This is a genomic window from Bradyrhizobium sp. USDA3010 (assembly GCF_056429065.1).
The window spans coordinates 1-55,129 of the sequence record NZ_JBWJZD010000034.1 but is presented as its reverse complement, the minus strand read 5'-3'; the positions used below and the strand labels follow the sequence as shown (position 1 = coordinate 55,129).

Genomic DNA, 55,129 nt, shown 5'->3' with positions numbered 1-55,129 from the left:
GCCTATGCCCGCGACCTCGCCGATTTCGTCTCGCCGAGTGCGATCGCGGTGATCAAGCGCCAGGTCTACGACGTGCCGTTCCAGACGCTCGCCGAAGCCACCATCGACGCCAACCGCGAAATGCAGATCGCGCTGAAGGGCAACGATTTCAGGGAAGGCGTCGCGAGCTTTGTCGAGAAGCGCCCGCCCAGGTTTACGGGGACGTGAGGGGAGAGGCCCGGTTAAGTCCGTCTTCGCCCTTTGGGCTTCGCCGGACACCACGCTTCACCCTTCCGGCTCTGCGCGGCTGCGCCACGCGTAGCCCGAAGGGCGAAGCGTGGTGGAGCCAGGCGGGATCGAACCGCCGACCTCGTCATTGCGAACGACGCGCTCTCCCAGCTGAGCTATGGCCCCATTGCGGCCGGGTGTTGCTGAGTATCCCGGCCGTCAGTCGGGCGCCATTTACAGTCCCGCCCAAGGTCAAGTCAAGAACGGTGAAACAACGGTTTTCGGCCCGTCCCGCCGGGAACTTCCCTTGTTTGCCGGGGGATGAACCGATATTTAGAGCATGATCCGGACCCGGCGGGCCGCGCCAGCGAAAAGTACGTAGCGGTTTTCCGAGAAGATCCTGCTCAAACGAGAAGCGCGCTGGCGGTTCAGTCCGGTCTCGTTGCGCTTCACCTGGTCGTCCCACCCGCGAGCCCCCATCATATGCGCGCTGTTCTCGACATCGTCATCATCGTCCTCGACCTCTATGTCTGGCTTCTGATCGCCTCCGCCATCCTGTCCTGGCTGGTCGCCTTCAACGTGGTCAACACGCGCAACCAGTTCGTCTCCGCGGTGGCCGAGTTCCTGTACCGGATCACCGAGCCGGTGCTGCGGCCGATTCGCAACGTGATGCCGAATCTGGGCGGGCTCGATATCTCGCCGATCATCGTGATCCTGATCATCATGTTCATCCAGCGGGTGATTGCCTATTACATCTATCCCTACGTGATCTGATCCTGCGCGAGGGCTGATGGATCCTTGGCGCTATTCCACCGGGGGCATCAGCATCGCCTTGCGCGTGACGCCGCGCGGCGGCCGCGACGGCATCGACGGGATCGAGACGTTGGCCAACGGCCGCTCGGTGGTGAAGGTGCGGGTGCGCGCCGTTGCGGAAGGCGGCGAGGCCAACCGTGCGGTGACCGAGTTGCTGGCCAAGGCGCTCGGCGTGCCCAAGGCCAGGGTGAAGCTGTTGTCCGGCGCCACCTCGCGGCTGAAGCAGGTGGCTGTGGACGGCGACCCGAGGCAGCTTGGCGACACCTTGAAGAAGTTGACCGCGACCGGGCCGAACCAGGAGACGAAGGACTGACATGACTGCCCGCATCATCGACGGAAAAGCCATCGCCGCCGAGCTTCGCGCCCGCGTCGCCGACGAGGTCGCCCGCGTCAAGCGCGACCATGCGCTCACGCCAGGGCTCGCCGTCGTGCTGGTCGGCCATGATCCGGCGAGTGAGGTCTATGTCCGCAGCAAGCACACCCAGACCCAGGCCGCCGGCATGGCCTCGTTCGAGCACAAGCTGCCGGAGGACGTGTCGCAGGCCGATCTGCTGGCGCTGATCGCACAGCTCAACCTCGATCCGAAGGTGCATGGCATCCTGGTGCAGCTGCCGCTGCCGAAATCGCTGCACACCGAGACCATCATCAATGCGATCGACCCGGCCAAGGACGTCGACGGCCTGCATCCGAACAATGCCGGCCGGCTCGCCGGCGGCCTTGCCGCGCTGTCGCCCTGCACGCCGCTCGGCTGCATCATCCTGACCAAGAGCGTGCACCCTTCGCTCGAGGGCATGAACGCGATCGTGATCGGCCGCTCCAATCTGGTCGGCCGTCCGCTGGTGCAATTGCTGCTGAACGAGAACGTGACGGTGACGATCGCGCATTCGCGCTCGCGCGATCTGCCGAAGCTCTGCGCCCAGGCCGATCTGGTCTATGCCGCGGTCGGCCGTCCGGAGATGGTGCGTGGCGACTGGCTGAAGCCGGGCGCGACCGTGATCGATGTCGGCATCAACCGCATTCCGGTTGCGGGCGGCAAGCCGAAGCTGGTCGGCGACGTCGCATTCCAGGAAGCGCTCGACGTCACCGGCGCGATCACGCCGGTGCCTGGCGGCGTCGGCCAAATGACGGTGGCGTGCCTCCTGGTCAACACACTGCGCGCCGCCTGCGCGATTGCCGGCCTGCCGGCGCCCGCGGTGTAGTTTCTTCCTCACCTCGCCCCGCTTGCGGGGAGAGGTCGGATTGCATCGTCAGATGCAATCCGGGTGAGGGGGTACAGGTCTCTCGACGTTCGCAACTCGCGGAGGCAGCCCCTCACCCCAGCCCTCTCCCCGCAAGAGCGGGGCGAGGGAGTCCAGGCAGCGTGCCTACTTCTTCTTCGCGCGCTCGATGCCTTCGAGGATCAGCTTGCGGGCTTCGTCGGCGTCGCCCCAGCGCAGCACCTTCACCCACTTGCCCTTCTCGAGATCCTTGTAGTGCTCGAAGAAGTGCTGGATCTGCTGCAGCGTGATGTCGGGCAGGTCGCTGTAGTTGTGCACCTTGTCGTAGCGCTGGGTCAGCTTCGACGACGGCACCGCGATGATCTTCTCGTCTCCGCCGGCCTCGTCCTCCATCAGCAGCACGCCGACCACGCGGACGCTCATCACCGCGCCCGGCACGATCGCGCGGGTGTTGACGATCAGCACGTCGCAGGGATCGCCATCGCCCGACAGCGTGTGCGGGATGAAGCCGTAATTGCCGGGATAGCGCATCGGCGTGTAGAGGAAGCGGTCCACCACCAGTGTGCCGGCCTCCTTGTCCATTTCGTACTTGATGGGCTCGCCGCCGACGGCAACCTCGATGATGACGTTGACGTCGTGGGGCGGATTTTTTCCGATCGATATGGCGTCGATGCGCATGGATTGCTCCGCGTGGCCTTGGAAGTTGAGAAGGATGTGATTTTTTGCTTGGCGCCGCCAGGCCGCGAAACAGCTTCAAGCCCGGCCTTGGGAGCCGGGCTGGCCGTCGCGCGCAAACGCTCAGGCTGTTTAGCCTTGCTGCAGCTGCGAGAGAAGCAGGATTTTCAGTTGGTCCAGGCGAAAGCAACCTTGTCGAGCGACTTCGGCCCGAACCGCTCCGAGGAGCGCGCCACCATGCGGCCGCCCAGTGCGCGGTAAAACTCGGTCGCCGGCTCGTTGTCGGAGAGCGCCCAGATCACCATGGTCTTCAGGCCGCTCTGCAGCAGGTCGCGGCGGGCTGCGGCGAACAGGCGCCGGCCGAAGCCGAGGCCTTGGAATTCCGGCCGCAGGTAGAGCTCGTAGATCTCGCCTTCGAAATGCAGGCTGCGGGCGCGGTTGCGGCCGTAATTGGCGTAGCCCGCGATCCGGTCGCCGAACACCAGCACACTGACGCGGCTGCCCTTGCGGATGGCGCTGTCCCACCACTGCGGGCCACGGCGATTGATCAGCTTTTCGAGTTCGGCGCCGGGGATGATTCCCTGATATGCCGAGCGCCAGGCTTCGTCATGGGTAGACGCCACCGAGGCTGCGTCTGCAGCTTTGGCCGGCCGAACCTCGATTAGCGTTGTGCTCATGCCTGCAATCAAAGCAAGTCGGAGGGCCGCCTTCAAGGTCCATCGTTAATTATCGGTTAACCTGTGGATTTTTTGCATCAGTGTCATGAAAACTTGTACCGAAAGAGGACACTCGCCGGGCTTGCGCGACCAATCGCCGATCCCGGCCTGTGCAAAGCGTGCATCGCGAGCGCTGTATGACAATGCCGCAATTCGGAAAATGGTCGTTCGGAGCTGATTCGCCGCAGGAATTTTGCGAGCGAATTCAGTCGCAACGTGGATGCATCGCGCATTCTGCGGCCGTGCCGCCGCAGTGGATTTCCGCGCATACCCGGCCTATTGCAGCGGCGGTATTGTTGCGCGCCGGGACCGGCCTGATCACGAGCGGACTGCGATGACGCTCTACTTTCTGATCAAATATCTGCATGTGCTCGGCGCCATCGTGATCCTCGGCACCGGGACCGGCATCGCCTTCTTCATGCTGGCGGCGCATCGCACGGGTGATGCGGCGTTCATCGCGCGCACGGCGGCGACCGTCGTGACCGCCGACATGATCTTCACGCTGAGCGCCGTGCTGCTGCAGCCGGTCAGCGGTGGACTGCTGATGATGCTGTCAGCCACAAGCCTGACCGAACGCTGGCTGTTGGTCTCGCTGGCGCTCTACGCGCTGGCCGGCGCGTTCTGGGTTCCCGTCATCTTCATGCAGATGGAGATGCGCGACCTCGCGCAGGCGGCCGCCGAAAAAGGTCTCCCGCTGCCGCCGCGCTACGATGCGCTGTTTCGCCGCTGGTTCCTGTTCGGGATTCCCGGCTTCGGATCGGTGATGATCATCCTGTGGCTGATGATCGCGAAGCCATTTTAGCGCATGATCCGACCCCCCATGAGTGACGACGCATCACACAACATCCTCGTGCTCGGCGCGTCAGGCCTGATCGGGCGCACCATCACCGACGATCTGAGGGCGCGCGGCTTTCGCGTAATCGGAGTCGCGCGGCATTTCACGCCGGCGCAAAAGATGAGCGCGGCCGACCTCGAGCTTCCGGTGATGTCGATGGATGCGGCGGCACTGACGCAGCTGCTTCGCACCCACGAGGCCGACATTGTCGTCAATTGCCTCGGCGTGCTGCAGGATGGTCCGGGCAGCGACACCCGCGCGGTGCATCGCGACTTCGTGGCGCGGCTGTTGCAGGCTGTCCGGGACAGCCACCGCGCGATCCGTCTCGTCCACATTTCGATTCCGGGCACGGCCAATGAGGATCGCACGGCCTTCAGCACCACCAAGCGCGAGGCCGAACGGCTGATCGCAGCGTCCGAGATCGCGCATGCCATCCTGCGCCCGGGCTTTGTCATCGCGCCTGCGGCCTATGGCGGCAGCGCCATGCTGCGCGCGCTGGCGGCGCTGCCGGTCGATTTGCCGGCCGACGAGGCCGCGACGCCGTTCCAGCCGGTTGCGGTCGAGGATATCGCCGCGACCATCGCCTTGCTCGCTTCGCGCGACGTCGCCGATGAAGCGGTGCGATCGGTGACATGGGATCTGATGCAGCCGCAACCAATCTCGCTCGGCGGCGTCATCGCTCAGTTTCGCTGGTCGTTCGGCACGGCGAAACATGTCCGTCTTCCGACGGCGCCGTTCCTGATCGATCTCGGCGCCCGCCTCGGCGATCTCACGAGCCGCCTCGGCTGGATGCCGCCGCTGCGTTCCACCGCGATCGCCGAATTGCGGCGCGGCGTCACCGGCGATCCCGCAGCCTGGATGACCACGACCGGCATCGTGCCGAAGACGATCGCGCAAGCCGTCGGCGAGCGCCCCGCGACCATCCAGGACAAATGGTTCGCGCGGCTGTTCCTGATCAAGGCGCTGATCTTCGCAAGCCTCGTGCTGTTCTGGGTCACGTCCGGCTTCATCGCGCTGGTCATCTCCTATGACGCCGCAGCCGGCATCCTGAGCACGCACCATTTCCCGCCTGCCCTGGTCGGACCGGTGACGGTCTTGACCAGCCTGATGGACATGAGCATCGGTGTGCTGATCGCCTTCCGCCGCACCGCGGCGTTCGGTCTTGTTGCAGGCATCATCGCTTCGCTCGGCTATATGGCCGGATCGGCGATCCTGACGCCCGATCTCTGGATCGAGCCGCTCGGCGCGCTGGTGAAGACCGGGCCTGCAATCGTGCTGATGCTGGTCGCGTTGCTGATGTTGGATAACCGGTAGCGTTTTCGAGCGAAGTGGGAACCGGTTCGCGTGAAGAAAACGCGTCGAAGGAAATCAAGATGAGTAAGTGGCCGGATGACGACGTGATCCTCTACGACGGCGTCTGCATCTTCTGCTCACGCTGGGTTCGCTTCGTCATCGCCCGCGACACAACGCGCCGCTTTCGCTTCACGCCGATCCAGTCCGACTACGGCACGCGGCTGGCAAAGACTTTCGGCATCGACCCCGAGGATCCCGACACCAACGCCGTGGTCCATGGCGACATCGCCTGGATGAAGTCGGACGCGGCACTGACGGTGCTGAGCCATCTCCCCGGCTGGGGCTGGACCCGCGCGCTGTTCGCGGTGCCCAAGCCGCTGCGCGACGCGGTCTACAGCCTCATCGCCCGCAACCGTTACAAGATCTTCGGGAAGTACGAGACGTGCTTTGTGCCAGATGCCGCTATGCGGGGGAGGGTGCTGGAGTAAACTGTGTTCAATCGCGCCTATTGAACGAGGCCTCATATGACAGAGGTTCGAGCGAAATCAATTTCTCAAGCGGAGGCGCCAACTCGAACATCTTTGGGGCCTTCAAGAAGTCATACAATCGGCAAATCCGAAACTCCTTCGGTCGCTCCCTTGAGAACGAAAGCTCATTGCGGGTCATATAGAAAGGCGCGGTCTGCGAACCGACAGTAGTCTTTACCTCCAGAAATCTCTCTTGGCCTTGAGCGTCGAATGACAAGACATCGTAGCCGGCGCCATCGCCATCCTCCATCGAAACCCACCTCACTTTCTTGGCAAGGTCAGATCGGTCGAGCGCTCGGAGCCGTTGCTGTTCAAAATGGAAGACAATCTGCTCGCCATCGTGCCCTAACTTGCGATTCAAAAAATCACGTTCGGCGGGATTGAACTTTCGAACGAGGCGTTGAGCCGCGTTAGGGCGGGGCGCCTTATTCGCGAGCCCAGGCGGCGGCTCTACGAAAAGCTGTGGTCGCTCGCCGATCTCGTTCGCCAACAGCAGCTCCGGATGAAGGGCTGCGGGATGATTGGTAATGTATCGTTCGACCGCACCCACAATCGATTTCTGAAAATGAGCCCTGGGCTTGTATCCGTTGATCCAAGGGATTTCGAGCAGCTGAAGGACTGCCGAAATGTTATGGTGTTTGAACTCGATGGAGCTGTTGCTTCGGCCAATCTGGCCCATCAATACTTTTCGGTGCTGGGTCTTGTCGTAGGACGCGCGACGCATTTCGTCGTTCAGCATTGAGAAGTAGTCGGCGACGATGAGGTCAAGCTCGTCGTCAGTCCAATCTTTTCGCTCCCCCGTGGCCATGTTCGAAAAATGGACTATTTCGGAATTGGCGTCCAGTCTCCGTCAAGTCTTGGGGCGAGCCGCACCCACCACTTCCTTCGCCGCCCGCTCCCCCGAATCCCTTGCGCCATGCGCGGTCGAGAAGAAGTGCGGCGAGGTGGCCTCTCCGGCAAAGAACAGCCGGCCGTCAACCGGTGCGGCCAGTGCGGCGCGCTTGTCGGCGTGGCCGGGCAGCGCGTGCGAATAGGAGCCGCGGGCGAACGGGTCGTGGGCCCAGCGGGATTCGCTGAGCGGCTTCAGCTTGCGGCGGAAATCATTGCCGAGGAAGGAGACGATCTCGTCGATGCTGTGGGCGGCGATGGCGCCGTCGCCAGCATCTTCGAGCTGTCGCGCAAAACGGCCGCCGAAGAAGCCCTCGATGCAGGGCTGGCCGAACGGGCGGATGTGATAGGTGCCCATCTCGGTGCGCATGGTGGCGCCGCGCAGATTGCCTTCCTTGGGCAGCGCCTCGGGCTCGGCGAGCGCCAGCGTCACCTTGTCGGCGAGGCCGAGCGGCAAGCCGCGCGCGGCATCGAGCTTGCCCGGCAGCGCAGGCGAAAAGCGGATTGCCTCGTCGGCGATCAGATTGGTCGGCACGGTGACGATCACCTTGTCCGCCTCAAGCACGCCGCGCGAGGTCTCGATGCGGATCCGCTTGCCGGAATGATCGATCAGCCGGACCTCGCAGTTCCGCGCGACCGATACTGGCTCGCCATAGGCCGCGACCAGCGCGCCATAGCCGCGCTTGACGCGCCAATTGACGTTGCTGTCCTCATAGGCGTCGAAGTCGAGGATCGAGAGCTGGTCGAGCTCGCAGCCGTTCACATAGGTCGAGATCGCATCGATCATCGGGTTCCAGCGGTTGCCGGGCTCGAGATAGCGATCGGCAGATGTGTCCTTGCCGCCGCGCGCGGCCTGCTCGATGCGGTCGTAGAACTGGTCGAGCGCAAGCATGAACGCGTCGCGGTCGGCCTGCGGGAATGCCTTGCCATAGGCGCGCTCGCGCCACGGCGGCAGGTCCTTGTTGAGCTCGAAGCCAAGCTGCTGGGCGATGCCGATAAAGCTGTTCTGGTCGGCCGAGTGCAGCCAGCCGCAGCCGACGTCGAACACCACGTCAGGCGCGGCCTGGATCGTATGCGCGCGGCCACCGAGACGGTCCCGGGCTTCCAGGACGATGCTGGAAAGGCCGGTGCCCTTCAGCGCATGCGCGGCGCCGAGGCCCGCAGCGCCGGCGCCGATGACGGCAACATCGACCGTGGAGGGAAGGGAACTCATGTCCCGGCTCTAGCACGTCTGGAAAGACGCCTGAAGTCACCGCACGCATAACTGTCATCACCCGCGCATGCGCATACGGGTGATCCAGTATTCCAGAGACGGCGGTGATAGAGCCGACAGGCCGCGGCGTACTGGGTGCCCCGGTCGAGCCGGGGCACGACAGACGGGCTTAGGCCACCGCTTAAGCTACAGCCTCTTTGGCCTTTTCGGCGCGCTTGCGCTCGTTCGGGTCGAGGTGCTTCTTGCGCAGCCGGATCGACTTCGGCGTCACCTCGACGAGCTCGTCGTCCTCGATATAGGCGAGCGCCTTTTCCAGGGTCATCCGGATCGGCGGCGTCAGGCGCACGGCTTCGTCCTTCGAGGTGGTGCGGATGTTGGTGAGCTGCTTGCCCTTCAGCACGTTGATCTCGAGGTCGTTGTCGCGGGTGTGCTCGCCGACGATCATGCCCTTGTAGACCTTCCAGCCCGGCTCGATCATCATCGGGCCGCGGTCTTCCAGCTTGAACATCGCATAGGCCACCGCTTCGCCCTGGTCGTTGGAGATCAGGACGCCGTTGCGGCGGCCCTGGATCTCGCCCTTGTAGGCGGCATAGCCGTGGAAGATGCGGTTCATGATCGCGGTGCCGCGGGTGTCGGTGAGCAGTTCGCCCTGGTAGCCGATCAGGCCGCGGGTCGGCGCGTAGAACACCAGCCGCAGGCGGTTGCCGCCGGACGGGCGCATCTCGATCATCTCGGCCTTGCGCTCGCTCATCTTCTGCACGACGACGCCGGAATGCTCCTCGTCGACGTCGATCACGACCTCCTCGATCGGCTCCTGCCAGGCGCCGGTCGCCTCGTCCTTCTGCAGCACGACGCGCGGGCGCGACACCGAGAGCTCAAAGCCCTCGCGGCGCATGGTCTCGATCAGGATCGCGAGCTGCAATTCGCCGCGGCCGGAGACTTCCATCGAATCCTTGTCGGCGGCCTCGACGACGCGCAGCGCGACGTTGCCCTCGGCCTCGCGCAGCAGGCGGTCGCGGATCATGCGCGAGGTCACCTTGTCGCCTTCGGTGCCGGCGAGCGGCGAGTTGTTGACGATGAAAGACATCGACACCGTCGGCGGATCGATCGGCTGCGCCGGCAGTGGTGTCTCGACGCTGGGATCGCAGAAGGTGTCGGCGACGGTGCCCTTGGTGAGGCCCGCGATCGCGACGATGTCGCCGGCGTCGGCTTCCTCCAGCGGGGTGCGCTCGATGCCGCGGAAGGCGAGGATTTTGGTGATACGCCCCTGCTCAATGGTCTTGCCGTCGGCGCCGAGCACCTTCACGGCCTGGTTCGGTTTGATGGAGCCCGATGTGATGCGGCCGGTGATGATGCGGCCGAGATAGGGGTTGGCTTCGAGGATGGTGCCGATCATGCGGAACGGGCCTTCTTCGACCTTCGGCGGCGCGACATGGCGCACGATCAGGTCGAACAGCGGCTGCATGCCAGCGTCATGCGAAGCTTCCGGGCTGTCGCCCATCCAGCCCTGCTTGGCCGACCCGTACAGAATCGGGAAGTCGAGCTGCTCCTCGCTGGCATCAAGTGCTGCGAACAGGTCAAACACCTCGTTGATCACTTCGGTCGGGCGTGCGTCGGGGCGGTCGACCTTGTTGATCACGACGATCGGCTTCAGGCCGACCTTGAGCGCCTTCGACACCACGAACTTGGTCTGCGGCAGCGGACCCTCGGCGGCGTCGACCAGCACCAGCGCGCCGTCCACCATGTTGAGGATGCGCTCGACCTCGCCGCCGAAATCGGCGTGGCCGGGCGTGTCGACGATGTTGATGCGGGTATCCTTCCACTGCACCGAGGCCGCCTTGGCCAGGATGGTGATGCCGCGCTCACGCTCCAGATCGTTGGAGTCCATGGCGCGCTCGGTGACCTTCTGGTTCTCGCGATAGGTCCCGGATTGCTGCAGCAGGCGGTCGACGAGGGTGGTCTTGCCGTGGTCGACGTGGGCGATAATGGCGACGTTGCGAAGGTTCATGGCTCTTCTTCTGGTCGTGCAATGGTCAGATGCGCGATCTCGCCGGACCAGTTTGGCCGGCCGCTCGCTCACGTGGCCCAATCGGGGCCCGGATCACGCTCATACCCAAGAAATTTGACGGGGACGCATCACCCCAAAAAGGAAGCCCGGTCAGAGGACCGGGCACCTTGCGCGTTGCGGCGCAATATAGTCAGAAAACGCCAAAAAACAACGGTTTATTGGCGGTTTAAGTGCCTGATTTTCGCTCCGGAAGCCGGTTTTGAGGGGCTTTTCGGGGCCGATTCAGCCTCGCTTCTGCGCCCGCGCGAACACAATCAGCCCGAGCCCGCCAAGCGTCACCAGCACCGCAAGCCCGGTGATCGGGTCGTTGGACCCACCCAGAGTGACACTGAGGACCACACAGAGGGCGCCCGGGATCAGCAGCAGCACCCCGACGATCAGCATGAAAATCGCGCAACCACGCGGCAGGCGCGATTCCTGCCGCGGCGGCTCCGTTGGCGGGGGCGTGTCGGAATTGCTCATGAGCTTCCCTTGATCGCGGCGCGGATCAGCATCACGCCGGCAAAGCAGACCGCGAGCCCGAGCAGGATCAGGAAGAAGACGGAGGGATCGGGCCTCGATCCGGTCAGGCCGCCGAACCCGAACAGCAGGGCGCAGAGCCCGGGCAGAAGAAGGATCAGCCCGAACAGCGCCATGAACGCGGTCGCGCAGCCGCCGCGCCGCGGTGGGAGTGGCGGAGGCAGCGAGGGCGGAGATCCATCCGGATTGATGGGGCGGTCGTCGCTCATCGGGGCATCCCCTCACCCTGCCGGGGCCTCCCGATAGGTCTGCCCGGCCAGGCTCGCGCGGATGCCGTCGATCAGCCCATTGCGATAGAACAGGTTGTAGGTGTCGAACGGGACGATCGCGCCGCTCTCGGTGACGAAATGGATGCAGCTTCGCTTGACGTTGCCGACGCAGAAATTGAAGCGATCGAGAAACTGCACGATGGTGACGCGGAACACGTTCTCGTAAGTCAGGCCGTCCGGCACCTCGAAGCTCGGCAGACAGCACAGCAATTCGCAGACCCGCTCGCTGGTGTTCAGCGGCCCCGACGACAGCGAGAACAAATCGACGAACTTTTCCCGCAGCACCGGATATTTCTCCGGGCTGATCGTGTTGGGCATCACGGCGACGAGCTGTTCCTGCGGGATCAGCGAGGTCAGCGGCACCACCTTGTCGCCGTTGCGCAGGCCGTAGCCGATCGAGATGCTCTCGGGATTGCACGGCAGCGGAATCATATCCTTGTCGCCGAACACCCCGGTCTCGATCACGTGCTGGCGGATCTCCGACAGTATGATGCGCTCGGTGTCCTTGTTGAAATCCTGGTTGCGGCCGGCGTCCTGCACCGGCTGCAGCGTGACGCCGCGAACGCATGTCCAGGTCAGCGCGTGGCGGACGATGTCGCCGATCTCGGCATCATTGACGCCGCGCTTGATGGTCGCGACCAGCGTCGTCGAGACGCCGTGGCGTTCGAGATTCTCCAGCGCCTGCTGGCGGATCTTTCGCAAATCCGCGCCGCGCAGATTGACCAGCGCCTCGCGCTTGAGCGAATCGAACTGCAGATAGACTTCCAGCCCGCGCTTGTTCTCGGCGAGCTTCGCCACGAAGTCCGGCTCGCGCGCGATTCTGAGGCCGTTGGTGTTGATCATGACGTGGCGGATCGGGCGGACGCGCACCGCATCCAGAATCGCGAAGAAATCCGGATGCAGCGTCGGCTCGCCGCCGGAGATCTGCACGAGGTCGGGCTCACCCTCGCTCGCCACCAGCACATCGAGCATTTTCTCGATCTTCGCGAGCGGCGTGAAGCTTAAGCGGGCCGGCGAGGACTCCGCAAAGCACACCGGGCAGGTCAGGTTGCAGTGCTCGGTGATCTCGATCAGCGCCAGGCAGGAGTGCTGCTCGTGGTCCGGGCATAGCCCGCAATCATAGGGGCAGCCGAATTCGGTGTGGTGCTGGAAGGCGCGCGGCTGGTCGCCGGGCTTGATGAAATCCTTGCATAGCCGCCAATAGGCCGAATCGGTTGAGACCAAGGTCGACTGCACGCCGTGCTGCTTGCAGCGCTTCTCGTACCAGACCTCATTGCCTGATATCTGGATCTTGGTCGGCACCAGGGTCAGGCAGGTCTCGCAGAGCGATTGGGTCTGGCCCCAGAAGATGTAGGGGCGGGACTTACGCAGCGGCGCGTTCATGCTTCAAGCTCACATTCGGGGCCGTCGCCAGCATGACGGCGGCATAGACCATGACAAACAGCGACAGCAGGTGAAACAGCGAGAACGGGCCGATCAGCGCGCCGTAGGGCTTGATGAACTCCCACACGAAACGCTGCAGGCCGTAGTAGAACAGTACGAGGTAGAAGCCATTGGTGATGAATGCGGCGTTGCGGTTCAACACAGCGAAGACGTAGAAGGCCGCGAACGCCGCCATCGCCAGGCTTTCATAGAGCTGCACCGGATGGCGCAGGATGCCGTCGCCGAAATCATGGCCCCAGGGCAGCGCGGTCGGCGTGCCATAGGTGAAATCCTCGAGCCCCGCGAAATAGCAGCCGAGCCGGCCGACCGCGACGCCGACCGCAAGCGGCAGCGCGAACCGCGCTCCGGTGCGCAGCGAAATGCCGTGCAGCCATTTGTAGAGCTCGATCGCGACAATGCCGCCGGCCAGCGCACCCTCGACCGAGCGGGCGATGCCGGACACACCCGAGAACCACAGGTTCAACGTGCCGAAGATGTAGGCGCCGATGCCGGCGCCGAACACCAGCGCGGCGATATACGTCAGCTCGAAGGATTGCCGCGGGAATTGCAGCCCCCGCACGCGCGACAGCCACCACATGGCGATCGCGGCCGCGCACCATGCTGCGACGTCGAAGACGGCGTGAAGTGCTGCCCCACTCATGGGGCGAGTGTAGCGTGATTTTCGCGGTCCGCGATAGCTGTCCTCCCTCTCCCCGTTCTTACGGGGTCGAGACGAGCGAAGCTCGCTCTTAGAGGGTTGGGGTGAGGGGCTTCCATCCGGCGAGCACCTCGCGGCTTGTTGAGTAGTGTGCCTCGCCCCTCACCCGGATCGCTCGCGCGATCCGACCTCTCCCCGCAAGGAGCGGGGAGAGGTAAACAGCGTCAGTTCGTCGGGTTGTCCTCGCTCGGATACACGCCGCGCAGCACTTCCTCGAAGTGATCCTTCACTGCGTCGTTGCACAGGCAGGAACGCAGCTTGAGATTGTCGGGGTCGCGGATCACGATCGCACCGCGACGAGTGTCCAGCACGCCTTCCGCCTTGAAGTTCTGGATCACCCGGCTGGTATAGCTGCGGCCGACGCCGAGCAAGGTCGAGAGCTGCTCATGCGTGAGCGGCACCACGCCGTCGCCATTGGTGCGCTCGATCGCCGAGATGATCCATTTCGCGGCGCGCTGCTCGATCGAGTGAATCGCATTGCAGGCGGTCGACTGGAAGATCTGCGCCAGCATGCAGTCGGCATAACGCGCGAAGATGTTGCGCACCGAGATCGACTTCAGCTTGGCGGCGTCGAGCTTGCTGATCGGCAGCCGCACGAACGGTCCGCCGAACTTGACGGTGATGCGGGTATAGGCCGGCAGGAATCCCTGGCTGACGATGCCGCCGACCGCGCCCTCGCGGCCGATCAGGATGGTCTCGACATCGCGGCCGTCCTCGTTGGCCACCATGTAGGACGCAAGGCTCGGTCCGCATGGGAAATGCACGATCTGGACATCGTCGCCGGGATTGTAGAGCAAGTCGCCGGCCGCGGCCTCGACCACCGCAAGATGCGGCGCGATCAGCTCGTAATCGGCGGCGTTCAGCCGGCGCAAGAGATTGTTGAACGGCCGGTCATTCGTCCCGGCCAAATCGGTCCGTTTCGCAATCATTTGGAAAATCCTGAAAGCCCAACGCGGACCATACTGAAAAAGTTCCCGGATCTATGTTCACTAGTGAACAGACGCGCCCGCTTGCGATGTGATGAGTTTCATCTCGGGAACCGCCGGCGTGCTTCTGGGCGCCGGTCGCGGGCCATCCGGCCGGACTGATCCGGTCTGTCATCCATCATCGAAGCAATGGACACCGAGCCATGGAATCCGCCCCCAATGCCGGCATGCCCGGTGACGTTCTCGTGGTCGAGGACGATCCGATCATCTCGCTCTATTTCGAGGACACCATCCTGGGCTTCGGCGCCCGGACGGTGCGCACCGCTGCGAACGTCGCCCGCGCGCTCGAATTGATCGCCGAGCGCGCACCGGATTTTGCGCTGCTCGACGTCGGCCTCGTCAGGGGCGAGAAGACCTTCGTGATCGCCGAGCGGCTGGATGCGCTGAAGGTGCCCTTCGCGTTCGTCACGGGCTATGGCGCTGACATCAGGCTGCCGGAATCGCTCGCCGGCAAGCCGCGGCTGACCAAGCCGTGTTCGAGCGAAGCGATCGAGGCCGCGCTGAGAAACGGACACTGACGGGTCGCCGGGCTGCGGCCTCGCCGTCGGTGTGTCCGTCGTCTACGATCCGGAGCGTCGGATTCGGCGGCGTACAGGCATCGGGAAGTCGTCATGGCGAACAGGACATCTGCCGCTGCGCCCGCAACGGCGCTCTCTCTCGGGCTGCTCCTCGCGCCGCTTGCGACGCATCCGATGGCCGGTGCGGCGTTGTCGTCGCTGGCCTCGGCCGTCGCCGCCGCTTGCGTGTCTCCAGCCATCGCTGAGCCAGCCGCGCTCACGAGCGAGCAATCGGCCGCGCTCACGACTTACGACAATGCCCTGAAGAACTTCGTATCGATCCTGCGCCAGCGGCGCGCGCAGATCGATTCCCATCAGCCGCTGCCCGACTTGCCGGGCCAGGCCCTCTACCTTGCCCGTGTCGAGATGATGAGCGCCTACAAGGATCTCACCGATGCGCTACCGTCCAGGATTGGACGACCCAACAGATTCGGGATTCCTCCGGCCTATTTCGACGCCGACAATGAGCCGCTGCTCGATGAGTACAGGAAGCTCTTCGATGTGATGGAGGCGCCGCCCGCGAACGCGCAAAGCTCCGAGACGCCATTCAGGGACGTGGTCGAGCTGGCGACGGTGATCGCGCGCGCCAGGGGGCTGGATGCCGCTGACGCCGCGGTCGCCGGCCGGATCAGTCTCGGCCTGTTCTTTGCCGAGACAAGCGGCAAGCAAAATGCCGGAAATGCGCGGTCGAACACCTACAAGGGCAGCCTGCAGACCGGCCCGTCCGAAGATCGCAACGGTCGAAAGAAGTGGGCCGCCATCAAGCAATCGATCGCGGCCCTCGATCCTGCGCTGAGCCGTCGCGACGACATGGAAGAAGCGCGTGTCGGCAATCTCGATCACCGGTTCAATCACTGGACCGCGGTGCGCGATGCGCTCATGAACGAGCACGCGGATATTTTCCCGCAGGTCCCGGCGATCGCAAAGGCGCTGCCCAATCCGATCGATCAGATGAAGCTCTTTGAGCTCATCCAGATCATTCCGAGCCCGACCAGGTCCGCGCTGAAGTCAGGCGACCTCGTCAATTACAGAATATCCGAGCCCAGGATCATGGGATATCTGCGAAACAACAGCGTCTTCGCCTTCGGTCGAGCCGACCGGGCAAGGACATCCGCGAGCTTCCGCGAAATCCTCGACGCGATGTGGCTCTTCAGCCCCAAATTCGAACAGGCGCTGGCCAAATTCGCGGAGATCAAGGCCGGCAAACCGGGCTGAACCGGGAGGTGCCGATCGCTCGGCGGTCAGAGCGGGCCGAGGAGCGCCCATCGCGGCTCGCAGAATTCCTTGACGGCAGACGCGACGCTGCTGCTGATCGCATTGCGGCGCTCGGGCGAGTCCATCTTGAGTTCTTCGTCCCGGTTGATGATCGAGCCCGCCTCCAGCAGGACGGCGGGCATCGCGGTCTTTCGCAGCACGATGAGCTTATCGTAACTGTAGACGCCGGTGTCCTTGTTCAGCAGGGGATGCTGGTCGTGGCCCATGATGGGCTGGCTGTATTGCTCGGCATATTGCAGCCCTTCAGCTTTCAATTCCCCGGCGACCAGCTCGGCGAACAGCAGGCTGGTCTTGAAGTCCGGATTGTTGCGGGAGACGAACACCGAGTAGCCGCTGAAGCGGTCGCTGAAATGGCGCTTCTGTCCCTCGAATTCCCAGTCCTCCAGCATCTTGTTGGGCACGGAATCATGATGGATCGACAGCAGGAGATCCGCGTGCAGGTTGTTGGCGGTGGCGACCCGCTTGAAGAGGCTGGGTCTCGCTTTGCCTTCGGTCAGCAGCAGCCTGGTTTCGGCAAAGCCGTCGGCCTTCAGCTTCTCCTCGATCAGCCGCGCAAGGCGCAGGTTGAAGGTGAACTCGGCGACATTGCGCGCGCTGATCGCGCCTTCCGATTCAGCGGTATGTCCGACATCGAGCACGATCCGCAATGTCGCGGGATCGCATTTGGCTGCGGCCGGCTTGGAAGCGGGAGGCGGCAGGGCGACCGGCCCAAGCGCGGCGAGCCGCGTAGCGCGTGGCTTTGATGGCGCGCGGTGCCTTGCCAATCTGGCCGGCTTTGCCGATTTCGCGCGCTTTGGCGCTTTGGGATGCTTCGATGAGCTCTTGAAGAGATCAGGCAGCCAGCCGGCATCGCCGACCTCGATCGGCAGCAGCGCGAACACGGCGATCGCGACGACAAGCAAGCGGTGCGGCCGAAGCCCCACGACGATACCACCGAGCACGCGAATCAACTCGCAGCGCCTCATGCTCCGCCCCTCCGGGCCCCCAGCATAACGGCTCTGATAGAGGTACCGGAAGAGGCCGGTGACGTCCATCCCCCGTCAATCGTGCAGCCCCTGCCTTGAGGCAAGGGCTGCAGGACAGGACGTCGGGTTCCGTGGCGGCTGCGACCTGATTACACCGGCTTCGGATCGAGCGTGATCGCCCACAGCTCGGCGTCGACGCGGTCGCGCAGGCTCACCGTCATCTGCCCGCTCTTGCCGTCGATCTTGACGTGGCCGAAGAACTGCATGCCGGCCGACGGCGGCAGGTTCTGGTTGGCTTCGCCCGGCGCCTTGACGAACTTCACCTCGGGACCAAACGTGTTGTCGAGCTCGTTCGGACCGAACGTGCCGGCATGCAGCGGGCCGGAGACGAATTCCCAGAACGGATCGAACTCCTGGAACTGGGCCTTGTTCGGGTTGTAGTAGTGCGCAGCCGCATAGTGCACGTCGGCGGTCAGCCACACCGTGTTGGCGATGCCTGCGGTCTTGATGAAGCGCAGGATGTCGGCGATCTCGAGTTCGCGGCCGCGCGCCGGGCCGTCGCCCTGCGCGAACGCTTCCGAGCCCTTCTTGTTGGCGGCATCGTCATAGACGATCAGCGACAGCGGCATGTCGGAGGCGATCACCTTCCAGGTGGCGCGCGAGTTGAGCAGCGCGCGCTTCAGCCATGCCATCTGATCCGGCCCGATGAAATAGGCATCGGGACCGTAGGTCTCCTGCAGGTTCGGACCGTTGGGGCCGCGATAGCTGCGCTCGTCGAGCATGAACACGTCGAGATGCGGACCGTAGCTCAGCGTGCGATAGACGCGGCCCGGCTCGACGATGCTCTCGCGCATCGGATACATCTCGTGGAAGGCTTTTGCCGCGCGCGCCGCGAGCACGTTGATGTCGCGCTCCTTGTAGGCCGCCGGCAGCTGCTTCGACAGCGACCAGTTGTTGGTCACCTCGTGGTCGTCCCACTGCACGAAGATCGGCACCTCGGAATTGAAGGCGCGCAGGTTCGCGTCGAGGAAATTGTATTTGTGCGCGGCGCGGTATTCGTCGAGCGTCTCGGCAACCTTGGCCTTCTCCGGGATCGTGATGTTCTTCCAGATCTTGCCGTCGGGCTGCTTCTGCTCGGCGGTGATGACGCCGTCGGCATAGATGGTGTCGCCGGAATGCAGGAAAAAGTCCGGGGCGTGCTTCTTCATCGCGGCGAAGGTGATCATGCCGCCGTCGTCGGGATTGATGCCCCAGCCCTGGCCGGCAACGTCGCCGCCCCACACGAAGGAGACGTCGCGGCGGTCGCTCGGCGCGGTGCGGAAGCGGCCGACCACGGGCTCGCCGACAACGTCGATATGGGCGAGGTCGCGGAAGCGGACGCGGTAGAAGATGTCCTGGCCGGACGGCAGGTTCTCCAGCAGCATCTTTGCGGTGAAGTCGCTCTCCGGCAACGCCGTGATCGGCGGCAGCGCGCGGGCATCCTTGAACGAATCTGATGTCGCGACCTCGACCATCATCTGCGAGGGACGGTCCGCGCGCGCCCACACCACGCCGCCGTCGACGCCGACATCGCCGGACTGCACGCCATGGGTGATCACCGGGCGGTCGGCCGCGCGCGACAGATAAGGCATCGCGATCACGCCGGCGCCGGCCGCAGCAGCCGTCGAGAGAAAACGTCGGCGGGTCAGTTTTCGCGAGAACCGGATCGTCATGGGGAGCCTCCTCAGGTCACAGCGACAGTGCGCCGCAGGCGAGCACAGACCTAGAAAAATTCCATGACGGAGAGATTACAGGGGAGGCCGCGTGAGGTGAGCACGTCTGTAAGGCTCCCTCTCCCGCTTGCGGGGGAGGGTGGGGTGGGGGCTCTCTCCACGAGTCGTATCGCGGAGAGAGCCCCCACCCGCATTGCATCTGCGATGCAATGCGGCCTCCCCCGCAAGCGGGAGAGGCGAAGGAGAGCTCGTGGAGAGATGGGAGAGTAAGCCCTACGCCGTGCCCGCCGCCCTGAACTGGCTCGCAGTCCGCTGCAAGTTCTGCGGCATGCTGAGCAGCAGCGCCTTGCGGTCGGCCACCGCGTTGTGGAACTGCTCGAGCGCGATGTTGAACGCGGTCAGCGTGCCTTCCTCGATGGCGCCATGCTCGAAACAGTCGAGCGTGTGGCGCAGGATGTCGTCGGCTTCCGCCTGCAGCTGGTCGAGTTCGTCGGTCGAATCGCTCTGCCGCGCGGCCTTCAGCATCTCCAGCAGGCGCTCGCGCTGCGAGGTGTTGGTGTTGCGCTCGTCCTGCTTGAGATAGCCGGCGAACCATGCACCGGCCGAGCCCATCGCCGAGAACGCCATAAGGCTCCACCAGATGTAATCGCTGTAGCGGTCGAGGAAGGTCTTCTCTTCGCCGTCGACGAAGGCGGCCGCGCCTGGATGCACCGGAATGATGGCGTCCTTGTCGGTGTCGGGCGTCTCGATCTTGGCGGCGAGCGGGAAATCGTTCTTGAGCGACTGCCGGCTCGCAAACAATTGCCGGGTGAATGCCGCGACCGTCGCGTCCGACAGGCCCTTTCGCGCGACGATATGGTGCGAGAAGCTGATCGTCTTCACCTCGTCGTCGGGCCGGTCGGCCGAGCCGAGCGAGCCGGCGGGAATTTCCGCGGCCTCATAGGCCGGATGGTTCTGCGCGATCGCCTCGGACGCATCGATCGGCAGGAAGGTGGGCTCGCCGCCGTCTTTGGTCGACGCCGTGATCGCATCGATCGTGAGCTTGCTGTTGGCCGGACCGACGGCGAGATAGGCATCGGCCTTCAGGTTCTTGATGGCCTCGACTGCTTCATTGGCCGGGAATTGCACGATCTCGACCTTCATCGGGTCGACGCCGTATTGCTGCAGGATCAGCTTCAGCAGATTGACGTTGGCCGGCGTGCGGCCGACGACGCCGATCTTGCGGCCGGCAAGCTGCGCGATCTTGGTGATCTTTGCGGCCTTGCGGCTCTTGCTCTTGCCCTTGGCTGCGGGCGGCACCCACATCACCACGACGTTCTTGCGCAAGGTCGCGACCGCCTGCGCATTCTTTGGCACCTCGAGGTCGCCACGGATGATGGCGAGATCGGCCTTGCCGTCGGCCAGCGTCTGCGCGCTGGCGGTGGCGCCGTCGGTCTGCACCGGGCGCAGCTTGACCTGGGTGTGCTGCTGGTTGTTGAAGGCCTGCGCCAGCGCCTGTACGACCTTGAGGTCATCGCTGCTTGCGGGGCCGACCGCGATCCGCAGCGTCACCGGACGCACCGCGAAATAATACCCGGCGATCAGCGCCCCGACGATGGCGAGCGCGCCCGCGATCAAGACGAACATCAGCCGTCGCTTTGCCGAGCGCAGCGGCTTGGGCGATATGCTGGCGGAGCCGTCTGTCATCGATCTCGCAAACAATCGTCGGGGCTCAATCTCGCAAAATTACCAACGCGCACGGATTCTGCATTTGTAGCAAATTCCTGGAGCCACAGATGTTACATCTCCGTCATGGTTACCAGCGGCGATAGGACGCTATTTCGGCCTTATTTTCGGCATGGATCCCACCCGGAGGCCGGTTGTTAGGCTAAGGTCGGCGTCAAACGGGAGGGTTGCCATGGTCGAAAGGCTGTCAGCAGAAGCAAGGAAGGCCGCGCTTTGGGAACTGGCCGGCTGGTCGGAGACGGCCGGGCGCGAGGCGATCGCAAAGACCTTCGTGTTCAAGGACTTCAACGAGGCCTTCGGCTTCATGGCACGCGCCGCTTTGGTCGCCGAGAAGAGCGACCATCACCCCGAATGGAAGAACGTCTACAAGACGGTCGAGGTCGTGCTGGCCACCCACGATGTCGGCGGGGTGACCAAGCGCGATATCGACCTCGCCAAGGCCATGAACGCGATCGCGAGGCAGTTCGGGGTCAACTGACCCGGCCGCGCGCAACCTTGCGCGGGCTGGCCGACGTCCCCAGATTCGGATCGTCCGCCGCCGATCCGTCGCGCGGCGCCAAAGGGAACCTTGCGATGCCATCGACCGACACCGGCGTGGGGTTTGGGCCTGCCGACCGGCTGGCGCGGGACCCGGAAAGCGCGCGCCGCCGCTTCTGGATCAAGTTCAAGAAAGTGGTGGCGCGGCTGCCGTTCGCCGAGGATCTGCTGGCGGCCTATTACTGCGCCTTCGATCGGCAGACGCCGCGCCATGTCCAGGCCGCGCTGCTCGGCGCGATCGCCTATTTCATCCTGCCGTTCGATTTCATCCCGGACATGCTGCCGGTGCTCGGCTTCACCGACGATGCCGCCGTGCTCGCAACCGCGATCCGCATGGTGGCAAGCCACATCACCTCGGAGCACCGCGATGCCGCGCGCGCCGCACTGAAGCGCGGCGTTGATGGATCGACTCTCGACCCGTCATCCCCGCGCAACGGCTAAGCCGTTGTCGCTGGAGGTGCGAGCTCTTGCGAGCCTCGAAGGATGCACGGCCCGGTCCGGGGCCGTCGACCCTTCGAGACGCGCTGACGCTCTCCTCAGGGTGACGGTGATAGTCCGGAGCGTGATTCAGCGTTGCGCTCAGCTTCCCGGATGCAGGATCACCTTGCCCATCGCCTTGCGGCCGGCGAGCACCTTCAGGGCTTCCGCGGTCTGCGACAGCGGGAAGGTGCGGTCGACATGCGAGGAGATCTTGCCTTCCGCGGTCCATTGCACGAGCTTCTCGAGGTTCTTGCGGTTCTTCTCCGGATTCAGCCGCGCCCACGCGCCCCAGAACACGCCGCGGATGTCGCAGCCCTTGAGCAGCGCGAGGTTGAGCGGAATCTTCGGAATGTCGCCGGCGGCAAAGCCGATCACCAGGAAGCGGCCCTCCCATGCGGTCGAGCGCAGCGCGGCCTCGGCATAGGAGCCGCCGACCGGATCGAACACGATGTCGGCGCCCTTGCCGTTCGTCAGCTTGCGCAGGCCCTCCTTCAGATCTTCCTTGGCGTAGTTCAGCGTCAGCTCGGCGCCGTGCTGCTTGGCGAATGCGAGCTTCTCGTCCGACGATGCGCAGGCAATCACCTTCAGGCCCATCAACTTGCCGAGTTCGCACGCGGCAAGGCCGGTGCCACCGGCGGCGCCCAGCACCGCGAGCGTCTCGCCCGGCTTCGGGCTCGCGCGATCTTCCAGTGCATGCAGCGCCGTGCCGTAGATGATGATGATGCCGGCGGCGCGATCGTAATCGAGATTGTCGGGAATCTTCACGATCGTATTAGCCGGCAGCGCGATCTTGTCGCGCGCGCCGTTGTGGCCGCATGACGCAACGACGCGATCGCCGACCTTCAGATCAGTGACGCCCGCGCCGACGCTCTCGATCACGCCGGCGACTTCGGCGGCCGGCGAGAACGGGAACGGCGGCTTGATCTGGTACTTGCCCTGGATCATCAGGATGTCGAAGAAGTTCAGCGCCGCCGCCTTGATCGCGATCACGGCTTCGCCGGGACCCGCCACCGGATCGGGCACGTCAGCCAGCACGAGATCGTCGGGTTGACAGTATTGCGAGCAGAGGATGGCTTTCATGGACACACCTGAGTTTCGGACGCAAAAAGAGCTGCAAGATCTTGGACTACAAGCTTCATGCCGGATTTGCGGCGGAGCGACAATACAGTGCGGAGGGATCAAACTATGTTTGAAAAAGGCCTGCTAGCGAAAAAGCGCATCCTGATCACCGGCGGCGGGTCCGGCCTCGGCGCGGCGATGGGCGCCCGCTTTGCCGAGCTCGGTGCCGAACTGATCATCTGCGGGCGGCGCGAGGCGCTGCTGGAGGAAACCGCAGGCAAATTCCGCAGCGAGCTCGGTGCCAAGGTGTCGACCGCACGCTGCGATATCCGCGACGGCGCCGCGGTCGAGGCGATGATGGATCAGGTCTGGCAGGAGGCGCCGATCGACGTTCTCGTCAACAATGCTGCCGCAACCTTTATTGCGCAGAGCGAACATTTGTCATTCCGTGCCGCGGACGCGATCCTCGCGCCGACGCTGCATGGCACGATGTACTGCACGCTCGCCGCCGGCCGCCGCTGGATCGAAGGCAGGCACAAGGGCGTGGTGCTTTCGATCCTCTCGACCTCGACCATCACCGGCCGCGCCTTCACGGTGCCGTCGTCGATGGCCAAGACCGCGGTGCTGGCGATGACCAAGAGCCTTGCCGTCGAGTGGGGCCCGAAAGGCATCCGCACCGTGGCGATCGCACCCGGCGCGTTCCCCACGCCAGGTGCCACCGGGCAGTTGCGTCCCGAAGCGCGCGGCGAGACCTGGTCGCAGCGCAATCCGCTCGGCCGCGCCGGCGAGCATTCCGAGCTTGCCAACCTCGCGGCCTTCCTGATCTCGGATCAGGCCGGCTACATCAATGGCGAGATGGTGGTGCAGGACGGCGGCGCGCATTTGCGCAGTTCCGGTGCCGAGGACCTGCTGCAATGGACCGATGCGCAGTGGGAGAGCCAGCGCGCGGCGCGCGCCAAGGGGTGATCAACGATACCAAGCACTGAGTAGCAATCGATGCGCGCGCGGCTTTCGCCGGCGCGCGCCCCAGAACCTAACTGCCTTCCCAAAAAAGCGTTTCCCGGTTATCCATCCGAGCCGGCGGAGGGGAATCGCCGGGCCATCTTCCAGTCACAATGATGGGGGAACCAGTTGGCCGTGCGGCAAATTCTGACATCACTGGCTGTTTGTGTCGTGTGCGGGATCGTCTCCCTCGCGCCGGCGCAGGCTGCGCCCAAGAAAGATGCGGCGAAGGAAGCGACCAAGCCGGCGCAGTCGGCCGCCGCGGCTGCCGCCGGCGGTGCGGAGCCGACGCTGATCGGCCAATTCGGCACCTGGGGCGCCTACACCGCGTCGCCCAACGGCAAGAAGGTGTGCTTTGCGCTCGCCAAGCCGTCGTCGTCGAAGACCAACCCGCCGAACCGGCCGCGCGACCCGGCCTATGCCTTCATCTCGACCCGCCCGGCCGAGAAGGTCGTCAACGAAGTCTCGATCATGATCGGCTACACCGTGAAGCCGGGTTCGGAATCGACGCTCCAGGTCGGCGGCGGAACCTATGCGATGTACACCCAGGGCGACGGCCTCTGGATCAAGAATGCGGCCGAGGAGGAGCGGATGGTGGAAGCCATGCGCAAATCGGCCGATCTGACGGTAAAAGCCGTCTCGGCGAAGGGCACCGAGACGATCGACAGCTTCTCGCTGAAGGGCTTGGCGCAGGCACTCGACCGGCTGGGGCAGGACTGCCGGCGCTAGAGCATGATCCGGAAAAGTGTGGAGCGGTTTTCCGGAAAGATCATGCTCCAAAAAAGCCAGCTCCCGGCTCTGAGGGACAAAATTGAGGTAATTGGCGGCTTTCCAGCACCGGCTGGAAGGCCTATTTGAGGTTTCATGACCGACACCGTGACCACCAATGCCGTGTCCGGCGCCAGCGCGCTGGTCGAAAAGGTTCCGCTCGAGACCTATGTGCCGCCGGCCAAGCCGTCGCTGATCGGGTTGTCGCGCGCCGAGATCGCCGATCGCCTGGGCGAGATCGGCGTGCAGGCGGCGCAGCGCAAGATGCGCACCCAGCAGCTCTGGAACTGGATGTATTTCCGCGGCGCCAAGAGCTTTGCCGAGATGACCAACGTCTCGAAGGACATGCGCGCCGAGCTCGAGAGGCATTTTACCGTCGACCGTCCCGAGGTGGTCGCCGAGCAGATCTCTAACGACGGCACGCGCAAATGGCTGCTGCGGCTGCCGAGCGGCGACAAGATCGAGCGGCCGCACGAGGTCGAGTGCGTCTACATTCCCGAGACCGATCGCGGCACGCTGTGCGTTTCCTCGCAGGTCGGCTGCACGCTGAACTGCTCGTTCTGCCACACCGGCACGCAGCGGCTGGTGCGCAACCTCACCGCCGGCGAGATCGTCGGCCAGGTGATGGTGGCGCGCGACCGGCTGAACGACTGGGCCGATCGCGAGGACGGCACGCGGCGCGTCACCAACATCGTGATGATGGGGATGGGCGAGCCGCTCTACAATTTCGACGCGGTGCGCGATGCGCTGTTGATCGTCGGCGACAATGAAGGCATCGGCATATCCCGCCGCCGCATCACGCTGTCGACCTCGGGCGTGGTGCCGAACATCCAGCGCACCGGTGACGAGATCGGCGTGATGCTCGCGATCTCGCTGCATGCCGTGCGCGACGAGCTGCGCAACGAGCTGGTGCCGCTGAACCGCAAATATCCGATCAAGGAATTGCTGCAGGCCTGCCGCGATTATCCCGGCGCCTCGAACGCGCGGCGCATCACGTTCGAATATGTGATGCTCAAGGGCGTCAACGATTCGCTCGACGACGCCAAGCTGCTGGTGAAGCTGCTCAAGGGCATTCCGGCCAAGATCAATCTGATCCCGTTCAATCCGTGGCCGGGCACCGCCTACGAGTGCTCGGACTGGGAGCAGATCGAAAAGTTCTCCGAATACATCTTCAACGCCGGCTATTCCTCGCCGGTGCGCACGCCGCGCGGCCGCGACATCCTCGCCGCCTGCGGCCAGCTCAAATCGGAGACCGAAAAGCTCTCCGCCCGCGAGCGCCAGGCGCTGCGCGCGATGGCGATGACGGATTGATCAGATGGCCCTGATCGGCCGCCTGTTCGTCGTCGCCTTCGGCTTCCTGATGGCCTGCTTCGTGGCCGGGGTCATCGTGGTCGTCGCGGTGCTGTATCCCGAGATCAGCGATTTCGGCGGGCAGATCGACCAGAGCGCCGTGAACGTCGTGCTCGGCTTCGGCTTCATCTTCATCTCCGGCTTTGCATTGTTGCCCGCGCTGATCGTGGTGCTGATCACCGAGGCCTTCTTCATCAGGAGCGTGCTGGCCTACGCCATCGGTGGCGGGATCGTCGGCGCGGCCTGCTATCTCGGCCTGGTTCCGTTCGATCCCGACATGATGCAATTCCACGGCATCGTGCGCCGTCACATGGAGATCATGACCGGCGCCGGCATCGTCGCCGGCCTGGTCTACTGGCTGATCGCCGGCCGCACCGCCGGCGCCTGGCGCGAGCCGCCGCGCCCCTTGCCGCCGCCCCCGCCATTGCCGTCGCAATCGCCGCGGCCGTGATGCTTCCCATGACCATCCGCCTCGGCTAAACCGCGCGCCATGAACCGGACCGGACTCTTTATCGCGCTGGCGCTCGCGCTCATCATCGGCATCCTGTTCGGGATCTATCCCGAGCTCGACCTGAAGCTCGCGGCCATGTTCTACGATGCCGCGCAGAACACCTTCCCGCTGAAGCTCGACGCGGTGGCGTCGTTCGCGCGCGATGCGGCGATGTGGGTTGCCTGGGCGCTGGTGCTGCCGGCGATCGTGACCATCGTCTGGAAATTCATCCGGCCGGATCGGCCGATGCTGATGTCCGGCCGCGCCGCGGTGTTCCTGCTCACCACGATGCTGCTCTCGGCCGGCGTCCTCACCAACCTCACCTTCAAGAACTATTGGGGCCGGCCGCGGCCGATGTTCGTGACGCAGTTCGGCGGCGACCTGCAATTCATGCCGTGGTGGGATCCGCGCGGCGGCTGCCCGCGCAACTGCTCGTTCTTCTCCGGCGAGGGCGCCACCGCGTTCTGGACCTATGCGCCGGCGGCGCTGACGCCGCCCGCCTGGCGGCCGCTGGCCTTCGCCGGCGCCACCGTGTTCGGGATCGCAACCAGCGGGCTCAGAATGGCCTTTGGCGGGCACTTTTTCACCGACGTCGCGATCGCCGGTCTGGTGTCGTTCTTCACCGTCTGGCTGTTCTACGCGCTGATCTACCGCTGGGCCGCGACCCGGCTGACCGATGCCCAGGTCGATGCCGCGCTGACGCGGCTGGCAATGCCGGGCTACCGGCTGATGCAGCGCTGGCGCCGGGGCGGCCGGGCGGAGCCGAGCCAGCCGGAAGCCTGATTAAAGGCGTGCCCAGGCTCCGGAAATTTGATATTCGCCCAGCGTAATCATCCTGACTTCGACCGATTGGACCGTCCCATGAGCACGATTCTGAAAAGCCTGCCCACCGGCGAGAAAGTCGGCATCGCGTTCTCGGGCGGGCTCGACACGTCAGCGGCGCTGCTCTGGATGAAGCTGAAGGGCGCCAAGGTCTTTGCCTACACCGCCAATCTCGGCCAGCCCGACGAGGCCGACTACGACGCGATCCCGCGCAAGGCGATGGATTTCGGCGCCGAGAAGGCCCGCCTGGTCGATTGCCGCACCCAGCTGGTGCATGAGGGCATCGCCGCGATCCAGTCCGGCGCGTTCCACATCTCGACCGGTGGCATCACCTATTTCAACACCACCCCGCTCGGCCGCGCTGTGACCGGCACGATGCTGGTCGCGGCGATGCAGGAGGACGGCGTCAACATCTGGGGCGACGGCTCGACCTTCAAGGGCAACGACATCGAGCGCTTCTATCGCTACGGCCTGCTGACCAATCCGAGCCTGCGCATCTATAAGCCGTGGCTCGACCAGCAGTTCATCGACGAGCTCGGCGGCCGCGCCGAGATGTCGGCGTTCATGACCGCGCAGGGCTTTGCCTACAAGATGAGCGCGGAGAAGGCCTATTCGACCGACAGCAATTTGCTCGGCGCGACCCATGAGGCCAAGGATCTCGAGAGCCTTGCGAGCGGCATCACCATCGTCAATCCGATCATGGGCGTGCCGTTCTGGCGTGCCGATTGCGACGTCAAGGCCGAGAAAGTCGTGGTGCGCTTCGAGGAAGGCCAGCCGGTCGCGCTGAACGGCAAGACGTTCGCCGATCCGGTCGCGCTGTTCCTTGAAGCCAACGCGATCGGTGGCCGCCATGGCCTCGGCATGAGCGACCAGATCGAGAACCGGATCATCGAGGCCAAGAGCCGCGGCATCTACGAGGCGCCCGGGATGGCGCTGCTGCACATCGCCTATGAGCGTCTGGTCACCGGCATCCACAACGAGGATACGATCGAGCAGTACCGCATCAGCGGCATGCGGCTCGGCCGCTTGCTGTATCAGGGCCGCTGGTTCGACTCGCAGGCCCTGATGCTGCGCGAGACCGCGCAGCGCTGGGTGGCACGCGCCGTCACCGGCGAGGTGACGCTCGAGCTGCGCCGCGGCAACGACTACTCGATCCTGAACACTGAGAGCCCGAACCTGACCTATGCGCCGGAGCGCCTCAGCATGGAGAAGGTCGAGGACGCCGCCTTCTCGCCGGCCGACCGCATCGGCCAGCTGACGATGCGCAACCTGGACATCGCCGATACCCGCGCCAAGCTCGGCCTCTACAACAAGACCGGCCTGCTCTCGAGCGGCGAAGGCTCGCAGATTTTTCAGCTCGAGAACGACAAGGATTGAGACGGCGAGCGGGTCGACACAAACTCAGTGTCGTCCCGGGCACTTCTCGACGAGGAAGCAATCCATCTCCGTCATCCTGAGGTGCGAGCGGAGCGAGCCTCGAAGGATGCGCGGCCCGGCTGGTGGACGTCGATCCTTCGAGACGCGCTCCGCGCTCCTCAGGATGACGGGACTGTTTGTAGCGCAAGCTTCGCTTTGTCTGCCAAACAAGCTCACTTCACCCTGAGCGCATCGAGCAGCGAGCGGAACGCACGCGCGTAATCGGTGCCGGTCTTGCCGATGTCGGGCCCAGCGGAGACCGCGACCGCGGCTTCCGTCACCGCGCCGAGCAGCAGCCGCGCCAGGGGCTCGACCGGCTGCTTGGCGATCACGCCGGCGTCCATCGCGGCCGTCAGCGCGCGCGGAAACTTGCCGCCGAAATGCTTGGCGTCGATCTCGCGCCAGCGTTCCCAGCCGAGCACGGCGGGGCCGTCGCGCAAAATGATCTGGCCGGTCGGGCCTTTTGAGCACGCCGCGAAATAGCCCTGTGTTCCCGCCGCCATCGCCGCAAGCGGATCGTTCTCGGCGCGCGAGATGCGGTCGAGGTCGGCGACGAGGTCCACCGACACCTGCTCGAACACTGCCTCGAACACCGCCTCCTTGGTTGCGAAGTGATGATAGACCGCGCCCTTGGCGACGCGCGCCCCGGCAGCGATGTCGTCCATCGTCGCGGCCGCAAAGCCGCGCTCGCCAAAAATGCGCCGCGCAGCCTTGACGATGGCGGCTCTGGTCTTCTCGCGCCGTTCGGCCTGGGTTGCCATAGCGAATGTCTAGCCCAGGTTCCGGATCGGCGCCAGTTGACTTACCGACTATCAGTCGATAAATACCGACCGTCAGTCGGTAAATGGAGATTGCCCGATGCCCACGCTCAAGACGCTGCAAGCCTTCGCTGATACGGTCGAATCCAACGACCACGTCGGCGCGATCAGGAACTTCTATGCGGCCGATGCCCGCACCCAGGAGAACGACGGCGAATGGCGCGTCGGCCGCGAGGCGCTAGCAGCGCGCGAGGCGGCGGTGCTGGCCGCAGTCTCCGGCGTGAAGACCACGCGGCTCGGACCGCTGCTGCTCGACGGCGATCATTCGGCGATCTGCTGGCGCTTCGAATTCACCGGCAAGGACGGCAAGGTCCGCAGTATGGAGGAGGTCGCCTGGCAGACCTGGCGCGGCGAGGAGCTGGTCGAGGAGCGCTTCTTCTACGACCCGCAGCAGATGGCGCGCTGACACCGAGCATGATCCGGAAAAGCGTGTAGCGGTTTTCCGAAAAGATCATGCTCAAAACAAAGAAAGCGGGATGACGATCCGAAGGAGCGTCATGGCGCCCTTGGCGCCCGCCCTTGCGGCAAAACGTCCCGGCGCCGCCTCATTGCGGCGTCATCTGCCGCCACTAGCCTCCGCCCCGGCGCGCATGATGCGCAAGGGGCGGAGCATCGATCATGATCAAGTCATTGGCCGGCGTGGCCGTCACGCTGGCGCTGTCGACAGCGCCGGCGCTCGCGCAGACCATCTATCCGATCGATCGCGCCGAAATCCTTGTCGGCGCCAAATTCGACTTCAAGGTCGAACTGCCCGGCCTGGCCGACCGGGCCCGGCTCAAGGTGACGCTGAACGGCGCGGACTATGCCGCGGTGTTCGGTCAGAGCGGCACGTTTACCGCGCGCGAGGCCGGCAAGGATCAGTCGGCGTTGCTGCTGCGCGATGTCTCGCTCGCCAAGCCCGGTACGGTTGCCGTCGAAGTCAGCGACGGTACGCAGAGCCGCACGGTAACCTGGACCGTCTATGACACCGGGCCGCGCAAGGCGAAGAACGTGATCCTGTTCATCGGCGACGGGATGTCGCCGGCGCATCGCGTCGCCGCGCGGATCCTCTCCAAGGGAATCGCCGAAGGCAAGAGCCGCGGCAAGCTCGCCATCGACGACATGCCGCATATGGCGCTGGTGGCGACCGCAGGCTCGGATTCGATCATCACCGACTCGGCGAATGCCGCGAGCGCCTACGCCACCGGCCACAAGGCCGCGGTCAATGCGCTCGGCGTCTATGCCGATCGTACGCCCGATCCGCTCGACGACCCCAGGGTCGAGACGATCGTGAGCCTTGCCAAGCGCCGGGCGGGCCTCGCCGTCGGCATCGTCACCAACACCGAAATCGAGGACGCGACGCCCGCTGCGATGATTGCACATACCCGCCGCCGCGCCGCCTATGATGCGATCGTCGCGCAATATTTCGACGCGAAGCCCGACGTGCTGATGGGCGGCGGCGCCGCGAACTTCCTGCCGCAGTCCGCAGCGGGATCGAAACGCAAGGACGACATCGACTATCTCGCGCGGTTTCGCGACGCCGGCTATCCGGTTGCGACCACCGCAGGCGAGTTGAACGCGCTCGCCGCCACGCCGGAGACGCGGCAATTGCTCGGCCTGTTCGCGACCGGCAACATGGACGGCGCGCTGGACCGCAAGTTCCTCAAGGGCGGCGGCGTCAAGAAATTTCCCGAGCAGCCCGACCTGACCGAGCAGGTCGAGGCGGCGCTCACGGTTCTGTCGAAGCACGATGCCGGCTTCTTCCTGATGGTCGAGTCCGGCCTGATCGACAAATACGCCCATCTGCTCGACATGGAGCGCGCGGTCTATGACACCATCATGCTCGACAATGCGGTGCGGCTGGCGCGCGACTGGGCCAAAGCGCGCAACGACGACACGCTGATCCTCGTGCTGGCCGACCACAACCATCCGAACAGCCTGGTCGGCACCATCAATGACGACATGGCCGCGACACCCAACGTGCCGCTGCGCGCGCGCGTCGGCGTCTACGAGAAGGCCGGCTTCCCGAACTACCCGGCGCCCGATGCCGGGGGCTATCCGTCACGCGTCGATGTCAGCCGGCGGCTCGCGATCTTCTCGGCCAGCCTGCCGGACCATTACGAGACGTTCCGCCCGAAGCTCGACGATCCGAACGAGCCGACCGTGAAGGGGGATCAGCCCGACACGTTCAGGGCCAACGACAAGTACAAGGACGTCCCCGGCGTCGTGCTGCGCTTCGGCAATCTGCCGGCGATGATCGGTGCCAGCGTGCATTCCGGCGAGGACGTCATCCTCACCGCGACCGGGCCGGGCAGCGATCGCGTCCACGGCTCGATGGACAACACCGAGGTGTTTCGCGTGATGGTCGACGCGCTGGGGCTTGGGGCGGGGAAGTAGGAAACGATGAGGCAGGCTCGCCGAGCGGCATACTCGCTGCACCTCTCCCACTTGCTGGGGCGAGACGCGCGAAGCTCGCTGTTGGAGGATGGTGTAAGCGGCGACGCTTCTCCAACCTCCCCTTGAAAAGGGGAGGTTGCTTTGCTCGCGAGAGTAAAGCGGGTGGGGATCGGCTCTCTCCGCAGACACCGTCACCTGCGGCTGACCCCCATCCCGACCTTCCCCCTTCAGGGGGGAAGGAGAAGAAACGAAAATGGCCGGGATCACTCCCGGCCATTCGTATCGCGATGTCGCGCCGGCTCAGCGCGGTGGCGCGGCGGAGGCGGTGCCGCCGTTGAGCAGCGGGGTGATGCGGCGGACGGTGACGCGCCGGTTGATGCGGCTCGGTCCGTCGGTCTGCTCCTTCAGGTATTGCGAGCCGTAACCCTGCGAGGTCAGGTTTTCCGCCGGCACGCCGAATTGCTGCGTCAGCAGCTCGGCGGCGGACTGCGCACGGCGATCGGACAGCGACAGATTGTCGGTGTCGTTGCCGGTCGCATCCGTGTGGCCTTCGATCAGGAACACCTCGCGCGGATTGCGCTGGATGGCCCGGTTGAGGCCGTCGGCGATCGCCTGCAGCTTGGCCGCCTGATCCGGCGGGATCTGCCAGGACCCTGAGTCGAAGTTGATGCTGTTGACGTCGATCGACGGCATCAGCATGCGGACGTTCGGGCTGTAGCGGATTTCGTCGAGCGAATAGCGTCGCGCGATCCGATCCACCGGCGGTGCCTCCATGGTGTCGTAGATCACGTCCGGCGCCGCGCTGTCGGACTCGACGATGTAGCGATCATAGGGGATGCGGACCACCGGCGGAGGCAGGTCGACATAGAAGCCGCCGACCGCGCCCGGATCGCGATAGCTGTTGTCGATGATGACGAGCTCGCGGCCACCGGGATCCCTGCGGATCCGGCGCAGCATCTGGCCATCAGGACCGACCACGGTGATGATCTCGCTGCCGTCGGGACGAACCACGATGGTGCGGGTCTCGCCGCCGATCGTCTCGGTGCGAATGTCACGCGCGCCATAGCGGAAGCGATAGACGTCGTCGCCGCGCACATAGGCCTGCCCGCCCGGATCGCGGATGATGATGCGGTCCGGTTCGGTGTAGATGGTGCGGCCGCCTTCGACGACTTCCTGCCGCTGGTTGTGCAGGTCGGCGATGGTCCCGCCGATGATCGCTCCGGCCACCACGCCGGCGCCGACGGCGGCACCGATCGCGAGTGGCGACACGTTGTCATGCCGCGGAGCCGGCGGAAGCGGCGCGGCGACGGTCGGCGCGGTCCGGAAGGCTGAGGAAACCGTCGGTGGGGCGTATTGCGCGTTGCCGGGCGGGGGCGTTGCGGCCGCCGAGCCGGGGACGACACCCGGCGCCGAGGGGCCGGCCGGACGCGTGGGGGCGCCCATGGCCGCTCCTTGGGCCGGCGGCACTGCGGGCGCAGCACCAGCGGCCGGCGGAGTGCCCGGGCGTCCTGGCTGACCCGGAGCCGGCGTCGCGCCGGGAGCGCCCATTGCTGCTCCCGGGGTCGCCGGAGTTCCGGGCGGTGTGGCAGGACGTCCCTGCTGACCCGGCGCCGGTGGCGTCGGCGTCGCGCCGGGAGGCGTCACGGCGGGTGGGGTGCCGGGCGTGCCAGGCCGTGCGGGCGGCTGTCCGCCTGCTGCGGGAGGCGTTGTCGTAGTCGATGGCGTGGGCGTTGCCGGCGACGTCGCGCCGGGCGGCGTCACCGCGGGCGGTGTACCCGGCGGTTGCTTGGCGCCGCCAGGACGTTCGCCACCCGGACGATCACCCGGCCGGCGCTCGGCCGGCGCCGGTGTTGCAGCTCCCGGAGCCGCCGGTACGGCCGGCGTCGGCGTCGCAGCCGGCGTGCCCGGGCGCGCTGCCGGAGCGGCAGTCGGTGCTGCGGGAGTGGCCGCCGGTGCTGGGGTCGGCGGCGTATGCGCGGGTCCTGCGCCGGGCGGTGGCGTGCCCGGCCGCTGCGGTGCTGCCGCCGGCGGCGGTGCGGTCGGCGTGGGATGTGCGGGCGCTGCCGTCGGCGGTGGCGGGGTCGGCTTCGCGGGTGCAGCCGCAGGCGGCTCCGGCCGTGCAGGTGCTGGCGATGGTGCCGGCTTCGCGGCGGGTGGCTCGGGCCGCACAGGTGCGGCTGCCGGCGGAGGCGGAGCTGGCCGCGCGGCGGGCGGTTCGGGCCGTGCGGGAGCGGCCGGCGGAGCGGGGTGTGCCGGGGCGGCCGCGGGCGGCGGAGGCGGAGTGGGGCGCGCGGGCGCGGCTGCCGGCGGAGCCGGTGGTGTCGGATGCGGCGGGGCAGTGGCCGGTGGCGGAGGTGGCGGTGTCGGACGCGCGGGCGCTGGGGCCGGCGGCGGAGCCGGATGCGGCGCGGCTGCCGGAGGTGGCGCCTGCGGATGCGGTGCGGCGGCGGGCGGTGCCGGATGCGCAGGTGCGCCCGGCGCGGGCCGTGGCTTCGGCTTTCCGTCAGGTCCGAGCTCTTCCTTTGGCTGCGCCTGTGCGACGACCAGCGGGGAGGTTTGTGCCTGCGACGCTGAGGTGGCGAATTGCATCACCGTCAGCGCAGTCGTGGCAAGCAGCACGAGACGAAGCTTTGTCATGTCTTGGAGTCCCCGGCGGAAAGTCTGGGCAGGAAGGAAAGGAAGTCAGAACCGAACAATTCGGCAGGACGATGAATTGCCAGCCGTTAGGCCGGATTGTGGCGAGCGCCGAATCATCGGCGAAGTTTATTTCGACATTATAACGGGTTGCGTGTGCGCTTGTTCACTGCGCGTTCAGAAGAAACGCTCGGACACACTCTCAACCGATCTGGAACCTGGGTGCGGCGGCGAATCACGGGACGGCGGGGCGATCTGTCGCAGGCGGCGGGCCGGTTGGTCCGGGCGGTCCGCGCACCGGTGATTCGTCGGGTGTCTTGCCGGGCAACTCGTCCGGTCGCGGCGGCTCGCCGGGTTCGCGCACCGGCGGTGGAATCTCCGGCTGCGGATTGCCGGGCGGAATTCCCGGCGGGGGTTCACTCGGCGTGCCCGGCGTCGTCGGCGGAATCTCGGGGGGCTCGATCGGCATTAGATCAAGACCGTGAAGCTGATGCCGATGCAAGGTCCGTCGATGTCAGGTCGCGTCGCGCGCATTGATCGCTCCATCGCAGTTCGAAGCGACAACGGATCGCGCGCCGCGCCGTTCCTCTGCACGTTATCCGGGCGTGTGGCAGACCGCCTCGATGTTGTGGCCGTCGGGATCGAACACGAACGCGCCGTAATAGTTCGGGTGATAATGCGCGCGAATGCCGGGTGCGCCGTTGTCGCGGCCGCCGGCTGCCATCGCGGCCTTGTAGAAGGCGTCGACAGTGGCGCGGTCCTTGGCCGTGATCGCGATATGCACCGGCTTGTTCATCGCGCCTTCGCCGCCGATCCAGAGATCCGGCTTGCCGTTGGCGCCGAAGCCCGCCGCAGGCGCGTGCCCGGTCACTTCCGCGGGCACTTCCATGATCAGGCCGTAACCGAGCGGCGCCAGCGCCGTCTGGTAGAACGCCTTCGCGCGCTCGTAGTCCGAGACCGAAAAGCCGATATGGTCGATCATTGCGAGCTTCCCTTGTTGTGCCGCATTGGCATCCGCGCTTTCGTTTCACCTCCCCTTGGAAAGGGGAAATGAAGATGTAGCCCGGATGCAGCGAAGCGCAATCCGGGGCTGCTCTAGCCGCGGATGGTCTGGTCCCGGATTTCGCTGCGCTTCATCCGGGCTACGGTCGGTCTTCTTTCAGGGAAAGGAGAAGACAAGTCCGTCGTCCGGCACGGCCGACCTCGGCCGCGGGTGCATCTCAACCGCGCACAAGCAGCGTGTTGCTCCGCGTCCGGCCCTGATCGACGTAACCGCGCGTGTGCATGTCCGCAATGCAGTCGTCGGTCCATTCGTCCTTTGACAGATGCTCGATCACGACAGCGCGGGGCCACAGCTGCTCCGGCGCGTCGCGGAAGAAGCCGGTGAGCACGCGGTCCTCGAACCCCTCGACGTCGATCTTCAGCGCATCGACGCTGGTCGCGCCGGTCTCTTCGAGAATGCGTTGCAGCCGCAGCGACGGCACCTTGAACGCCTTGCCCGTGGGCGTGCCGGTGACGATGTGGCTGGCGCCGAGATTGTCGCCGTCGGTCTCGATCATCAGCTCGCCGTCGGTCGGACCTGCGGCGGCCGCAACCAGGCGCACCTGCGGATAGCCGGAGGCCTGCGTGTTGAATTTGAGCCGCGCATGCGTCAGCGGATGCGGCTCGATCGCGATCACCTTGCCATTGGGCCCGACATCGCGTGCCAGCGCCAGCGCATAGGTGCCGACATTGGCACCGAGATCGACGAAGGTGCCGCCGGCGCCGACATGCGCCCGCAGGAAGGCGAGCTCTTCCAGATTGTAATCGGGATTGAACAGCGCACCGCGCTCGGTCGCGCTCGCCTGATGATAAAAGCGGAACGATGCGCCCTGATAGGTCACATCAAGCGGTCCCGAACCGAACAGATCGACCAGCCGCGACAGCCAGGGCCGGAACGCGCCGCGCTTCAATCCGCTGCCATGCGCAAGCCGGATGATGGCGGCCTGCGCCGCATTGGGCGCCAGGGCGCCGAACGGCGGCGGCGAAATGTCGTTGCTCGGGATCACGCATGGCCTCATCAAAAGCGGCGCATGCATAGCCGGTTTTGACGGGAGCGCCAACGTCCGTCATGCGGCCTTGGCCGAGGCTCGCCGTTGCCGCAGGAAGCGGCCGAGCAGCCTTCGCTGGCCCTTGCGCGGGATCAGGTCGACGTCGCTGACCAGCCTGGCGCCGCCCTTGCGGCGCTCCAGCACGATCTTGCGGCTATGGAATGCTTCGAGTTCGGCGCGATGGGCGACGCTGACGATAGTCGCCTTCGGCAATTCCGTCGTCACCATCTCCATCATCTTGTCCTGGCTCTTTTCGTCGAGCGCGGAGGTCGCCTCGTCGAGCACGACGATGTCGGGGTTGTGCAGCAGCAGGCGGGCAAAGGCGAGCCGCTGCTTCTCACCGCCGGACAGGGTCTGGTCCCACGGCGCGTCCTCCTCGATCTTCTCCTTGAGATGGTCGAGGCCGACCTTGTGCAGAGCGTCGCCGATCTGCTCGAGGCTCCAGTCCTCCGCCGCGCCGGGATAGGCCACTGCGCGCCGCAGCGTGCCCGAGGGTACGTAGGGCTTTTGCGGCAGCATGAACAGGCGGCGGTCCGCATGCAGGCTGACGCTGCCGCCGCCCCAGGGCCACAAGCCCGCAATGGCGCGGACCAGCGTGCTCTTGCCGGTCCCGGATTCGCCGGCAACCAGCAGCCGTTCCCCCGCCTCGATCGCGACTTCAGTCTCGCCGACCACGGCCGTGCCGTCGTCGAGCGTAACGGAGAGGTCGTTGAGCCTCAGCATGACCTCGCCCGCGGTCTCGTCGCGCTTGATGCGGCCGAAGCCGTCGCCGGTCTCGGCGCGTTCAAGCCCGTCGAGCGACATCATCAGCGACGCGATGCGGCGCGCGCATGCGTTCCAGTCGGCGAGCCGCGGATAATTGTCGACCAGCCAGCCGAACGCGGTCTGCACGATGGTGAAGGCTGAGGCTGCCTGCATCACCTGGCCGAGCGTCATGCTGCCCTCGAGGAATTTTGGTGCGCACAGCAGCACGGGCACCACCGGCGCAATGAGATTCGATCCCTGCGACACCAGCGTCGTGCGCATGTGCTGTCCGGCGAGCCGCGCCCATTGCCGCAGCACGTTCGAGAATGTCCTGTCGATGCCGTCGCGCTCCTCGGCCTCGCCGCCGAGCAGTGCGATGCTTTCGCCGTTCTCGCGCACGCGCGTCAGCACATAGCGGAATTCCGCCTCGGCCTGGTTCTTGTCCTCGGAAATCTGCACGAAGCGGCGCCCGATCGCCACGATCGAGCCGGACGCGATCGCGGCATAGACGATCGCGGCGATGACCAGGAAGCCCGGGATGCTGACGGAGGAGCCGCCGAGCGTCAGCGTCAGCGCGCCGCCGATCGTCCAGAGCACGACAATGAACGTGACGGCAGACAGCAGCGCCGAGGTCACGCCGGCGATGAAGTCGACCGGCGAGTCGGTTGCGATCCGCAGATCCTCGGCGATGCGGTATTCCGGATTCTTGTGATCGCCGTCGACGAGATTGAGCTGGTAGTAGCGGCCGTTCGCCAGCCAGCGCGAGACGACGGCGTTGGTCAGCCAGGCGCGCCAGCGCCGTTGAATGCCCATGCGGCCGAACACCTGGGCGACGCCGAGCAGCACGCTGCCGATCGCGAGCGGAAAGAAGATGGCGGTCAAGTGAAAGACACCGACCGAATCCCGCTTTTCGATCGCATCGAAGATCGCGCGATTCCAGACATTGATGCCGTACTGGACGGCGACATTGGCGACGATCAGCAGCAGCAGGCCGATCGTGAACAGCCACGCCAGCCGGTCGCCGTTGCGTCCCCAATATCCCCGTGCGCTGATCCAGAATCGCGTCAGCAAATAGTCCTTGCGCGCCTGTTCGGCTTCCTCGGGCGACAGTTCGGGTTCGGGTTCGAGAATTTCCGGCGGCGGTTCGACATGGTCGCCGTCTTCGGCGATGACCTCGACAAATTCCGACTTGTCGTCTTCGGTCTGCGCGGCGTCGGTATCTTCGAGGCCGGCTTGCTTCGCACCCGCCGCCCGAGGCGAAGATGCCTTGGCGGAAGATCGCTTGCTCGAAGCTTCGGATGTTGCCGCAGCTTTGCTCATGCCACGACAACGCCAAGGCAAATCAAACGGTTCCTCGCCGCACCCGCGATCAAATCATGTCGCGAGGATGCGAAGCTGCGTCCTCCTCCACGCTGTCATCCCCCGGCTTGAGTACGCCGCGGCCCATCAGATTGGACCCGGCGTCTCTGGAATACTGGGTCACCCGCATGCGCGGGTGACGACACCGGTGGCGAGGCAATGGAATCGAAAACCTGCGGTCCATCGTCACGACGCCGGCGCCTGGTCCCGCTTCAGCCGGCGCGAGCGCGTGGCCTTGTGCAGCACGCGCGCCAGCTGCTCGGCCGAATACGGCTTCTGCAACAGCTCGAAGCCGCCGCTGCCCTGCTGCGACAGTACCTGGCTGTAGCCGGAGGCAAGCACGATCGGCAGATCGAGCCGCTGCCGGCGGATCTCCTCCGCAAGCTCGATGCCGCTCATGCCGGGCATCACGACGTCGGTGAACACCAGGTCGAACCTGTCGGGGTCGACGGCCAGCTCTTCCAGCGCGTGGGTTGCGTTCTCGACCAGAACGCAGGTGCAGCCGAGCTGGGTCAGGGTGTCGGCGGCGAACTTTCCGACTTCGGCATTGTCCTCGACGATGAGGACCGACGCGCTGGTCTGATCGATCGAAGGCGCATCCTCCGTGAGCGGCGATTGCGCGTTGTGTCTGCCGACGACACGCGGGAGATACAGCGTGAACGTCGAGCCCTTGCCGACTTCGCTGGTCACGGTGACCTCGCCGCCGGATTGCTTGGCGAAGCCGAACACCTGCGACAGGCCAAGGCCGGTGCCGTGTCCGACCTCCTTGGTGGTGTAGAACGGCTCGAAGATGCGGCCGAACAGCTCCTGCGGAATTCCGACGCCGGTATCGGCCACCGACACCGCGATATGGCCGTGCGGGCTCGGCGGCGTGACCGCCTCGGACGGCAAATTCTTCACGGCGCGGACCGCGATCGTGAGCCGGCCGACGCCGTCCATCGCGTCGCGCGCATTCACCGCCATATTGATGATGGCGGTCTCGAACTGGCCGGCATCGGCGTTGACGAGGCAGGTCTCGTCCGGCACCTGCGCTGTGATCTCGATGCGCGAGCCGATCAGGGTGGTGATCATCTCGCTCAGGGTGCGGACATTCTGGCAGACGTCGAACACCTCGGGCTTCAGGGTTTGCCGGCGCGCGAATGCGAGCAGCTGGTTGGTCAGCTTGGCGGCACGGTTCACGGTGTTGGAGATCGCATCGATGTAGCGCTGCCGCCGTGCCTCCGGCAGGTCCGGCCGCCGCAACATGTCGACCGACGCGCGGATCACGGTGAGCAGATTGTTGAAGTCATGCGCGACGCCGCCGGTGAGCTGCCCGAGCGCCTCCAGCCGCTGGCCATGCCGCAACGCGTCCTCGGCCTCGATGCGCCGGTCGGCCTCCTCCTGCAGGCGCTCGGTTCGCCGGAAGGCGAGCGCGAGCAGGCCGAACAGCAGCGCGGTGGCCGGTATGCCGAAGATCAGGTGCTGCGCCATGGTCGAGATCCAGCGCGCCTGGATCGCCGAGGTTTCGAGCCCGGCGCTGACATAGATCGGGTATTCGGCCAGCCGCTGATAGCGCATGCGCCGTTCGATGCCGTCGGCCGGGGAACGGATCGTCATGCCGCCGGTCTCGGGATTGGCGACGATCTGCTGCCCCAGCGGCCCGCTCGGCTCGAATCTGGCGTCGTGGTCGATGATGGGGAAATGCGCCAGTATCGAGCCATCGGTCCGGATCAGCGCCAGGAAGCTGCCGGGCTCGCGGCCGATCTTGGCGTAGAAACTCTCGAAATATTCCGGAAGCACGGAGGCCTGGATCACGCCGCCAAAGCTGCCGTCCTCGTTGTTGCGGCGGCGGCCGACGCTGAAGAACCGCGCACCCTGATAGGGTGGCCGCGGCGTCAGCACCTCGCCGATATAAGTGCCGATGTCGCGCTCGGCGTGGATGCGGAAGTAATCCCGATCCGAGAAATCGATGTCGGGGGCCGGTTGCACCAGGCTGTTGACCAGCGCATGGCCGTTGGCATCGAACACCCAGATCGATTTCACCTGGGGGAGCGTGTCGGCGACCCGGCGCAGCCGCTCGTGCAGGCTCTTCTCGCGCGCGACGATTTCGGCATCGCTCATGCCGCGGACGACCTCGGTGATCTCGGCCAGGCTGCGGTCGATGGTCTCGAATACCTTGAGCGCGTGCTCGTGGGCGACGTCGAGCGTGCGCTGGATCTCCTGGTCGGCGGCCTCTCTGGTCGAGATCCGGGACATCGCGGAGGCGAACAGGAACAGCGCCAGCGGAAGGGCCAGCGAGGCGGCCATCATCCATTGCAGCAGTCTCAGCGAATTGCGTTGTGCAGCGGTCGGCACGGGCGCTCCGGCTCCGTAGCGAGCTTAACGCAAACCGTCGCGCCGGAGGAAGCGAAACCCCGCTTGGCGCCCCGGCGCAGCGGCTGCCTCGTCATCCAGCCGCCGGTCAAGGTTACCGGAGGCCAACCCGGATCGATCAATTGGGAGCCGGCACTCGTCCGGGGCGACGCGGGGCGGATGCCGCCCGGCGTCATCACGACCCCGTTAGCGCCGCGCCGGCCGTCAAGCGGAAAAACGACCCGGATGACGCTTCCCGGCGCTGTTTTTAGGAGTTCTAAAACCACTCACGGGCAAATGCTTGACCCTGTGACTACCTGCTGAAACACAGGCCGCATGACAGGCGATCCAAACTCCTCCCAGGATAACTTACGGGACATCCGGCTCGGACATGCGGATCGCGGTTTTGTCGGAAAAATCATCAGGCTCGATGCGCTCGTGACGGGTTCATCGCTCTCTCCGCAGGAGCTCGAGCAGCGCCTGGTGGAGATGGGATTTGTCGAGGGTGCACGCGTGGAAATCCTGCATGAAGGCACGATCCGGCGGGATCCGATCGCGGTGCGCGTCGACAACATCACGATCGCGCTGCGCCGGAGCGAAGCCATGGCCGTGATCGTCGAATGACAACTGCATCCCTGCGCCTGGCGCTGGTCGGTGCGCCGAACACCGGCAAGACGTCGCTGTTCAACCGGTTGACCGGCAGCAGCCAGAAGGTCGCCAATTATCCCGGCGTCACGGTCGAACGCAAATCCGGCGGCTTCGTCACGCCGGAGGGCCGCAGCGTGACGGTGCTCGACCTGCCCGGCACCTATTCGCTGCGCGGCCGCAGCCCGGACGAGGAAATCACCCGCGACATCGTGCTCGGCCGCTTCGACGGCGAGGCTGTGCCCGATCTCGTGCTCTGCGTCGCGGACGCCACCAATCTGCGGCTGACCTTGCGGCTGGTGCTCGAGCTGAAGCGCGTCGGCCGGCCGATGATGCTCGTGCTCAACATGATCGATATCGCGAGGCGCCGCGGCGTCACGATCGATCTCGATCGCATGTCGCAGGAGCTCGGCCTGCCGATCGTGACCTCGGTCGCGGTCCGCAAGGGCGGTGTCGACGAGCTCTTGAAGCGGACCGACGAATTCCTGGCGCGATCGCATGAGGCGGCGGCCAGCGAGTGGGCGGCGCCGACGATTGCCGACCTCAAGGCGGCGCAGCGCGAGGCGGACCGCATCATCGCCGCAGCCGTAACGCTGCCGACCAAGCCCGACACGCTGACCAACCGGATCGATTCGGTCGTGTTGCATCCGGTCTGGGGTCTCATGATCCTGGCCGTGATCCTGTTCGTGATGTTCCAGGCGGTGTTCACCTGGGCGCAGCCGGCGATGGAATTGCTGTCGGACGGCTTCTCCGCGCTTGGGCAGCTGATCCACGATTTGCTGCCGGAAAGCTGGAGCCTGTTGCAGAGCTTCCTGCAGAACGGTCTCATCTCGGGCGTCGGCAGCGTCATCGTGTTCCTGCCGCAGATCATCATCATCTTCCTGTTCATCCTGCTGCTGGAAGATTTCGGCTACATGGCGCGCGCCGCGTTCCTGATGGACCGCATCATGGGCGGCGCCGGGCTGCACGGCCGCGCCTTCATTCCGCTGCTGTCGAGTTTTGCCTGCGCCATCCCCGGCATCATGGCGACGCGGGTGATCGACAATCGCCGCGACCGCCTGACCACGATCCTGATCGCGCCGCTGATGACGTGCTCGGCGCGGATTCCGGTCTATACGCTGATCATCTCGGCCTTCGTTCCGTCGACCACGCTGTGGGGCTTCGTCAATCTGCAGGGGCTCGTGATGTTCGGTCTCTATGCCGCCGGCATCACCAGCGCGCTGACGGTCTCGGCAATCGCAAAGTTCTTTCTCTGGCGCGACCACGCCCCGGCGCCGTTCATGCTGGAATTGCCCGACTACAAGGTGCCGCGGCTGCGCAGCATCGCGATCGGCGTGCTCAATCGCGCGAAGATGTTCCTGTATCGCGCCGGCACCACGATCCTCTCGATGATGGTGCTGATCTGGTTCCTGGCCTCGTTCCCGACCGCGCCCGCCGGCGCCGAGGGGCCCGCGATCAACTACAGCTTTGCGGCGATGATCGGCCATGCGCTCGAGCCGCTGCTGCGACCGATCGGCTTCAACTGGCAGATCGCGGTGGCGCTGATCCCGGGCATGGCGGCGCGCGAGGTCGCGGTCGCGGCGCTCGGCACCGTCTATTCGATCGAGGGCGGCAAGGAGGCGGCCGAGCAGATCGGCCAGGTGCTGGCACAGAAATGGTCGCTGGCGACCGCATTGTCGATGCTGGTCTGGTACATCTTCGCCCCGCAATGCGCCTCGACGCTCGCGGTGATCCGCCGTGAGACCGGCGGCGCGAAGTGGATGGTGGTGACGTTCCTGTACATGCTTGCGCTGGCCTATGTCGCGAGCTTCCTGACCTTCAATTTGGCGCAGGCGCTGGGGCTGCATTAGCGGGGCCGTCGCGTTCTGTCGCGGCGGCAATGGGTGCAACCGGGCGGGCAACGAAGTAGAGTTCGTTCGGGGGCGCCTCTCGCGCATCCACGGGTTCCCTGCGAGACCACGCAATGTCGACGTTCGGCCTGGAGCGGGTATTTTCGCCTCGAAGCGTCGCCATCGTCGGCGGCAGCCCGCGGCCGTCGTCGCTCGGCGCGGCGGTGCTGCGAAACCTCAAGGCGAGCGGCTTCGCCGGCAGACTGGGCGTCGTCAACCGGCACTATGCGGATGTTGATGGCGAGCCGACCGTTGCCGAGCTGAAGTCGCTTCCGTTTGTTCCGGACCTCATCGTCATCAGCGCACCGGCGGCCGCGATTCCGGAGATCGTGGCGGAGGCGGGGCTCGCCGGCGTTGCCGGCGCCGCGATCCTGTCGGCCGGTCTCGGTCATGGCGCAGGTTCGCTCGCGGAGATCGTGGAGCAGACGGCGCGGCGGCACGGCATGCGCCTGGTCGGGCCGAACTGCCTCGGCGTCATGGTGCCGCGCGCGAAGCTCAACGCGAGCTTCGCCTCGCATCAACCGTCCGAGGGCCATGTCGCGCTGATCTCGCAGTCCGGCGCGGTCGCGTCGGCGATGATCGAGTGGGCGGCGGAGCGGCGGCTCGGCTTCTCCGGCATCGCGTCGATCGGCGACCAGCTCGATGTCGACGTCGCCGACCTCTTGGATTATTTCGCGCTCGACGATCATACCAGCGCGATCCTGATCTACCTCGAAGCGGTCAAGGACGCGCGCAAGTTCATGTCGGCGGCGCGCGCCGCGGCCCGCATGAAGCCGGTCGTGGTCGTCAAATCGGGGCGGATGGCGGAGGGGGCAAAGGCCGCCGCGACCCACACCGGCGCGCTGGCCGGCTCCGATGCGGTCTATGACGCCGCCTTCCGCCGCGCCGGCATGCTGCGCGTCTACGATCTTCGCCAATTGTTCGATTGCGCAGAGCTGCTCGGCCGCGGCTTCGTGCCGCGCGGCAACCGGCTTGCGATCCTGACCAATGGCGGCGGGCTCGGCATCCTCGCCACAGATCGGCTGGCCGAGCTCGGCGGCGTTCCCGCGACGCTGCTGCCGCAGACCATCGCGCGGCTCAACGAGTTGCTGCCGCAGGGCTGGTCGTCAGCCAATCCCGTCGACATCGCAGGCGATGCCGATGCCGCCCGTTACGTCGTGGCGCTCAACGCGCTGCTCGATGACGCCAACAACGACGCGGTGCTGGTCGCGAACGTGGAAACCGCGGTGGCGCCGGCCGAGGGCATTGCCGAGGCGGTGGCGCAATGCGTGCGTGACCGCAGGACCAAACGAAGCGCGGTCGCGGCACTGGTGCTTGCGGCGTGGGTCGGCGCCGACGAGCGCACCGGCGCGATCTTCGAGGCGGCCCGCATCCCGCATTTCCCGACCGAGGACGATGCGGTGCGCGCCTTCATGTATCTGGTGCGCTATCGCGAGGCCTCCACGGCGCTCGCCGCGACCCCGCCGGGCGTCGCATCGGTGTTCACGCCGGAGACGGCCGCGGCGCGGCATGTGGTTGTGAAGGCGTTGTCGGAAGGGCGCGCCTGGCTCGATCCCGCCGAGATCGTCGCCCTGTTCGAGGCCTATCGCATTCCGATCGTGACGACGGTCGTCGCTGACAGCGCCGAGGACGCCGCCGAGAAGGCGCTGCCGTTCCTCGCCGGGGGGCACGCGATCGTGGTCCGGGTGTTCTCGCGCGACATCAGGCACGCGTCCGAAGTCGGCGGCGTGATCCTCGACCTGCGCACCAAGGACAGCGTCGTCGAAGCGGCAAGGACGGTGCTCGAACGCGCCCGAAGCGCGCGGCCGGATGCGACGCTGCAAGGCGTCACGATCCAGCCGATGATCGTGCGGCGTGCGGCGCGCGAACTGATCCTCGGCATCGCCGACGATCCGACCTTCGGCCCGGTGATGGTATTCGGCCGCGGCGGCCCTGCGGTCGAGGTGATCAATGACAAGGCGGTGGCGCTGCCGCCGCTCGACATGAATCTCGCCCATGAGCTGGTCGGGCGGACGCGCGTCTCGCGGCTGCTCGGCGGCTATGGCGATGTGCCGGCCGTCCCGGCCGAACTGGTGCCGCTCACCCTGGTCAAGCTGGCGCAGATGGCGGCCGACATTCCCGAGGTCGCCGAGCTCGATATCAATCCGATGCTGGCAGACGAGACCGGCGTCCTCGCGCTCGATGCGCGGGTGGCGATTCGCAAGCCGGCACGGCTGTTCGCCGGTCAAACCAGACTAGCAGTAAGGCCCTATCCGTCGCAATGGGAGGGCGAGCTGGCGTTACGCGACGGCTCGCGCGTCACGGTGCGCCCGATGCGGCCGGAGGACGAGCCGATGGTCGCCGAGTTCTTCAAGCGCGTCACGGCCGAAGACCTCAGGCTGCGCTTCTTCCACGCGATGAAGGAATTCTCGCACGCCTTCATCGCGCGCCTGACCCAGCTCGACTATGCGCGCGCGATGGCCTTTGTGGCGCTCGATTCGGCGACCGGCGAAATGATGGGAGCGGTCCGGCTGCACTCGGACTCGCTGTACCAGAACGCCGAATATGCGATCCTGCTGCAGTCCGATCTCAAGGGCAAAGGGCTTGGCTGGGCGCTGATGCAGCTCCTGATCCACTATGCGCGGTCGGAGGGATTGAAGCGTCTGTCCGGCCAGGTGCTGACCGAGAACACCACGATGATCGGGATGTGCCGCGATCTCGGCTTCACTGTGACGATGGATCCGGAGGATCACAGCATCGTCGATGTCGTGCTCGACCTCGATCGACCTGCCGTCGATGCGGTCGGCGCCGATATTCTGATCCGGCCCGCGGCGGCTGGCCGCTGATCACAGCGCCAGCCGCGGCTGTGTCGGATCAGATCTGGCGTTCGACCATCTTGAACTTGAGCTCGGCGATCGCTTCCGAGGGGTTGAGGCCTTTCGGACACGCCTTGGCGCAATTCATGATGGTGTGGCAGCGATAGAGGCGGAACGGATCCTCGAGATTGTCGAGCCGCTCGCCGGTCGCTTCATCGCGGGAATCGGTGACCCAGCGCGTCGCCTGCAGCAGCGCGGCGGGACCGAGGAAGCGCTCGCTGTTCCACCAGTAGCTCGGGCAGGAGGTCGAGCAGCAGGCACACAGGATGCACTCGTAGAGACCGTCGAGCTTCTCGCGGTCCTCGTGGCTCTGCCTCCACTCCTTCTGCGGCGTCGGCGTCGTGGTCTTCAGCCACGGCTCGATCGAGGCATATTGGGCGTAGAAATTGGTGAGGTCGGGGACGAGATCCTTCACGACCGGCTGGTGCGGCAGCGGATTGACCTTCACCGCGCCTCCGGCGCCCACGTCGTGCATCGACTTGGTGCAGGCCAGCGTGTTTTGGCCGTCGATGTTCATCGCGCAGGAGCCGCAGACGCCTTCGCGGCAGGAGCGGCGGAAGGTCAGCGTCGGGTCGATGTGGTTCTTGATCCAGATCAGGCCGTCCAGCACCATCGGACCGCAATCATTGGTGTCGACATAATAGGTGTCGACGCTCGGATTCTTGCCGTCATCCGGGTTCCAGCGATACACCCGGAATTCGCGCGTCTCGGAGGCACCGGCCGGCTTCGGCCAGGTCTTGCCGCCGGAAATCTTCGAATTCTTGGGAAGTGCGAATTCAACCATGCTTGCTCGCCTTCGTTCTCAGTAGACCCGCGCCTTCGGCGGGATGTACTGCACATCATTGGTCATCGTGTAGTCGTGGACGGGACGATAATCGATCGCGGTCTTGCCGGCCGGATCGATCCAGGTCAGCGTGTGCTTCATCCAGTTCTTGTCGTCGCGGGCAGAGAAGTCTTCGCGTGCATGCGCGCCCCGGCTTTCGGTGCGGTTGGCGGCCGATTCCATCGTCACGACCGCCTGCACGATCAGATTGTCGAATTCCAGCGTCTCGATCAGGTCGGAATTCCACACCAGCGAGCGGTCCGACACCGAGATGTCACCGACGCCGCCATAGACCTTGTGGATCAGGTTCTGGCCTTCCTGCAGCACGTCGCCGGTGCGGAACACGGCGCAATTGTTCTGCATCACATGCTGCATGCTGTCGCGCAGCTTCGCGGTCGGCGTGCCGCCGGAGGCGTAGCGGAAGTGATCAAGCCGGCCGAGTGCGCGGTCGGCCGAATCCTTCGGCAGCTCCGGCTGCTTGGCGTTCGCCGTCAACTTGTCGGCAAGGCGCAGCGCGGCGGCGCGGCCGAACACCACGAGATCGATCAGCGAGTTGGAGCCGAGGCGGTTGGCGCCATGCACCGAGACGCAGGCGGCTTCGCCGATCGCCATCAGGCCCGGCACCACCGAATTGTCGTCGCCGTTGCGCTTGGTCAGCACCTCGGCGTGATAGTTGGTGGCGATGCCGCCCATGTTGTAGTGCACGGTCGGCACGATCGGGATCGGCTCGCGGGTGACGTCGACATTGGCGAAAATCTTCGCCGATTCGGAGATGCCCGGCAGCCGCTCATGCAGCACCTTCGGATCGAGGTGATCGAGGTGCAGGAAGATGTGATCTTTCTTCTTGCCGACGCCGCGGCCTTCGCGGATTTCGATCGTCATCGCGCGCGAGACGACGTCGCGCGAGGCGAGGTCCTTGGCCGATGGCGCGTAACGCTCCATGAAGCGCTCGCCTTCGGAGTTGACGAGATAGCCGCCTTCGCCGCGGGCGCCTTCGGTGACGAGGCAGCCCGAGCCGTAGATGCCGGTCGGATGGAACTGGACGAACTCCATGTCCTGCAGCGGCAGCCCGGCGCGCAGCACCATGCCGCCGCCGTCGCCGGTGCAGGTGTGTGCAGAGGTGCAGGACGCATAGGCGCGGCCATAGCCGCCGGTCGCCAGGATCGTGGTCTGGGCGCGGAAGCGATGCAGCGTGCCGTCGTCGAGCTTGAGCGCGATCACGCCGCGGCAGACGCCCTGGTCGTCCATGATCAGGTCGATGGCGAAGAATTCGATGAAGAACTCGGCCGCGTGGCGCAGCGACTGGCCATACATCGTGTGCAGCATGGCGTGACCGGTGCGGTCGGCCGCGGCGCAGGTGCGCTGCGCCTGGCCCTTGCCGTAGTCCAGCGTCATGCCGCCGAACGGGCGCTGATAGATCTTGCCGTCCTCGGTGCGCGAGAACGGGACGCCCCAATGCTCCAGCTCGTAGACCGCGTCGGGCGCGTTGCGCACCATGTATTCGATCGCGTCCTGGTCGCCGAGCCAGTCCGACCCCTTCACGGTGTCGTACATGTGCCAGCGCCAGTCGTCGGGATGCATGTTGCCGAGCGAGGCAGAGATGCCGCCCTGCGCCGCAACGGTGTGCGAGCGGGTCGGGAACACCTTGGTGATGCAGGCGGTGCGCAGGCCCGCTTCCGAGCAGCCGACCACGGCGCGCAGGCCCGCGCCGCCGGCGCCGACCACGACGACGTCGTAGGTGTGGTCCTGGATCGGGTAGGCCTTGCCATTGGTGGCCGGGCCACTGCCGTTGGTGGCCTTGCCGTTTCCTTCACCGGCCATGGGTTATACTCCCGACGACAATTTGAGGATTGCGTAGATCGAGGCCAACGCGACCGCGACGCAGAAGAAGTTGTTCGCCATCACGCTGGCGATCTTCAGCTTCTCGTTATGGATGTAGTCCTCGATCACGACCTGCATGCCGATCTTCATGTGCCAGGTGCTGGCGACGATGAAGAGCAGCAGGATGATGGCGATCGGGATCGAGCCGAGGATCTGTGCGGCGCCGGCATGATTGCGGCCGATCAGCATGATCACCACGACGATCACGGGAACGATCAGGAGCGTCATCGCAACCGCGGTGAGGCGCTGGCGCCAGAAATCGCCCGTGCCGGTATGCGCCGAGCCGAGGCCGCGGACGCGCTCTAGCGGCGTGCGCATCGAAGAGGGGCCGCTCATCGTCCACCTCCAACCGCGTAGGCAATGATCCAGACCAGCACGGTCAGCACGATGCCGGCGACCAGCGCGCCCCAGGTCAGGGCTTCGCGCTCATTGGCCTTGAAGCCGTAGCCGAGGTCCCAGACGAAATGCCGGATGCCGCTGCACAGATGGTGCATCAGCGCCCATGTGTAGCCGAACACGATCAGCTTGCCGATCGCGCTGCCGGTGAAGGCTTGGACATTGGCGTAGGCGGTCGGACCGGAGGCGGCTGCGATCAGCCACCAGGCGAGCAGCAGGGTGCCGAAATAGAGCGCCACACCTGTGGCGCGGTGGACGATGGACAGCGCCATCGTCAGCGTCCACCGGTAGGTCTGCAAATGGGGTGAAAGCGGTCGTTCGATCCTGGCGGTCATCGGCGGGCTTTATGTTGTGAGGGACCGCGGCCGGCCCATCGGGGAACGCGGTAGAGGAGTTCTATTTACGGAGTCGGATCAGCCCGCGCAACGGCCAAATAGCCTTCGGTCGAACCGAAGTTCATTGTTAGAGTTGCCGAATTCTGATTGATCCGCAGTGTGGTATACCAGATGCAAGACCAAGTGAACTAAAAAATGAATCCGAAATCCTGAAGATCGATCGGCGAATTCAACGGCGCGCGGACGGGGTCCGGACGGCATCGATTTTACCCCATTGTTCCACCAGATAATCGACGAATGCCCTGATCTTAGGCGATGCGAGGCGGGACGGCTGAAGCATCAGATGCAGCGGTGTCGGGGCCGGCTCATGATCGATCAGCAGGCGTTGCAGGCGGCCGCTCGCGAGATCGGACTGCACCTGCCACGATGGCACACGGACGATGCCCGCGCCCTCCCGCGCTGCGTTGACCAGGGCCTCGAGGCTATTCATCCAGAGCCGACCGGATATGCGGAATTTGCGACCCGTCTTCGAGCCGTCGGCAAAGCGCCACTCCGCGCTCCCTGGCGAATCGGAAAACACCAGGCAGTCATGCTCGGCAAGATCGTCCGGCGTCCGCGGCTCACCGCGCCGTGCGAGATAGTCAGGTGATGCGCACACGATCATCTGCAGATCGGTGAGCTTGCGTGCAACGAGCTGCGAATCGCGCAAGCGGCCGATGCGGACCGCGAGATGGATATCCTCCTCGACCATATCGACGGCGCGGTCGATCAACAGCAGGTCGACGGCAACTGCCGGATAGCGGCGCAGAAACTCGACCAGCAATGGTGCGATCACGAGCCGCCCGATCAGGCTCGGCGAACTCAGCCGAATCCGGCCCGACGGCTGATGCGGGTCGCGCGCCAGCGCCGCCTCGATCTCCCTGACCTCGCCGAGAACCGATTTGGCGCGCTCATAGAGAATGCGCCCGTCATCGGTCAGCGCGAGCTGGCGGGTGGTGCGCAGCAGCAGGCGGGTGCCGAAATGCTCTTCAAGTGCGCTGATCTGGCGGCTGACCGAGGTCAGCGAGCTCGGCAGCGACCGCGCCGCCGCCGACAGGCTGCCGGTCTCGACTGCGCGGACAAAGGCCGCCATCGCCGCAAGCTGGTCCAAGCTCGATCCTTCCGCATTTCGCAAGAGAGCCTGCTCATCTGGAGTAATACTCACACATTTGAGAAGGGTCTAGTCTGCCCGCTCCACGATCCGAGGAGCGCGACATGGCCTCAACTTCCCTCCATCCAAATTCCCTCGAACGGCGCAGAACTGCCGGCCAGATCAGCGCCGACGATCCGGTCATCCTGCTTGTTTTCTCGTGCGCCGGGCTGCTAGTCGACGTGCTGGCGTTGCTGATGCAGGGCGCAGCGCATTCCACCCCACTTCGCTTTGCTTTGATTGCGGCAGCGGCTCCGCTGGCAGCGTTGGTCACGTTGTGGCTGGCCGACCGGTCTGACGCGAACGCCTCCTGACCACGGGAAGGATGATGGCCGGCCTCGATCCCAAGGAATTGTTCGAACTCGCACTGCTGCTGATTGCGGTCGGGGCGCTATCTGGCTTTCTCGCCGGGCTGTTCGGCATCGGCGGCGGCGCGATCCTGGTGCCGGTGTTCTACGAATGCTTTCGTCTCGCCGGCGTACCGCTCGAAGTGCGGATGCCGCTCTGCATCGGCACCTCGCTCGCGATCATCATCCCGACTTCGCTGAGCTCGTTTCGCGCCCATTATCGCCGCGGCGCGGTCGACATGGAGATCCTGAAACGCTGGTGGCTGCCGATCGTGATCGGCGTCGCCGCTGGCAGCGTCACCGCGCGGTTCGCGCCGGAGCGGCTGTTCAAGATCGTGTTCGTCGTGGTGGCGTGGTCGGCGGCGGCACGGCTGCTATTGGCGCGCGAGACCTGGAAGTTCGGCGACGACGTGCCGAAGGGCTTTCTGATGCGCATCTACGGCTTCTTCGTCGGCCTGCTGTCGACGCTGATGGGCATCGGCGGCGGCCTGTTCGCTAATCTCTTGATGACCTTCTACGGCCGGCCGATCCATCAGGCGGTCGCGACGTCGTCCGCGCTCGCGGTGCTGATCTCGATCCCCGGCGCGCTGGGTTACGTTTATGCCGGCTGGCCCGCCGCCGCGCGCTTTCCCGACGTCGCCGCGCTGCAACTGCCGTTCGCGCTCGGCTACGTCTCGCTGATCGGCGCGCTGCTGGTGATGCCGACCACGCTCGTCACCGCGCCGCTCGGCGTAAAGGTTGCGCACGCACTGTCGAAGCGGGCGCTGGAGGTGGCGTTCGGGGCATATCTCTTCTTTGTCGGCGGACGATTTGTGATCAGCCTTCTCGGCGGACATTAGCCGCAGCTTAGTCCTTCAACCGGACCTCGCTGTTGCGCCAGTACCGCATGTCGCCGACCCCTTCGATACGATCCATATCGGAGAGCACCTTCAGGCGCGCCGCGGTCGCTTCATGACTGATCGCCCAGCCAAGCTCCTTGTAGCGTTCTTCTGCAATGGTCACGAACCACACGACCTTCCGCCACCGCGGCGTCAGAAGCGACAAGATGACCTCGTCGAGCTGATCTTCGGTCACTGAAGACGGAAGCTTCACCTCGCTCCATGCCAGCTCGCTGAAGAGTATGCTTGGCTTTCGCTCCTCGGTGGGTGGCAGCAAGTCCGGATATTGTTCGCAAATCGGAAGGAGAAGCTTGTCCTCGAGGTCCGCAATGACCTCTTGAACCGAATGATGGAATCGGGTCCGTTCCTGCTTGCCGAGTCCTGCAATGGCCATCTCAGCCTCGTACATTGCGTCCAAAGCATCGAAGATTTGTAGACAAATCCTCTCGGCATACTCGCGGTTCATCGTTCCCTCGCGAAATCCCTCTTTCCTCAAGCCTTCGAATAGATATTCTTGTACGTATCCCGCAGAACGTTCTTCTGCACCTTGCCCATCGCATTGCGCGGCAATTCGTCGACGACGAAGACGCGCTTGGGCATCTTGAATTTGGCGAGCCGCCCGTCGAGCGCCTTCAGCACCGAGGCCTCGCTGATATCGGCGCCCTTGCTGCAGACCAGAACGGCGGTGACGCCTTCGCCGAAATCGGCATGCGGCACGCCGATCACGGCGGATTCGATCACGCCGGGCATGGCGTCGATCTCGCTCTCGATTTCCTTCGGGTAGACGTTGAAGCCGCCGGAGATCACGAGATCCTTGCCGCGGCCGAGGATGTGGACATAGCCCTTGGCGTCGATCTTGCCGAGGTCGCCGGTGATGAAGAAGCCGTCGCCGCGGAATTCGGCCTTGGTCTTCTCCGGCATGCGCCAGTAGCCCTGGAACACGTTCGGGCCCTTGACCTCGATCATGCCGATGGTCTCGCGCGCAAGCTCCTTGCCGGTCTCGGGATCGGTGACCCGCACCGAGACGCCGGGCAGCGCGAAGCCGACCGCGCCGGGCACGCGGTCGCCGTCATAGGGGTTGGAAGTGTTCATGTTGGTCTCGGTCATGCCGTAGCGCTCGAGCACCGCGTGGCCGGTGCGATCAGACCATTCGCGATGGGTGTCGGCGAGCAGCGGCGCGGAGCCCGAGATGAACAGCCGCATGTGCCTGGTCGCGTCCTTGTTCAGGCCGGGGTTCTGCAACAGGCGGGTGTAGAAGGTCGGCACGCCCATCATCACGGTGGCGCGGGCCATCAGCTTCAGGATCGCGTCCGGATCGAACTTCGGCAGGAAGATCATCGAGGCGCGCGAGAACAGCGTCACGTTGCTCGCCACGAACAGGCCGTGGGTGTGATAGATCGGCAGCGCGTGGATCAGCACGTCCTTGTCGGTGAAGCGCCAGTAGTCGACCAGCGAATACGAGTTCGACGCCAGATTGTCGTGCGACAGCATCGCGCCCTTGGAGCGGCCGGTTGTGCCCGACGTGTAGAGGATCGCGGCGAGGTCGTCATTGCCGCGCGGCACGGTGACGAATTCCCTCAGTGCCTTGTCGGCGGCCTCGGTCAGCGAGCCTTTGCCGGTCGGGTCGAGCGTCTCGACTTTGGCGCCCACCTTGGCGGCGATCGCCTTGATGCCCTCCAGCTTGGAAGGATCGCAGACCACCAGCGCCGGCTCGGCATCAGTGATGAAGTATTCGAGCTCGTTCAGCGTATAGGCGGTGTTGAGCGGCAGATAGACGCCGCCGGCGCGCACGGTGGCGAGATAGAGCACCAGGGCCGAAACCGATTTCTCGGTCTGCGCCGCGACGCGGTCGCCCGGCTTGACCCCGCGTTCCACCAGTACGTTCGCCATCTGGCCTGCGCGGGCGATCAGGTCGCCATAGGAGATGCGGCTGCCGTCGAGCTGCTCGATCGCCAGCCGATTGGGGTCGTCGAGGCCGTCGAACAGGCGGGAAAACAGGTTGGCGTTGGTGGTCGTGTTCATGCAACATCCCCTGAGGGGCGAAAGCGCCGGAAGGTTCTGGCTGGATTAGCAAAAACGCCCTTCGGAAAGCAACGGAGACAGTTTGCATGACAAATAATGGGAAACGCGTGGCCTGGGTCACCGGCGGCGGCACCGGAATCGGCGAATCCGGGGCGGAATTCCTGGCTGCGGACGGCTGGACGGTGGTGGTCTCCGGCCGCCGCAAGGAGGAGCTCGACCGCGTGGTGGCCAGCATCACGAAGAAGGGCGGCAAGGCCGAGGCGATCCCGCTCGATGTCAGCAACAAGGCCGACGTCAACAAGGCCGCCGAGGCGATCGTCGCCAAGCACGGCCGCATCGACCTGCTGGTCAACAGCGCCGGCATCAACGTGCCGAAGCGCAGCTGGGCCGACATGGAGCTGGAAGGCTGGGACAAGCTGGTCGAGGTCAACCTCAACGGCGTGCTCTATTGCATGCGCGCGGTGCTGCCGACGATGCGCAAGCAGCAGGATGGCTGCATCATCAACGTCGCCTCCTGGGCGGGCCGCCACGTCTCGAAGATGCCGGGCCCGGCCTACACCACGACCAAGCACGCGGTGCTGGCGCTGACCCATTCCTTCAACATGGACGAATGCGTCAACGGCCTGCGCGCCTGCTGCCTGTCGCCGGGCGAGGTGGCGACGCCGATCCTGAAGCAGCGGCCGGTGGTGCCGAGCGAGGCCGAGCAGGCCAGGATGCTGCAGCCGGAAGATTGCGGCCGCACCATCGCCTTCGTCGCCAGCATGCCGGCGCGGGTCTGCATGAACGAGATCCTTATCAGCCCGACGCATAACCGCGGCTTCATTCAGACGCCGACGAACCGGGATTAGGCCCAACTTCCTCAACGGGTCGTCCCTGCGAAAGCAGGGAGATGGAGTCACGTTTGAAGTGCAACGATTGATTTGAGCTTGGAGAATGCCTCGGCGGGTGTCTTGAAGTCCAGGCATTTGCGTGGGGTATCGTTGAGGCGCTGAG

General features: G+C 65.3%; 53 protein-coding genes and 1 tRNA gene (1 of these 54 cut by a window edge). 25 read left to right on the top strand and 29 right to left on the bottom strand.

The genetic code is table 11. The annotated features are described in order from the left end of the window. A protein-coding gene (locus AC066Y_RS35035; protein ID WP_478277856.1) for an enoyl-CoA hydratase crosses the window boundary here: on the top strand, positions 1–207 show its final stretch. 603 nt of this gene lie to the left of the window's left edge; the window shows 207 of its 810 coding nt (coding positions 604–810); its start codon lies beyond the left edge, outside the window; it ends in the stop codon at positions 205–207. Between the two features lie 110 nt (positions 208–317). Here AC066Y_RS35035 and AC066Y_RS35030 read toward each other — a convergent pair. Beyond that, positions 318–393: transfer RNA gene (locus AC066Y_RS35030), tRNA-Ala, on the bottom strand. Between the two features lie 297 nt (positions 394–690). On the opposite strand from AC066Y_RS35030, the gene AC066Y_RS35025 reads away from it, so the two are divergent. The 3 genes from AC066Y_RS35025 to AC066Y_RS35015 are packed head-to-tail and all read left to right on the top strand — an operon-like array spanning position 691 to position 2,219. Beyond that, the gene (locus tag AC066Y_RS35025) at positions 691–981 is read left to right on the top strand and encodes a YggT family protein (RefSeq protein ID WP_456759905.1); all 291 of its coding nucleotides are present in this window, start codon (positions 691–693) and stop codon (positions 979–981) included. Between the two features lie 16 nt (positions 982–997). Continuing rightward, positions 998–1,333, top strand: a complete 336-nt coding sequence (locus AC066Y_RS35020; protein ID WP_478277855.1) for a DUF167 domain-containing protein — start codon at positions 998–1,000, stop codon at positions 1,331–1,333. Position 1,334: 1 nt separating this feature from the next. Continuing rightward, positions 1,335–2,219, top strand: coding sequence for a bifunctional methylenetetrahydrofolate dehydrogenase/methenyltetrahydrofolate cyclohydrolase (locus tag AC066Y_RS35015; protein ID WP_478277854.1), 885 nt, complete (start codon positions 1,335–1,337; stop codon positions 2,217–2,219). A gap of 165 nt (positions 2,220–2,384) precedes the next feature. Here AC066Y_RS35015 and ppa read toward each other — a convergent pair whose 3' ends face one another. Both ppa and AC066Y_RS35005 read right to left on the bottom strand, forming a co-directional pair. Beyond that, positions 2,385–2,915, bottom strand: a complete 531-nt coding sequence (gene ppa / locus AC066Y_RS35010) for an inorganic diphosphatase (protein WP_021078233.1) — start codon at positions 2,913–2,915, stop codon at positions 2,385–2,387. A 164-nt stretch (positions 2,916–3,079) separates the two neighbouring features. Next, complete coding sequence (locus tag AC066Y_RS35005; protein ID WP_092121284.1) at positions 3,080–3,589, bottom strand: GNAT family N-acetyltransferase; 510 nt, start codon at positions 3,587–3,589, stop codon at positions 3,080–3,082. Positions 3,590–3,962: 373 nt separating this feature from the next. Here AC066Y_RS35005 and AC066Y_RS35000 point away from each other — a divergent pair, with 373 nt between their 5' ends. The 3 genes from AC066Y_RS35000 to AC066Y_RS34990 are packed head-to-tail and all read left to right on the top strand — an operon-like array spanning position 3,963 to position 6,244. Further along, positions 3,963–4,430 (top strand): DUF2269 family protein, encoded by a 468-nt coding sequence (locus tag AC066Y_RS35000; protein ID WP_478277853.1) that lies wholly within the window; start codon positions 3,963–3,965, stop codon positions 4,428–4,430. Between the two features lie 18 nt (positions 4,431–4,448). Further along, positions 4,449–5,777: an SDR family oxidoreductase gene (locus AC066Y_RS34995; RefSeq protein ID WP_478277852.1), complete on the top strand. Its 1,329-nt coding sequence runs from the start codon at positions 4,449–4,451 to the stop codon at positions 5,775–5,777. A gap of 59 nt (positions 5,778–5,836) precedes the next feature. Further along, positions 5,837–6,244: a thiol-disulfide oxidoreductase DCC family protein gene (locus tag AC066Y_RS34990; RefSeq protein ID WP_478277851.1), complete on the top strand. Its 408-nt coding sequence runs from the start codon at positions 5,837–5,839 to the stop codon at positions 6,242–6,244. A gap of 7 nt (positions 6,245–6,251) precedes the next feature. Here the strand turns inward: AC066Y_RS34990 and AC066Y_RS34985 are convergent, their stop codons facing one another. From AC066Y_RS34985 to AC066Y_RS34950, 8 genes are all read right to left on the bottom strand, one after another. Further along, positions 6,252–7,091: a protein NO VEIN domain-containing protein gene (locus tag AC066Y_RS34985; RefSeq protein WP_478277850.1), complete on the bottom strand. Its 840-nt coding sequence runs from the start codon at positions 7,089–7,091 to the stop codon at positions 6,252–6,254. A 42-nt stretch (positions 7,092–7,133) separates the two neighbouring features. Further along, on the bottom strand, positions 7,134–8,384 hold the full coding sequence (locus AC066Y_RS34980; RefSeq protein WP_478277849.1) for a flavin monoamine oxidase family protein: 1,251 nt from the start codon (positions 8,382–8,384) through the stop codon (positions 7,134–7,136). A 181-nt stretch (positions 8,385–8,565) separates the two neighbouring features. Beyond that, positions 8,566–10,392, bottom strand: a complete 1,827-nt coding sequence (gene typA, locus AC066Y_RS34975) for a translational GTPase TypA (protein ID WP_478277848.1) — start codon at positions 10,390–10,392, stop codon at positions 8,566–8,568. A gap of 282 nt (positions 10,393–10,674) precedes the next feature. Then, positions 10,675–10,914 carry a hypothetical protein gene (locus tag AC066Y_RS34970; protein ID WP_092121303.1) on the bottom strand — a complete coding sequence of 80 codons (240 nt, stop codon included), beginning with the start codon at positions 10,912–10,914 and terminating at the stop codon, positions 10,675–10,677. Then, the gene (locus tag AC066Y_RS34965) at positions 10,911–11,180 is read right to left on the bottom strand and encodes a hypothetical protein (protein WP_478277847.1); all 270 of its coding nucleotides are present in this window, start codon (positions 11,178–11,180) and stop codon (positions 10,911–10,913) included. The genes AC066Y_RS34970 and AC066Y_RS34965 overlap by 4 nt, the downstream gene beginning before the upstream one ends. A gap of 12 nt (positions 11,181–11,192) precedes the next feature. Continuing rightward, positions 11,193–12,623, bottom strand: a complete 1,431-nt coding sequence (locus AC066Y_RS34960) for a radical SAM protein (protein WP_478277846.1) — start codon at positions 12,621–12,623, stop codon at positions 11,193–11,195. After that, positions 12,604–13,323: a prolipoprotein diacylglyceryl transferase family protein gene (locus AC066Y_RS34955; RefSeq protein WP_478277845.1), complete on the bottom strand. Its 720-nt coding sequence runs from the start codon at positions 13,321–13,323 to the stop codon at positions 12,604–12,606. Before AC066Y_RS34955 ends, AC066Y_RS34960 begins: the two co-directional genes overlap by 20 nt. A gap of 221 nt (positions 13,324–13,544) precedes the next feature. Continuing rightward, positions 13,545–14,309, bottom strand: coding sequence for a Crp/Fnr family transcriptional regulator (locus AC066Y_RS34950; protein ID WP_478277844.1), 765 nt, complete (start codon positions 14,307–14,309; stop codon positions 13,545–13,547). Between the two features lie 200 nt (positions 14,310–14,509). Here AC066Y_RS34950 and AC066Y_RS34945 point away from each other — a divergent pair, with 200 nt between their 5' ends. Further along, positions 14,510–14,884, top strand: coding sequence for a response regulator (locus AC066Y_RS34945; protein WP_478277843.1), 375 nt, complete (start codon positions 14,510–14,512; stop codon positions 14,882–14,884). 93 nt (positions 14,885–14,977) lie between these two features. Beyond that, positions 14,978–16,138, top strand: coding sequence for a hypothetical protein (locus tag AC066Y_RS34940; protein WP_478277842.1), 1,161 nt, complete (start codon positions 14,978–14,980; stop codon positions 16,136–16,138). A gap of 26 nt (positions 16,139–16,164) precedes the next feature. On the opposite strand, the gene AC066Y_RS34935 is transcribed toward AC066Y_RS34940, so the two are convergent. The 3 genes from AC066Y_RS34935 to AC066Y_RS34925 form a co-directional block, all read right to left on the bottom strand. Beyond that, positions 16,165–17,163, bottom strand: coding sequence for an N-acetylmuramoyl-L-alanine amidase family protein (locus AC066Y_RS34935; RefSeq protein ID WP_478277841.1), 999 nt, complete (start codon positions 17,161–17,163; stop codon positions 16,165–16,167). Between the two features lie 149 nt (positions 17,164–17,312). Next, complete coding sequence (locus AC066Y_RS34930; RefSeq protein ID WP_478277840.1) at positions 17,313–18,875, bottom strand: alkaline phosphatase D family protein; 1,563 nt, start codon at positions 18,873–18,875, stop codon at positions 17,313–17,315. Positions 18,876–19,148: 273 nt separating this feature from the next. After that, positions 19,149–20,561, bottom strand: coding sequence for a TAXI family TRAP transporter solute-binding subunit (locus AC066Y_RS34925; protein ID WP_478277839.1), 1,413 nt, complete (start codon positions 20,559–20,561; stop codon positions 19,149–19,151). 211 nt (positions 20,562–20,772) lie between these two features. On the opposite strand from AC066Y_RS34925, the gene AC066Y_RS34920 reads away from it, so the two are divergent. Both AC066Y_RS34920 and AC066Y_RS34915 read left to right on the top strand, forming a co-directional pair. After that, positions 20,773–21,078, top strand: a complete 306-nt coding sequence (locus AC066Y_RS34920; protein WP_478277838.1) for a 4a-hydroxytetrahydrobiopterin dehydratase — start codon at positions 20,773–20,775, stop codon at positions 21,076–21,078. 95 nt (positions 21,079–21,173) lie between these two features. Beyond that, the gene (locus AC066Y_RS34915; RefSeq protein WP_478277837.1) at positions 21,174–21,578 is read left to right on the top strand and encodes a YkvA family protein; all 405 of its coding nucleotides are present in this window, start codon (positions 21,174–21,176) and stop codon (positions 21,576–21,578) included. Positions 21,579–21,716: 138 nt separating this feature from the next. On the opposite strand, the gene AC066Y_RS34910 is transcribed toward AC066Y_RS34915, so the two are convergent. Beyond that, complete coding sequence (locus AC066Y_RS34910; RefSeq protein ID WP_092121325.1) at positions 21,717–22,697, bottom strand: NADPH:quinone oxidoreductase family protein; 981 nt, start codon at positions 22,695–22,697, stop codon at positions 21,717–21,719. 105 nt (positions 22,698–22,802) lie between these two features. On the opposite strand from AC066Y_RS34910, the gene AC066Y_RS34905 reads away from it, so the two are divergent. The 6 genes from AC066Y_RS34905 (at position 22,803) to argG (ending at position 28,485) form a co-directional block, all read left to right on the top strand. Further along, the gene (locus AC066Y_RS34905) at positions 22,803–23,642 is read left to right on the top strand and encodes an SDR family oxidoreductase (RefSeq protein WP_478277836.1); all 840 of its coding nucleotides are present in this window, start codon (positions 22,803–22,805) and stop codon (positions 23,640–23,642) included. 207 nt (positions 23,643–23,849) lie between these two features. Beyond that, positions 23,850–24,407 (top strand): invasion associated locus B family protein, encoded by a 558-nt coding sequence (locus AC066Y_RS34900; RefSeq protein WP_478277884.1) that lies wholly within the window; start codon positions 23,850–23,852, stop codon positions 24,405–24,407. A gap of 135 nt (positions 24,408–24,542) precedes the next feature. Next, positions 24,543–25,757: a dual-specificity RNA methyltransferase RlmN gene (gene rlmN, locus AC066Y_RS34895; protein WP_478277835.1), complete on the top strand. Its 1,215-nt coding sequence runs from the start codon at positions 24,543–24,545 to the stop codon at positions 25,755–25,757. Positions 25,758–25,761: 4 nt separating this feature from the next. After that, complete coding sequence (locus AC066Y_RS34890) at positions 25,762–26,247, top strand: hypothetical protein (RefSeq protein ID WP_478277834.1); 486 nt, start codon at positions 25,762–25,764, stop codon at positions 26,245–26,247. Between the two features lie 39 nt (positions 26,248–26,286). Beyond that, positions 26,287–27,069, top strand: coding sequence for a phosphatase PAP2 family protein (locus tag AC066Y_RS34885; protein ID WP_478277833.1), 783 nt, complete (start codon positions 26,287–26,289; stop codon positions 27,067–27,069). Between the two features lie 78 nt (positions 27,070–27,147). Then, entirely contained in the window at positions 27,148–28,485 is a 1,338-nt protein-coding gene (gene argG, locus AC066Y_RS34880; protein WP_478277832.1) for an argininosuccinate synthase, read from the top strand. A 212-nt stretch (positions 28,486–28,697) separates the two neighbouring features. Here argG and AC066Y_RS34875 read toward each other — a convergent pair whose 3' ends face one another. After that, positions 28,698–29,285 carry a TetR/AcrR family transcriptional regulator gene (locus AC066Y_RS34875; RefSeq protein WP_478277831.1) on the bottom strand — a complete coding sequence of 196 codons (588 nt, stop codon included), beginning with the start codon at positions 29,283–29,285 and terminating at the stop codon, positions 28,698–28,700. A 97-nt stretch (positions 29,286–29,382) separates the two neighbouring features. Here AC066Y_RS34875 and AC066Y_RS34870 point away from each other — a divergent pair, with 97 nt between their 5' ends. Beyond that, positions 29,383–29,748: a nuclear transport factor 2 family protein gene (locus AC066Y_RS34870; RefSeq protein ID WP_478277830.1), complete on the top strand. Its 366-nt coding sequence runs from the start codon at positions 29,383–29,385 to the stop codon at positions 29,746–29,748. A 212-nt stretch (positions 29,749–29,960) separates the two neighbouring features. Further along, positions 29,961–31,718, top strand: a complete 1,758-nt coding sequence (locus AC066Y_RS34865; RefSeq protein WP_478277829.1) for an alkaline phosphatase — start codon at positions 29,961–29,963, stop codon at positions 31,716–31,718. A gap of 300 nt (positions 31,719–32,018) precedes the next feature. Here AC066Y_RS34865 and AC066Y_RS34860 read toward each other — a convergent pair whose 3' ends face one another. The 6 genes from AC066Y_RS34860 to AC066Y_RS34835 all read right to left on the bottom strand — a co-directional run bounded on the left by AC066Y_RS34860 (position 32,019) and on the right by AC066Y_RS34835 (position 40,834). Then, the gene (locus AC066Y_RS34860) at positions 32,019–34,355 is read right to left on the bottom strand and encodes an OmpA family protein (RefSeq protein WP_478277828.1); all 2,337 of its coding nucleotides are present in this window, start codon (positions 34,353–34,355) and stop codon (positions 32,019–32,021) included. 232 nt (positions 34,356–34,587) lie between these two features. After that, the gene (locus AC066Y_RS34855) at positions 34,588–34,821 is read right to left on the bottom strand and encodes a hypothetical protein (protein WP_478277827.1); all 234 of its coding nucleotides are present in this window, start codon (positions 34,819–34,821) and stop codon (positions 34,588–34,590) included. 126 nt (positions 34,822–34,947) lie between these two features. Next, positions 34,948–35,334: a VOC family protein gene (locus AC066Y_RS34850; RefSeq protein ID WP_478277826.1), complete on the bottom strand. Its 387-nt coding sequence runs from the start codon at positions 35,332–35,334 to the stop codon at positions 34,948–34,950. Between the two features lie 238 nt (positions 35,335–35,572). Then, positions 35,573–36,430: an FkbM family methyltransferase gene (locus AC066Y_RS34845; RefSeq protein ID WP_478277825.1), complete on the bottom strand. Its 858-nt coding sequence runs from the start codon at positions 36,428–36,430 to the stop codon at positions 35,573–35,575. A 30-nt stretch (positions 36,431–36,460) separates the two neighbouring features. Beyond that, complete coding sequence (locus AC066Y_RS34840) at positions 36,461–38,506, bottom strand: ABC transporter ATP-binding protein/permease (RefSeq protein WP_478277824.1); 2,046 nt, start codon at positions 38,504–38,506, stop codon at positions 36,461–36,463. 225 nt (positions 38,507–38,731) lie between these two features. Then, the gene (locus tag AC066Y_RS34835) at positions 38,732–40,834 is read right to left on the bottom strand and encodes an ATP-binding protein (protein WP_478277883.1); all 2,103 of its coding nucleotides are present in this window, start codon (positions 40,832–40,834) and stop codon (positions 38,732–38,734) included. Positions 40,835–41,212: 378 nt separating this feature from the next. Here AC066Y_RS34835 and AC066Y_RS34830 point away from each other — a divergent pair, with 378 nt between their 5' ends. The 3 genes from AC066Y_RS34830 to AC066Y_RS34820 all read left to right on the top strand — a co-directional run bounded on the left by AC066Y_RS34830 (position 41,213) and on the right by AC066Y_RS34820 (position 46,235). Beyond that, positions 41,213–41,500, top strand: coding sequence for a FeoA family protein (locus AC066Y_RS34830; protein ID WP_173639959.1), 288 nt, complete (start codon positions 41,213–41,215; stop codon positions 41,498–41,500). Further along, a complete protein-coding gene (feoB, locus tag AC066Y_RS34825) occupies positions 41,497–43,371 on the top strand; it encodes a ferrous iron transporter B (protein ID WP_478277823.1) in 1,875 nt (624 codons plus the stop codon). The genes AC066Y_RS34830 and feoB overlap by 4 nt, the downstream gene beginning before the upstream one ends. A gap of 113 nt (positions 43,372–43,484) precedes the next feature. Next, entirely contained in the window at positions 43,485–46,235 is a 2,751-nt protein-coding gene (locus AC066Y_RS34820) for a bifunctional acetate--CoA ligase family protein/GNAT family N-acetyltransferase (RefSeq protein WP_478277822.1), read from the top strand. A 28-nt stretch (positions 46,236–46,263) separates the two neighbouring features. On the opposite strand, the gene AC066Y_RS34815 is transcribed toward AC066Y_RS34820, so the two are convergent. From AC066Y_RS34815 to AC066Y_RS34795, 5 genes are all read right to left on the bottom strand, one after another. Next, positions 46,264–47,049 carry a succinate dehydrogenase iron-sulfur subunit gene (locus tag AC066Y_RS34815; RefSeq protein WP_478277821.1) on the bottom strand — a complete coding sequence of 262 codons (786 nt, stop codon included), beginning with the start codon at positions 47,047–47,049 and terminating at the stop codon, positions 46,264–46,266. 18 nt (positions 47,050–47,067) lie between these two features. Further along, positions 47,068–48,909: a succinate dehydrogenase flavoprotein subunit gene (gene sdhA, locus AC066Y_RS34810; protein WP_478277820.1), complete on the bottom strand. Its 1,842-nt coding sequence runs from the start codon at positions 48,907–48,909 to the stop codon at positions 47,068–47,070. A gap of 3 nt (positions 48,910–48,912) precedes the next feature. Further along, the gene (sdhD, locus tag AC066Y_RS34805; RefSeq protein WP_083992366.1) at positions 48,913–49,287 is read right to left on the bottom strand and encodes a succinate dehydrogenase, hydrophobic membrane anchor protein; all 375 of its coding nucleotides are present in this window, start codon (positions 49,285–49,287) and stop codon (positions 48,913–48,915) included. A gap of 14 nt (positions 49,288–49,301) precedes the next feature. Next, positions 49,302–49,700, bottom strand: a complete 399-nt coding sequence (gene sdhC, locus AC066Y_RS34800) for a succinate dehydrogenase, cytochrome b556 subunit (RefSeq protein WP_092121389.1) — start codon at positions 49,698–49,700, stop codon at positions 49,302–49,304. A 229-nt stretch (positions 49,701–49,929) separates the two neighbouring features. Next, positions 49,930–50,850, bottom strand: coding sequence for a LysR family transcriptional regulator (locus tag AC066Y_RS34795; protein ID WP_478277819.1), 921 nt, complete (start codon positions 50,848–50,850; stop codon positions 49,930–49,932). A gap of 104 nt (positions 50,851–50,954) precedes the next feature. Here AC066Y_RS34795 and AC066Y_RS34790 point away from each other — a divergent pair, with 104 nt between their 5' ends. Both AC066Y_RS34790 and AC066Y_RS34785 read left to right on the top strand, forming a co-directional pair. Beyond that, positions 50,955–51,203 (top strand): hypothetical protein, encoded by a 249-nt coding sequence (locus tag AC066Y_RS34790; protein WP_478277818.1) that lies wholly within the window; start codon positions 50,955–50,957, stop codon positions 51,201–51,203. Positions 51,204–51,214: 11 nt separating this feature from the next. Next, positions 51,215–52,075 (top strand): sulfite exporter TauE/SafE family protein, encoded by an 861-nt coding sequence (locus AC066Y_RS34785; protein WP_478277817.1) that lies wholly within the window; start codon positions 51,215–51,217, stop codon positions 52,073–52,075. 7 nt (positions 52,076–52,082) lie between these two features. Here AC066Y_RS34785 and AC066Y_RS34780 read toward each other — a convergent pair whose 3' ends face one another. Further along, entirely contained in the window at positions 52,083–52,580 is a 498-nt protein-coding gene (locus AC066Y_RS34780; protein ID WP_478277816.1) for a hypothetical protein, read from the bottom strand. A 26-nt stretch (positions 52,581–52,606) separates the two neighbouring features. Continuing rightward, positions 52,607–54,136 (bottom strand): malonate--CoA ligase, encoded by a 1,530-nt coding sequence (locus tag AC066Y_RS34775; RefSeq protein WP_478277815.1) that lies wholly within the window; start codon positions 54,134–54,136, stop codon positions 52,607–52,609. A gap of 86 nt (positions 54,137–54,222) precedes the next feature. Here AC066Y_RS34775 and AC066Y_RS34770 point away from each other — a divergent pair, with 86 nt between their 5' ends. Next, positions 54,223–54,984 carry an SDR family oxidoreductase gene (locus AC066Y_RS34770; RefSeq protein ID WP_478277814.1) on the top strand — a complete coding sequence of 254 codons (762 nt, stop codon included), beginning with the start codon at positions 54,223–54,225 and terminating at the stop codon, positions 54,982–54,984. Positions 54,985–55,129: the final 145 nt, after the last annotated feature.

What these genes read in the sequence shown, in the direction of transcription:
- AC066Y_RS34850 (WP_478277826.1), bottom strand. Translation starts at nt 35,334, where the DNA reads ATGATCGACCATATCGGCTTTTCGGTCTCGGACTACGAGCGCGCGAAG.
- AC066Y_RS35015 (WP_478277854.1), top strand. Translation starts at nt 1,335, where the DNA reads ATGACTGCCCGCATCATCGACGGAAAAGCCATCGCCGCCGAGCTTCGC.
- AC066Y_RS34860 (WP_478277828.1), bottom strand. Translation starts at nt 34,355, where the DNA reads ATGACAAAGCTTCGTCTCGTGCTGCTTGCCACGACTGCGCTGACGGTG.
- AC066Y_RS34890 (WP_478277834.1), top strand. Translation starts at nt 25,762, where the DNA reads ATGGCCCTGATCGGCCGCCTGTTCGTCGTCGCCTTCGGCTTCCTGATG.
- typA (WP_478277848.1), bottom strand. Translation starts at nt 10,392, where the DNA reads ATGAACCTTCGCAACGTCGCCATTATCGCCCACGTCGACCACGGCAAG.
- AC066Y_RS34915 (WP_478277837.1), top strand. Translation starts at nt 21,174, where the DNA reads ATGCCATCGACCGACACCGGCGTGGGGTTTGGGCCTGCCGACCGGCTG.
- AC066Y_RS34815 (WP_478277821.1), bottom strand. Translation starts at nt 47,049, where the DNA reads ATGGTTGAATTCGCACTTCCCAAGAATTCGAAGATTTCCGGCGGCAAG.
- AC066Y_RS34985 (WP_478277850.1), bottom strand. Translation starts at nt 7,091, where the DNA reads ATGGCCACGGGGGAGCGAAAAGATTGGACTGACGACGAGCTTGACCTC.
- AC066Y_RS34990 (WP_478277851.1), top strand. Translation starts at nt 5,837, where the DNA reads ATGAGTAAGTGGCCGGATGACGACGTGATCCTCTACGACGGCGTCTGC.
- AC066Y_RS34920 (WP_478277838.1), top strand. Translation starts at nt 20,773, where the DNA reads ATGGTCGAAAGGCTGTCAGCAGAAGCAAGGAAGGCCGCGCTTTGGGAA.
- AC066Y_RS34840 (WP_478277824.1), bottom strand. Translation starts at nt 38,506, where the DNA reads ATGAGCAAAGCTGCGGCAACATCCGAAGCTTCGAGCAAGCGATCTTCC.
- AC066Y_RS34780 (WP_478277816.1), bottom strand. Translation starts at nt 52,580, where the DNA reads ATGAACCGCGAGTATGCCGAGAGGATTTGTCTACAAATCTTCGATGCT.
- argG (WP_478277832.1), top strand. Translation starts at nt 27,148, where the DNA reads ATGAGCACGATTCTGAAAAGCCTGCCCACCGGCGAGAAAGTCGGCATC.
- AC066Y_RS34845 (WP_478277825.1), bottom strand. Translation starts at nt 36,430, where the DNA reads ATGCATGCGCCGCTTTTGATGAGGCCATGCGTGATCCCGAGCAACGAC.
- sdhA (WP_478277820.1), bottom strand. Translation starts at nt 48,909, where the DNA reads ATGGCCGGTGAAGGAAACGGCAAGGCCACCAACGGCAGTGGCCCGGCC.
- AC066Y_RS34980 (WP_478277849.1), bottom strand. Translation starts at nt 8,384, where the DNA reads ATGAGTTCCCTTCCCTCCACGGTCGATGTTGCCGTCATCGGCGCCGGC.
- AC066Y_RS34855 (WP_478277827.1), bottom strand. Translation starts at nt 34,821, where the DNA reads ATGCCGATCGAGCCCCCCGAGATTCCGCCGACGACGCCGGGCACGCCG.
- AC066Y_RS34970 (WP_092121303.1), bottom strand. Translation starts at nt 10,914, where the DNA reads ATGAGCAATTCCGACACGCCCCCGCCAACGGAGCCGCCGCGGCAGGAA.
- AC066Y_RS34965 (WP_478277847.1), bottom strand. Translation starts at nt 11,180, where the DNA reads ATGAGCGACGACCGCCCCATCAATCCGGATGGATCTCCGCCCTCGCTG.
- AC066Y_RS34885 (WP_478277833.1), top strand. Translation starts at nt 26,287, where the DNA reads ATGAACCGGACCGGACTCTTTATCGCGCTGGCGCTCGCGCTCATCATC.
- AC066Y_RS35000 (WP_478277853.1), top strand. Translation starts at nt 3,963, where the DNA reads ATGACGCTCTACTTTCTGATCAAATATCTGCATGTGCTCGGCGCCATC.
- AC066Y_RS34875 (WP_478277831.1), bottom strand. Translation starts at nt 29,285, where the DNA reads ATGGCAACCCAGGCCGAACGGCGCGAGAAGACCAGAGCCGCCATCGTC.
- AC066Y_RS34960 (WP_478277846.1), bottom strand. Translation starts at nt 12,623, where the DNA reads ATGAACGCGCCGCTGCGTAAGTCCCGCCCCTACATCTTCTGGGGCCAG.
- AC066Y_RS35025 (WP_456759905.1), top strand. Translation starts at nt 691, where the DNA reads ATGCGCGCTGTTCTCGACATCGTCATCATCGTCCTCGACCTCTATGTC.
- AC066Y_RS34935 (WP_478277841.1), bottom strand. Translation starts at nt 17,163, where the DNA reads ATGAGGCGCTGCGAGTTGATTCGCGTGCTCGGTGGTATCGTCGTGGGG.
- AC066Y_RS34925 (WP_478277839.1), bottom strand. Translation starts at nt 20,561, where the DNA reads ATGACAGACGGCTCCGCCAGCATATCGCCCAAGCCGCTGCGCTCGGCA.
- AC066Y_RS34945 (WP_478277843.1), top strand. Translation starts at nt 14,510, where the DNA reads ATGGAATCCGCCCCCAATGCCGGCATGCCCGGTGACGTTCTCGTGGTC.
- AC066Y_RS34830 (WP_173639959.1), top strand. Translation starts at nt 41,213, where the DNA reads ATGACAGGCGATCCAAACTCCTCCCAGGATAACTTACGGGACATCCGG.
- AC066Y_RS34955 (WP_478277845.1), bottom strand. Translation starts at nt 13,323, where the DNA reads ATGAGTGGGGCAGCACTTCACGCCGTCTTCGACGTCGCAGCATGGTGC.
- AC066Y_RS34950 (WP_478277844.1), bottom strand. Translation starts at nt 14,309, where the DNA reads ATGATTGCGAAACGGACCGATTTGGCCGGGACGAATGACCGGCCGTTC.
- AC066Y_RS34870 (WP_478277830.1), top strand. Translation starts at nt 29,383, where the DNA reads ATGCCCACGCTCAAGACGCTGCAAGCCTTCGCTGATACGGTCGAATCC.
- AC066Y_RS34995 (WP_478277852.1), top strand. Translation starts at nt 4,449, where the DNA reads ATGAGTGACGACGCATCACACAACATCCTCGTGCTCGGCGCGTCAGGC.
- AC066Y_RS34775 (WP_478277815.1), bottom strand. Translation starts at nt 54,136, where the DNA reads ATGAACACGACCACCAACGCCAACCTGTTTTCCCGCCTGTTCGACGGC.
- sdhC (WP_092121389.1), bottom strand. Translation starts at nt 49,700, where the DNA reads ATGACCGCCAGGATCGAACGACCGCTTTCACCCCATTTGCAGACCTAC.
- ppa (WP_021078233.1), bottom strand. Translation starts at nt 2,915, where the DNA reads ATGCGCATCGACGCCATATCGATCGGAAAAAATCCGCCCCACGACGTC.
- AC066Y_RS34770 (WP_478277814.1), top strand. Translation starts at nt 54,223, where the DNA reads ATGACAAATAATGGGAAACGCGTGGCCTGGGTCACCGGCGGCGGCACC.
- rlmN (WP_478277835.1), top strand. Translation starts at nt 24,543, where the DNA reads ATGACCGACACCGTGACCACCAATGCCGTGTCCGGCGCCAGCGCGCTG.
- AC066Y_RS34835 (WP_478277883.1), bottom strand. Translation starts at nt 40,834, where the DNA reads ATGATGGCCGCCTCGCTGGCCCTTCCGCTGGCGCTGTTCCTGTTCGCC.
- AC066Y_RS35020 (WP_478277855.1), top strand. Translation starts at nt 998, where the DNA reads ATGGATCCTTGGCGCTATTCCACCGGGGGCATCAGCATCGCCTTGCGC.
- AC066Y_RS34910 (WP_092121325.1), bottom strand. Translation starts at nt 22,697, where the DNA reads ATGAAAGCCATCCTCTGCTCGCAATACTGTCAACCCGACGATCTCGTG.
- feoB (WP_478277823.1), top strand. Translation starts at nt 41,497, where the DNA reads ATGACAACTGCATCCCTGCGCCTGGCGCTGGTCGGTGCGCCGAACACC.
- AC066Y_RS34940 (WP_478277842.1), top strand. Translation starts at nt 14,978, where the DNA reads ATGGCGAACAGGACATCTGCCGCTGCGCCCGCAACGGCGCTCTCTCTC.
- AC066Y_RS34785 (WP_478277817.1), top strand. Translation starts at nt 51,215, where the DNA reads ATGATGGCCGGCCTCGATCCCAAGGAATTGTTCGAACTCGCACTGCTG.
- AC066Y_RS34790 (WP_478277818.1), top strand. Translation starts at nt 50,955, where the DNA reads ATGGCCTCAACTTCCCTCCATCCAAATTCCCTCGAACGGCGCAGAACT.
- AC066Y_RS35005 (WP_092121284.1), bottom strand. Translation starts at nt 3,589, where the DNA reads ATGAGCACAACGCTAATCGAGGTTCGGCCGGCCAAAGCTGCAGACGCA.
- sdhD (WP_083992366.1), bottom strand. Translation starts at nt 49,287, where the DNA reads ATGCGCACGCCGCTAGAGCGCGTCCGCGGCCTCGGCTCGGCGCATACC.
- AC066Y_RS34820 (WP_478277822.1), top strand. Translation starts at nt 43,485, where the DNA reads ATGTCGACGTTCGGCCTGGAGCGGGTATTTTCGCCTCGAAGCGTCGCC.
- AC066Y_RS34930 (WP_478277840.1), bottom strand. Translation starts at nt 18,875, where the DNA reads ATGACGATCCGGTTCTCGCGAAAACTGACCCGCCGACGTTTTCTCTCG.
- AC066Y_RS34905 (WP_478277836.1), top strand. Translation starts at nt 22,803, where the DNA reads ATGTTTGAAAAAGGCCTGCTAGCGAAAAAGCGCATCCTGATCACCGGC.
- AC066Y_RS34865 (WP_478277829.1), top strand. Translation starts at nt 29,961, where the DNA reads ATGATCAAGTCATTGGCCGGCGTGGCCGTCACGCTGGCGCTGTCGACA.